This is a genomic window from Micromonospora sp. NPDC049060, assembly GCF_040649055.1.
In the GTDB taxonomy this organism is placed as follows: Bacteria; Actinomycetota; Actinomycetes; order Mycobacteriales; family Micromonosporaceae; genus Micromonospora; species Micromonospora reichwaldensis.
Map to the genome: position 1 here is coordinate 111,768 of NZ_JBEZEV010000005.1, position 54,952 is coordinate 166,719.

A 54,952-nucleotide genomic window follows, 5' to 3' on the forward strand; every position below is an offset into this window, starting at 1 on the left:
TCCGTTCATCGCCCGCCTGTGATCAGCCCCCGAGAGAAGGAGCACGTCATGTCCGTCATCACCCGACTGCACGTCGTCGTGTCGACACGCCTGGCCGAGCTGCGCGAGGACGGCGAGCGGGGCGACAGCCCCGTACCGACCGCAGTGATCATCTTCGGTCTGGTCGCCGTCGCGATGGCGGTCACCGCCGCCGCCCTCGGTGCCGCCAACGACTGGATGACCAACATCCCCACCCACCAGGCTCCGGACCCGAAGTAACGCCGGGCCGTGCGCCGGACAGACCCCACCCCGGTACGCCGGGCGGCCACCGTCGCCCGGCGTACCGCCCTGGCTGCCGCCCGGCGGCTCGTGGCCGGCGGGGTCGACCGGGGGGCAAACCCGGTCGAGTTGGCGGTGGTGATGCCGGTGGTCCTGCTGCTGCTCTTCGCCTCGATCCAGGCCGCGGCCTGGTTCGTCGCCCGCTCCACCGCGCTCAACGCCGCGCAGAGCGCGGTCAACGCGCAGCGGCTGCACCAGGCGCCGCCCGGGGCCGGTGAGGCGCGGGCCGTCCGGTTCCTGAAGGCCTCGGGCGGCTGGCTGGTCGGCTGGAAGGATCCCGCACCGAGCTGCGAGACCACCGCGACCGAGGTGACCTGCACGGTGCGCGGGCGGTCCCTGTCGGTCGTACCCGGGGTCACCTTCCCGGTGCACCAGACCGCGCACGGGACCGTGGAACGGTGGACCGCGCCGTGAGCCGTACCGCCGAGCGGGGCTCGGTCTCGATCGAGGTGGCGGTGCTCGCCCCGGCGTTCATCGCGCTGATGGTGCTGGCCGGCGTCGCCGGGCGTACCGCCGTGGCGGCCGAGGCGATCGACGCCGCCGCCCACGACGCCGCCCGCGCCGCCTCGATCTCCCGGGACGCCCGCACCGCCCGCGCCGAGGCCCGGGACGCGGCCCGCCAGCAGCTCGACTGGCGCGGCCTGAACTGCGCCGGCACTCCCGAGGTGACGTTCAGCGGCGCGGTACGCGGCGCCCCCACCAGCTTCGACGCGGCGTTCCGCAGCCCGGCCGGGCAGGACGCCTCGGTCACCGTCCGGGTCGCCTGCACGGTCTCCTACGGGGACCTGCACCTCTCCGTCCTGCCGGGGATGCCCGCCGGCAAGCGCGTGTCGGCGAACTTCACGTCGCCGCTGGACCGCTACCGGAGCCGGGGATGACCGCCGTGGCAGGCCGGCACGACGAGGGCCGGGTCAGCATCTTCCTCGCGGTGGCGATGGTCGGCGTCCTCTCCGTCATCGGCCTGGCCTTCGACGGCGCGGGTCAGCTGCGCACGTTGCAGCGGGCCGACAACCTCGCGGCCGAGGCCGCCCGCGCTGGCGGCCAGGCCATCGACCGGGCCAGCGCCATCGAGGGCGGGCCGACCCGGATCGACCGCCCCCAGGCCCGCCGGGCCGTCGCCGGTTACCTCGCCGCCGCCGGCGCCGCCGGCCACACCGTCAGCTTCCCGGTCGTCGACGGGGAGACCCGGGTCCGGGTACGCGTCACCGTCACGCACCACCGATCCATGCTCGGCCTGCTCGGCTTCGACGAGACCGTCACCGTCTCCGGTGAGGCGACCGCGCGGCCGCTCACCGGGGCACCGTAGGAAGGGAAGGCAGCCATGGCCGCATCGGGGCGTTCCGTCGTACGGCGGACCGGACGCATCCTGACCGGGTTCGGCGCGCTCGTCGTGCTCTGCGCGGTGCTGGTCGGCGCGCCGGTGGCGCTGCTCGCCCTCGCCGGCAACCCGCTGCCCGACCACCTGCCCAGCGTCGCGGAGATCGGTGCGACGCTGACCAGCCGGGACGACGGGCGGCTCTTCCTGCGGGTCCTGGCGCTGGCCGGCTGGTTCGGCTGGGCCACGTTCGCCTTCTCCGTCCTGGTCGAACTCTGCGCACAGGCGCTGCGCCGGCCGGCGCCCCGGCTGCCGGGGATGAGTCGCCAGCAACGGGCCGCCGCCGCGCTTGTCGGTTCGGTCGCGCTGATCCTCGCGGCCAGCCCGGCGGCGAGCGCGGCGACGGCGGTCACCGGCCCGTACGCCCTGCCGGCGGCACCGCCCGCGACCGCGCGGGCGGTGGCAGAGGCCGCCTGGCCGGGTCCGGCCGCGCACACCTGGTCCACGCCGGTCGCCTCGTCCGCTCCGGTGACCTCATCCGCCTCGGACGACGGTGTGGCGGTCTACCGGGTGGCCCGGGGCGACCACCTGGGCGCGGTCGCCCAGCGCTACCTGGACGAGTTCGCCGACTACCGGGAGTTGGCCGAGCTGAACCGGCTCGGCGACCCCGACCGGATCCACCCGGGTCAGCTGTTGAGGCTGCCCGGGGACGCCGAGGACCGGGGTGCCCGCCGGCACGCGACCGGCCGCCTCGTCGCCCGCCCGACCCCGCCCGCGCCCGCCCGGCCGGCCCCGCAGCCGGCGCCCGGGAAGGTCGCTCCCGAGCGCGCCACGCCGCCCCCGCCGGCTGCCGAGGCGCCGGTGCCGCCCCCGGCGGAGAGGGACGCCGGTCAGGCCCCGACGGTGACGGTGGGAGCCGCCCGGGCCGGCGAGCCCGATCGGGTGAACCGGCCCCTCGCGGTCTCCGCCGTCCTGGCGGTGGCGAGCATCGTCGGCGCGCAGATCGGCGCGGTCCTGGGCCTGCGCCGCCGCCCGGCCCGCGTACCGGCCGGCGCGGCCCGGAGCACGGCCGCCGCCCGCCGGGGCACCACCGCGCGCGGCACCACCACGGCCAGGCGCGGCACCGGTCACCGGGACATCCGCACCACCCCACGCGGCGGCGCGATCGGCGTCGACCGGGGCACGGAGGCCGGTACCCACGACAGCGTTTTGACCGGCCGGACCCGTGCGGGTTCGTCCCACGACGACACGGCGGTCGGCCGTCACCGCCGCCCCTGACTCCCGGGGGCCGGGAGGCCGCCGGGCGACGATCAGGGCAGGCGGGTCTCCAGGATGCCGTCGACGACGCGGGTCGGCAGGATCTGCTGGTCGTTGCCGGACGGACCGTGCACGACCTCGCCGCCGTTGAGGCGGAACGCGCTGCCGTGCCACGGGCAGACCACGCAGTCGTGCCCGTCGATCTCGCGCACCTCGCCCTCGCCCAGCGGGCCGCTCTGGTGCGGGCAGCGCTCCAGCATCACGGTGACCTCGTCGCCGTGCCGGTAGAGGATCACCGAGACGTCGTCGACCTCCCGGGTGATCAGCCTGCGCTCCGGCAGAGCAGCCATGTCCGCGATCGAGTGCCAGCCGTCGCTCATCCGGTGCAGCTCGGAGATGCTCTGGTTGACCTGCGCGCCCTGCTTGTACGCCAGGTGCCCGCCCAGGTACGCCCCCATGCTGGCGGCGCCGAGCCCGAGGAAGCCGAGCGTACGGCCGAGGTTGTGCCGGCCGGTCATCCGGGCGGCCACCGAGCCGGCGTAGAACGCCAGGCCGACGCTGTTGGACGCGGCGTGCACCAGGCCGATCCGGCGCTGGTCGCGAGCCAGTGCCGCCCAGTCGTTGAGGCCGGTGACCGCGGCCGGGAGGGCGCTGACGGTGCCCACCGCGCACAGCGTGGCGGCGGCCCGGCGCTGCCCCGGCATCAGGTCCAGCACCGCCGTGCTGATCCACGCGCCCACCGGCACCTGCACCATCGCCGGGTGCAGCGGATGGCCCAGCCAGACGCCGTGCAGCAGGTCGCGGACCCGCTGCGGTCGGAGGGTGGCCTGGACGGCGCGCTGCAACCGGTCGCCGACCCGGTCCAGGCCGGATGCCTGCTCGATCTTCGTCAAGAGTGCTCGCACCCGTACCGACTTCCCGGCAGGAGCCCCCGCAAACCGGTCGGCGGTGACAAGTCCGCAGGTGTACGTGAGGTGCGCCCCGTCGGCCCGTAACGGGACGCCCCGGGCGGGTCAGCGTGCCGCCCAGCGGTCGTGGTGGATCGCGTCGGCCAGGGGGCGCTTCCGCCGCCAGCCGTGCCGGGCCAGGTCGGGTACCGCCTCGAAGTGGGTGACCGGCCCGAGGCAGAGCCACGCCACCGGCCGGATCCCGTCGGGGATGCCGAGCAGCTCGGCGAGCCAGGGCTCGCGGTAGAACGACACCCAGCCCACCCCGAGCCCTTCGGCGGTGGCGGCGAGCCAGAGGTTCTGGATGGCGAGGCAGGTCGAGTAGAGCCCGGTGTCGGCGATGGCGTGCCGGCCGAGCACGGCGGGGCCGCCCCGGTCCTGGTCGTGGGTGACCACCACGGACAGCGTCGACTCCAGGACGCCGTCGATCTTGATGCGGGCGAACCGCTCGGCCGCCTCCCCGTCGAGCGTCGCGGCGAACGTGTTCCGCTCGGTGCGGACGTGCTCGTGGAACCGGCGGCGCAGCTCCGGGTCGCGCACCAGGACGAAGTCCCAGGGCTGCGAGTAGCCGACGCTCGGCGCGGCGTGCGCCGCCGCCAGCACCCGGTGCAGTGTCTCCTCGGGCACCGGCGCGCCGGTGAACTGGGCGCGTACGTCCCGGCGGCGGTGGATGACGTCGTACAGATCCAAGGCAGGCTCCCGCTGCGCTCGGCCCACGCCACGCCGGACGCGGGCACCGGACGCGAGGCCGGTCTTCGGACTCCCGGATCGACGCCTGGCCGTCCGCCTTCCCGGCCCGGACGGGCCAGTGGCTGCGCGTACGCGTGGACGGTGGCTCCCCGGTCACCGCGGCGGGCCCGTGCCGGATTCACACCGGCTTCCCGATTCTCCCCGCTCGCGCGGGGCACCTCACATGATCGTGCCGTCGGGGATGCTAGCGCCGTCCGGCCCGTGACGGGAGGCGACACGGGCGTGGAAATCCGGTCGCGGGCCGCACCGTCCACGGCCACTGTGGTCCGGGTGTACGCACTCTCCTCCCGCCCGATGCCGGCCGGCCGACCGGCGACCCGACTGAGCGTCGCGCTGGGCCAGCCCCGGGCCGTGCCGCCCCCGCTGCTGATGCTGCTGGGCATGCTCTCCACCCAGGTCGGGGCGGCCGTCGCCAAGCAGCTCTTCGGCAGCACCAGCGCCGGCGGCACCACCACGCTGCGGCTCGGCTTCGCCGCGCTCATCCTGCTGGTCCTGGTCCGGCCGGGGCTGCGCCTGGGCTGGCGTACCGCCGGTCTGGTCGGGGCGTTCGGGCTGGCCCTGGCGGTCATGAACCTCGCCTTCTACGCGGCCCTGCACCGGGTGCCGCTGGGCGTCGCGGTCACCATCGGCTTCGCCGGGCCGCTGCTGGTATCGCTCGCCGGCAGCCGCCGCCTCGCCGACGTGGCATGGGCGGCGCTGGCCGGCGGCGGCGTGCTGCTGATCAGCGGGCTCGGCGGGACGGGAATGGACCGGCTGGGGCTGCTGTGCTGCGTGGCCGTCGCGGTCGGCTGGGCCGGCTACGTGCTGCTCGGCAAGGCGGTCAGCGCCCGGGTGCCGGGCAGCCGGGGCCTCGCGCTGGGAATGGCCGTCGCCGCGCTGGCCGTGCTGCCGTTCGGGGTCGCCGGCAGCGGTACGGCGCTGCTCGACCCGTGGACCCTCGCGCTGGGCGCGGCGGTGGCGCTGCTGTCGTCGGTGTTGCCGTACTCGGCGGAGATGGCGGCGCTGCGCCGGATGCCGGCCCGGGTCTTCGCGGTCCTGCTCAGCCTGGAACCGGCGATCGGGGCGCTGGTCGGGCTGGTCCTGCTCGGCGAGCTGCTGGCCTGGCCGCAGGCGGCGGGGGTGGCCTGCGTGGTCGGCGCCGCGCTGGGCGCCACCCTGGTCCGCCCGGACCGGTCCGCCCCGCGCTGACGCCTGGCGCCGCCGGCACCGTCGGGGGCATGCTGTCGGCATGGGCGTACGCGTCGAACGCGCCGCGGCGGTGACCACGGTGATCCTGGACCGCCCGGCGGCCCGCAACGCGGTCGACGGGCCGATGGCACGGGCGCTGGCCGACGCGTTCCGCGCCTTCGAGGCCGACCCCGACGCGGCGGTGGCCGTGCTCTGGGGTGCCGGCGGCTCGTTCTGCGCCGGGGCCGACCTGAAGGCCATCGGCACACCGAGCGGCAACCGGGTCGAGGCGCAGGGGGACGGCCCGATGGGTCCGACCCGGATGACGCTCAGCAAGCCGGTGATCGCCGCGATCTCCGGTCACGCGGTGGCCGGCGGGCTGGAGCTGGCGCTCTGGTGCGACCTGCGGGTCGCAGAGTCCGACGCGGTGCTCGGGGTGTTCTGCCGCCGCTGGGGGGTGCCGCTGATCGACGGGGGAACGGTCCGGCTGCCCCGGCTGATCGGCGAGAGCCGGGCGATGGACCTGATCCTCACGGGGCGGCCGGTGCCGGCCGAGGAGGCGTACGCCATGGGGCTGGTGAACCGGCTGGTCGCGCCGGGTGAGTCCCGGGCGGCGGCCGAGCGGTTGGCCGCCGAGATCGCCCGGCACCCGCAGACCTGCCTGCGCAACGACCGGGCGGCGCTGCTCGCCGGCGTCGGCCGGCCCGAGCCGGAGGCCATGGCGGGCGAACTGGCGTACGGGATGGCCTCGCTGGCCGCCGGCGCGGCGGCCGGTGCGGCCCGGTTCGCCGCCGGCGCCGGTCGGCACGGCGCCCCGGCCGACTGACCGGGCGGGTCATCTCGACGGGCCGGGCGGTGCGGCCACTCGGGTGTCGAGTGGCCGCACCGCCGGTGGACCGGCCGCCGCCCGGGCGACCGGGCTGGGTCAGTTGCGGTTGATGGTGAACGTCGAGGTGGTGTTCTGGATGTCCACCGCGTTGTTGCTCAGCCGCAGGTTGTTGAAGGTGACCGACCCGACGGCCGGCCCCTGCCCCGTCTCCGGCATCGGGTTGGCCCAGATGCCGAAGCCGGACTTCGCGTCGTACGCGTCACCGCTCTTGCGGGCGCCGCTGATGGAGACGTTCGTGAAGACCGTGTCGGTGATCGGGAACTGCGGCTGCCCGCCGACGTAGTTGGTCTGGAACATGATGCCGCTGTAGGTCGGGTCGACGATGTCGACGTCGCTGACCCGGATGCCCTGGAACACCTTCGAGGCGGAGAAGACCCAGATCGCCGGGAAGGTCTGCGCGCCCCAGAAGTGCCCACCGGCCCGGACGATCGAGATGTTCTCGAACCGGGTGGGCGGGCTCGCGCCGAAGCCGTTCATCGGGTAGCCGAAGTCGAGCGAGCTGATGGTGATGCCGGAGTAGACGAGCGTGTCCGCGATGTAGATGTTGCGGAACGTGTTGCCGTAGCCGCCGTAGACGGCGACACCGGCGGCCCGCCAGGTCAGCGTCGAGGTCAGGTTCTCGTAGACGTTGTCCTTCATGTCGGCGCCGCCCGCGTCGATCGCCGAGAACAGCGCGAAGCTGTCGTCGCCGGTGGCCCGGGCGTCGTTGTTGCTGACCAGGTTGTTGGTGCTCCCGTTTGTCATGTTGATGCCGTCGGCGAACATGTTCCGGATCCGGGAGTTCTTGATCGTCATGTGGTCGGTGTTCGCGCCCCAGTAGAGGCACACCATGTGCTCGTTCCAGATGTTGTCGATCACGATGTTCGACACGTTGGAGAAGTCGAACACCTTGCCCGGCCCGTCGATGCGCGAGGTGTAGTTGCCGAAGTAGGCGAAGTTCGCGAAGGACGATCCGGCCGCCGAGTTCTCGGCCCGGAAGCCGATGTCGGTGTTGTCCTGGCCGGAGGGCGCGTTGAACCGGGTGTACCAGGGCCCGGCACCGGTCACCTTGACCGCCTTGCCGTACACCTGGAACTTCGACGCGGTGGAGTAGTTGCCCGCCGGCAGGTACACCCCGACGAGGTTGCCGGTGGTGTCCATCCGCACCCGGTCCAGGGCGTTCTGCACGTCGGAGTGCGTGAAGCCGGTCGGCGTGGCGTAGCGCGCCGGGTCCGGGTTCGCGATCGGCGCCACCTGCTCGGTGTTCATGAAGTCGATCGCGTACGTGGTGGTGTTGGCCGGGTCCTTCTGGAGGCGGATCCTGCTGCCCGCCGGCACCGTGGAGTTGAGCATGACGTTGGCCTCGTCGTAGATGTGCCGCGGTCCGCCCGCGCTCGGCGAGTTGCCCGGGCTGGCCTCGTTGCCGTAGAGCCAGGCGTACCGGGACGTCAGGTCGATGGCCTTGTGGAACGTGCCGTTGACGTAGACGTTCAGCGTCGAGTTGATCCCGCCGCCGCCCGGGGCGTCCGGGATGGAGAAGCGGGTGACCAGGGTGTTGGTGCTGGCCCGGGTGGTCCACTCGACGTAGCTGCCCGTCGAGTTGAGGGTCACCGCCCGCCGGCCGGACGCCTCACCGGCCAGGTCGCCGACGGTCCGGTTCGGCCCGACGACGCTGGCGCCGCCACCGACCACGCCGTCCTCGGCCTCGTACATGTCGTACGGCATGTTGGCGCCGCGCCCCACGAAGAGCGCCCGGTCGCTGGTGTCCCAGCAAGGTATCGATCCCGCGCTGAAAAGACGAGACTTTGGTACGACAGATTTTGACAGGATCTTGGAAGACAGCCGAGTTACGGCTTTGGCCCCGATTGGTTCCTGCCAGCGGGCAGGCAGAACGGAACGGCCGCCGACCGCGGGCAGCGGTCGACGGCCGTTCCGTCGTTCAGGTGGGCGGGGGGCGGGCCCGGGTCAGCGACCGGGGGCGGGCGCGGTGGAGCCGCGGACGACCAGCTCGGGCTCGAACAGCAGCTCGTCGTGCAGCACGCCGGCGCCCTCGATCTGGGTGACCAGCAGGTCCACGGCGGCCTGCCCCATGGTCTCGATCGGCTGCCGCACCGTGGTCAGCGGCGGGTCGGTGCAGGTCATGAACGCGGAGTCGTCGAAGCCCACCACCGACACGTCGGTCGGCACCACCCGACCCAGCCGCCGGGCGGCGCGGATGGCGCCCAGGGCCAGCACGTCACTGGCGCAGACGATGCCGGTCACGCCGCGCTCGACCAGCTTGGTCGCGGCGACCCGCGCCCCCTCCATGGAGAAGCTGGACCGCTCCACGTACGTCGTGTCGTCACCCCAGCCCGCCGCCTGGGCCATCGCGTCCAGCTTGCGCCGGGACGGCACGTGCCCCTCCGGGCCGAGCACCATCCCGATCCGGTCGTGCCCGAGCGAGCGCAGGTGCCCGTACGCCTGCTCCACCGCCACCGCGTCGTCCGTGGAGACCCGGGGGAAGCCCAACTCGTCCACCCCCGCGTTGACCAGCACCACCGGCAGGCCCCGGTCGGTCAGCCGGCGGTAGTGGTCGTGCCGGGCGTCGGCGAGCGCGTACGACCCACCGGCGAAGATCACGCCGGAGACCTGGTGGTCGAGGAGCATCTCCACGTAGTCCATCTCGGAGACGCCACCGATGGTGCGGGCGCAGAGCGCCGGGGTGAAGCCGCGCTGGGCGAGGGATCCGGTGACCACCTCGGCGAGCGCCGGGAAGATCGGGTTCTGCAACTCGGGCAGCACCAGCCCGACCAGCCGGGCGCGCTCGCCGCGCAGCTTGGTGGGCCGCTCGTAGCCGAGCACGTCCAGCGCGGTCAGCACCGCCGTCCGGGTCGCCTCGGAGACCCCGTCCCGGCCGTTGAGCACCCGGCTGACGGTGGCCTCGCTGACGCCCGCCTTCTTGGCAACTTCGGTCAACCGCTTCGTCACGGCCGCAATCGTACGTCATCCCGATGAAAGAAATGAGCAGCCGTCTGCCGGGCGATTGCCCTCCGCTGCCGCGCGCTGCCCACCATCCGGCATCCGGCATGCGGCCCGGTCGTCAGGACATGTTCCGCAACGCGTCCTCGACCGTCCGGTGGAAGGTCGGGTACGCGTAGATCATCTGCCGGAGCCCGGCGAGCGGCACTGCCGCGTGCACGGCGACCGCCAGACCGGAGAGCACCTCGCCACCGGCCGGCCCCACCGAGGTCGCGCCGATCAGCACGCCCTGGTCGGCGTCCGCGACCAACTTGATGAAGCCCTCGTTGCCGGCCTTGTGGATCCAGCCCCGGGCCGACGACGGCAACCGGGCGAGGCCGACCTGCACGTTGACGCCCCGCTCGCGGGCCTGCGACTCGGTGAGGCCGACCGCGCCGACCTCGGGGTAGGTGAAGGTCACCCGGGGCAGCGCCCGGTAGTCGGCGCGCGGCACCGCGCCGGCGGAGCCGCGCACGCCGGTGGTGCCCGACGCGCCACCCGCCGCGCTCGCGGTGCCGCTGGGGTCGGCCCCGTCGTCGGCGCGCCGGACGTGGTCGAGCACGTCGGCGACGACGATCCCCGCCTGGTACATCGCGACGTGCGTGAACGCCCCCTCGCCGGTGACGTCGCCGACCGCCCAGATCCCCTCCGTCACGTGCAGCCGGTCGTCCACGGACAGATAGCGCCGGCCGGCGTCCACCCCGACGGTGTCCAGGCCCAGCTCGTCCAGATGGGCCCGGCGACCGGTCACCACCAGCAGCCGCTCGGCGGTGAACTCCGCCCCGCCGGCCGCGTGCAGGGTGAAACGGTGCCCGTCGTGGCCGACCCGCTCCGCCCGTACCCCGGTGTGGATCTCCACCCCGTCGGCGCGCAGCGCGGCGGCGGCCACCTCGGACGCCTCGGGCTCCTCGACGGCGAGCACCCGGTCCAGGGCCTCGACCACGGTGACCCGGACCCCGAACCGGGCGAAGACCTGCGCCAGCTCCAGCCCGATCGCCCCGCCGCCCAGCACCAGCAGCGACTCCGGCAGCTCCTCGACCTCGATCGCCTGCCGGTTGGTCCAGTACGGCGTGTCGGCCAGCCCGTCGACCGGCGGCACGGACGGTCTGGTGCCGGTGCCGAGCACGATCCCGTGCCGGGCCTGGAAGACCCGTTCGCCGACCCGGACCCGGCCGGGGCCGTCGAGCCGGGCGGTGCCCCGGACGAACCGCCCGCCCTTGCCGGTGAACCGCTGTACCGCGACCGTGTCGTCCCAGGTGTCGGTGGCCTCCTCGCGGATCCGCTTCGCCACCGGCGCCCAGTCGGGCCGCACCTCGGCGGTGCCCGCGAGCCCGTCCACCCGGCGGGCCTCGGCGATCGCGCTGGCCGCCCGGATCATCATCTTGCTCGGCACGCACCCCCAGTACGGGCACTCCCCGCCGACCAGGTCACGCTCGACGCCGACGACGGTCAGCCCCGCCTCGGCGAGCCGCCCGGCCACCTCCTCGCCGCCGACCCCGAGCCCGACCACGACCACGTCCACCAGTTCCGGATCCGCCATCCCGCCAGCATCGCGCACCGCCCGGCGGCCGGCCAGCGGGTCACGGGGTCGGCACGGCCAGCGGGCCGGGCATCCGGGCGGGGCCGGGGATCACCACCGGTGTGCCGGCGGGGGTGAGCAGGGCGCGGGCGGCCACCGCCAGCCGGCGGCGCTGCGGCACCAGCGCCCGGTCGACGAAGACGTCGTAGTCCTGCGCGGCCACCTCGTCCAGGATCCCGCCGTAGAGCGCGTACGCGGTGCGCATGCAGGCCTGCGAGGCGGGTGCGAGCAGGGTGATCCCGGGAGCCGCGGCGACGTAGTGCGCCTGGGCGCGGGTCACCTCGTACGCGATCAGCTCCCGGATCCGGGACGTGGCGCGGCCCCGGGCGCGCGCCTCGGCCAGGTCCTCCCGGGTGACACCGAACAGGGCCAGGTCGTCGTCGGGCAGGTAGGTCCGCCCCCGGTCGAGGTCCTCGGCCACGTCCCGGATGAAGTTGGTGAGCTGGAAGGCGAAGCCGAGCTGGCGGGCCGGCTCCCGGGCCGCCGCCGGGTCGGAGCTGCCCAGGATCGGCAGCATCATGGTGCCGATCACCGCCGCCGAGCCCTCCATGTAGTCGAGCAGGTGGTCGTAGGTGCGGTACGAGGTGACCGTCAGGTCCATCGCCATGCTCTTGAGAAACGACGCGAAGTCGTCCCGGTCGAGATCGAAGACGGCGATCGTGTGCAGCACGGCGAGGAGCAGCGGGTCGTCCACCGGTTCGCCGTGCAGTCCGGCGACGAAGCGGCCGGCCCAGTCGTCGAGTCGGGCGGCGCGCTCGGCAGGGGGAAGTTCCTCGGCGCGGTCGACGATCTCGTCGGCGTAGCGCGTGAATCCGTACAAGGCGTGCACATGCCGCCGTTTCCAAGCGGGCAGCAGCCGGGTGGCGAGATAGTAGGTGCGGCCGTGCCGTTTGTGCAGCTCACGGCAGCGGTCATAGGCAGCGGTGAGATCGGTGTCCACCGGCCCTCCTCATTTATCGACGCACGAATCGACGCAACTCGTAAGCCTAGGGTACGCTCGGTCACATGGCCAACGACGCAGTTGCGGGTAACTCGCTCCGCGTGGCCCCCGCCGGCCCGACCGACGGGGACGACCCGGTCCGGGCGGTCCTGGCCGCGTACACGAAGGACCTGGTCACGGCGGTGCAGGACACCCTCGCCGCCTTCCTGGCGACCGAGGTCGACGCGTTGCGCGAGATCGACGCGGCGATGGGGGGATTCGCCGCGACGGCGCGCGACTGCGTGCTGGCCGGCGGCAAGCGCGTCCGCCCCACGTTCGCCTACTGGGGGTGGCGCGGCGCGCCCGGCGGCACGGGTCCGCTGCCGGCGGTGCTGCCCGCGTTCGCCGCCCTGGAGCTGCTGCACACCTTCGCCCTCGTCCAGGACGACGTGATGGACGCCTCCGCCACCCGCCGTGGCCGGCCCACCGCGCACGTGGCGCTGGCCGCCCGGCACGCCGCCGCCGGCCACCGGGGCGACCCGCATCGGTTCGGCGAGGCGGTCGCGGTGCTGATCGGCGACCTCTGCATGGTCTGGGCCGACCGGCTCCTCGCGCACGCGACGCTGCCGCCGGCCCGCCTGCTCGACGTCCGGCGCTGCTACGACCAGATGCGCGTGGAGACGATCGCCGGGCAGTACCTCGACGTGCTCGGCGAGAGCGACGCGGCGAACTGGTCGGTCGACCGGGCGCTGCGGGTCGCCCGCTACAAGACCGCGAGCTACACGGTGCAGCGGCCGCTGCTCTTCGGCGCCTGCCTGGCCGGCGTCGGCGGCGACGCCCCGCTGACCGCCGCGTACACCCGCTACGGGCTGGCCGTCGGCGAGGCGTTCCAGCTCTGCGACGACCTGCTCGGCGTCTACGGCGACCCGGCCACCACCGGCAAGCCGGCCGGCGACGACCTGCGCACCGGCAAGCCGACCGTGCTGCTCATGCTGGCCCGGCAGCTCGCCACGCCGACCCAGCGGCGCGCCCTGGACGGCCTCGGCGCCGACGTGGGGGACGCGGAGGTCGCCCGCCTCGCCGAACTGGTCGCCGACACCGGGGCGGTCGACCGGGTCGAACGCATGATCTCCGACCGGGTCGACGAGGCGCTGACCGCCCTCGGCACCGCGTCGATCGACGAGACCGCGCGCACCGCGCTGACCGGCCTCGCCACCGCCGCCACCAACCGGCGGGCATGATGGGCAACTTCGCACAAGGAGGTGGTCGCGTGCGCACCGTCGACGGGCGTACGGACCGGGTGGTCGTCGTCGGCGCCGGGCTGGGCGGGCTGGCCTGCGCGCTGCACCTGGCGGGCAGCGGTCGGCAGGTGACCGTGCTGGAGCGCGAGCCGGTGCCGGGCGGCCGGGCCGGCCGGCTCGGCGTGGACGGCTACGAGTTCGACACCGGACCCACCGTGCTCACCATGCCCGACCTGATCGCCGAGGCGCTCGGCGCGGTCGGCGAGGAGCTGGACGACTGGCTCGACCTCACCCCGCTCGACCCGGCCTACCGGGCGTACTACCCGGACGGGTCGACGCTGGACGTCATCACCGACACCACGCGGATGGCCGCCGAGATCGCCCGGGTCTGCGGCCCGCGCGAGGCCGACGGCTACCTGCGCTTCGTCGACTACGCACGCAGGCTCTGGCAGTGGGAACGCGCCGACTTCATCGAGCGCAACCTGGACGCGCCCACCGACCTGCTCACCGGCAACCTGGTCAAGCTGCTGGCGGGCGGCGCGTTCCGCCGACTCCAGACGAAGATCAACCAGTTCTTCCGGGACCCGCGTACCCAGCGGATCTTCTCCTTCCAGGCGATGTACGCCGGCCTCGCCCCACACGACGCGCTGGCCATCTACGCGGTCATCGCGTACCTCGACTCGGTGGCCGGCGTGTACTTCCCGCGCGGCGGCATCCACGCGGTCTCCCGGGGCATGGCCGGCGCCGCCGAGAAGCACGGCGTCGAGATCCGCTACGACACCACGGTGACCCGGGTGGAGACCGCGCACGGCCGGGCCACCGGCGTGGTGACCGCAGACGGCGAGCTGATCCCGGCCGACGTGGTCGTGCTCAATCCCGACCTGCCGGTCGCCTACCGCGACCTGCTGCCGCCGAGCCGTCCGCGCCGGCTCACCTACTCCCCTTCCTGCGTGGTCCTGCACGTCGGGTCGACCCAGGGGTATGGGAAGATCGCCCACCACAACATCCACTTCGGACGGTCGTGGAAGGGCACCTTCGATGAGGTCATCCGGCGGGGCGAGCTGATGAGCGACCCGTCCCTGCTGGTCACCAACCCGAGCCGGACCGACCCGTCGGTGGCGCCGGCCGGGCGGCACACCTACTACGTGCTCGCCCCGGTGCCCAACCTCGACCGGGCGCCCTTCGACTGGCGGGGCGATCTCACCCAGCGCTACGCCGACCAGCTCGTCGGGACCCTGGAGGAGCGCGGCTACGTCGGCTTCGGGGCCGGCGTCGAGGTGCTGCGGGCCGTGACCCCGGCCGAGTGGGCGGAGCAGGGCATGGCCGCCGGCACCCCGTTCGCCGCCGCCCACAGCCTCTTCCAGACCGGCCCGTTCCGCCCGTCGAACCTGCACCGGACGCTGCCGAACGTCGTCTTCGTCGGCTCGGGCACCCAGCCCGGCGTCGGCGTGCCCATGGTGCTCATCTCCGGCAAGCTGGCCGCCGGCCGCATCACCGGGGCAGCCTGATGGCCCTCCCCCTCGGACCCTGGAGACACCTGCCGTGACCACCCGCGAGAAGCATCTCGTCGAGCTCGTCGACGACGCCGGGCGGCCGCAGGGCGAGACCACCGTGGCCGCCGCCCACCAGCCCCCGGGCCAGCTCCACCGCGCCTTCTCGGTGCTGCTCGTCGACCCCGACGGCCGGGTGCTGCTGCAACGGCGGGCGCCGGTGAAGACCCGCTTCCCGCTGCGCTGGGCCAACTCGTGCTGCGGCCACCCGACGCCGGGCGAGTCCCTCGTCGAGGCCGCCAACCGCCGGCTGCGCGAGGAGCTCGGCGCCGGCCCGGTCGAGCTGACCGAGGTCGGGGTGTACGTCTACTACGCCGAGGACCCGGTCACCGGTCGGGTCGAGTTCGAGTACGACCACGTCCTGCGGGGCGAGTTCCGGCCGGGCGACCCGCTGCTGCCCGACCCCGACGAGGTGGCCGAGCTGCGCTGGGTGGACCCCCTCTCGCTGGCGGCCGACCTCGACGCCGACCCCCGCGCGTACGCACCGTGGCTGGGCGGGGTGGTGAACCGCCTGCTGGCCCCCTCGGGGACGGCCGTCGGCCCGCCCAGCCCGGACGCCGGTCCGCCCGGTCCGGCCGCCAGCCCGCCCGGCCAGCCGGCGAACGACGCCTCGGAGCGGTCGGGTGGCCGATGAGGCGCTGAGCGCGGGAGCCGTCGCCCGACGGCTGGGCGTCGCCGTGACCACCCTGCGCACCTGGCACCAGCGCTACGGCCTCGGGCCCAGCGAGCACGTACCCGGGCACCACCGGCGCTACACGCCGGCCGACCTCGCGCGCCTGGAGATCATGCGACGGCTCACCGCCCAGGGGGTCACCCCGGCGGAGGCTGCCCGCTGGGCCCGCCGGGCACCGGACGCCGTGCCCGCCGACGCCGCCGTACCCCCACGGGTGCGCGCCGTAGCCGGCCGGGACGGCGGCGGTACGACGATCCCGGTCGGCCGGGCCGGGCCGGCGGCCCGAGGGCTGGCCCGCGCCGCCATGCGGCTGGACGCGGTCGTGATCGGCGAGACGATCGCCCGGGCCGTCCAGGCGGACGGCGTGGTCGCCACCTGGGACGGCTTGCTGCGCCCCGTGCTCTTCGGCATCGGGGAGCGGCACGCCGCCACCGGTGGACTGGTCGAGGTCGAGCACCTGATGTCGCGCTGCGTCTCGGAGGCGTTCGCGGTGGCCGCCCGGGCCGGCGCGCCCACCGGACCACCGCGCATCGTGCTCACCTGCGCCGACGAGGAGCAGCACACCCTGCCGTTGGAGGCGCTCGCCGCCGCGCTCGCCGAGGCCGGGGTCGGCTACCGGATGCTCGGCGCCCGGATGCCGCTGGCCGCGCTGCTCGAGGCCGTCAACCGGACCGGTCCGGCCGCCGTGGTGATCTGGTCGCACACCCGGGCCACCGCCGACCCCACCCAGCTCAACGCCCTGCTCGCCGCGCCCCGCCGGCCACTGCTGGTGCTCGCCGCCGGGCCGGGCTGGCTGGCGGACTCGCTGCCCGCCGGGGTGGTGCGGCCGGTCGACCTCACCGAGGCGGTCTCGCTGGCGCTCGCCCTACGCGACTCCCTGGACCAGGCGACGGCGGACTGACGGGGGTGCCGAGGGCGGGACGCCGTCCACTAGCGTCGGGAGGTCCGCCGACCCCGACCCCCTCCGGGAGCGAACGATGCGCCTACGCGCCGTGCTGGCCACCGGTCTGGCCCTGATCCTCCTCGGCGGCTGCGGCGACGGCACCGCGACGGGCCGGCGGGCCGCCGGCCCCGACCCCGTCGCCTCGGCCCCGCTGCCGGCCGAGCCGGCTCCGTCGGCCGCCCCGCGACCGACCCGCGGCACCCCGCCCAGGCGCCTGGTCCGGCCGCTGCCGCCGAAGCTGCCGGCGGGGCTGCGTCGTACGACCGGCGCACGGACGGTGGCGCTGACCTTCGACGACGGGCCGGACCCGACCTGGACGCCGAAGGTCCTCGACCGCCTCCGGGCGGCCAAGGTCACCGCCACCTTCTGCGTGGTGGGCAAGCAGGCCCGGCGCCATCCCGACCTGGTGCGGCGGATCGTGCGGGAGGGCCACCAGCTCTGCAACCACAGCTGGAACCACGACCTGGATCTCGCCCGGCGTCCGGCCGCCGAGATCCGGCGGGACCTCCTGCGCACCAACGCGGCCATCCGGGCGGCGGTGCCGGGCGCCAAGGTGCCGTTCTACCGGCAGCCGGGCGGCCGGTGGACGGCCGAGGTGGTGACGGTCGCCAAGCAACTCGGCATGCGGTCGCTGCACTGGCACGTCGACCCGCAGGACTGGGGCAAGCCGACCGCCGCGACGATCGCCAAGCGGGTACGCGCCGCGGCCCGCCCCGGCTCGATCGTGCTGCTGCACGACGGCGGCGGCGATCGGGCCGCCACGCTGGCCGCCAGCCCACGCCTGATCGCCGACCTGAAGCGCCGCTACGGCGTCGCCCGGCTCCGTTAGAGCCACCTGACCTGCGGTTTTGCGGCGCGTTGTGGTCAGGGCCATACCGGTTTGGTCGACGGACCGATCATCACGTAAGCTATCCAAGCCTCCGGCGGGGCCGGATGGGAGCAAGTCCGCTTGAAGTTGCGAGTGTGCAATGATGGCGGGGCCGCCCTCATCGTCTAGCGGCCCAGGACGCCGCCCTTTCAAGGCGGTAGCACGGGTTCGAATCCCGTTGGGGGCACGGTCCGGCTTCGGCCGGAGGCAACAAAGCTAGGTCCTGTGGAGCAGTTGGAGTGCTCGCCGCCCTGTCAAGGCGGAGGTCGCGGGTTCAAGTCCCGTCAGGACCGCCAGCGGAGAACGCCGCGCCCTGCGCGGCGTTCTGCGTATCGGGGCATGTGACCCTTCCGGCGGAGAACCCGCCGTGCGGGTAGCATGAACCGAGCAACACGGCCAGGTAGCTCAGTTGGTACGAGCGTCCGACTGAAAATCGGAAGGTCGGCGGTTCGACCCCGCCCCTGGCCACATAGCCTTTCGCCGGGCTACTGAAGCGCCGACCAGCGGAAACGCCGGTCGGCGCTTCTGCGTACCGGGCTGCTCCGGCAGTCCTCGACGTGGCGGCGCCCCTGCTACGTCGCGCCCTTCCGGGGCGGCCAACGTCCCGGCGACCAGGACGAGGGCGAGCCCCGGGAAGGAGCGCGGTGCCCACCGTCGACATGCCCGCACTGCGCGAGCGGATCGTCGCGAGCATCTGCGCGACGATCGGCCCGATGCTCGAGGGACGCGAATCGGAGGAGCTGTACGCGGTGGCGCTCACCACGGACAGCGACGTCGTCACGGTGACCCTGTTGGCGCACACCGAAGAGGCCCTCCAGGTGCTCGTCGAGGCCGACGACGCGTACGCCGACGGCTACCGCTGGTGGCCCGACGAGTGGGCTGTCACGGACGACCACGAGGCTGCCGGGCCCGGCGTCGAGTCGTTGGTGCAGATCAGCCGGGACATGTTCGACACCCACGACTCTCTCGGCGACGACGACGAGGCTCACGGCGAATGGTGCCGCCGGGCCCGCGCGACGCTGGAGGACGCCCTGGGCGACCACCGCGTCCGGGCGAGCATCGCCGGCATCAACCCCGCATGGCGTCCCGTGCTGTTCGTCACGGACACGGACGGCAACGCGCATCTCACGGTACGCGGCATCGACCTGCTCAACGACGGCCACCCGAACCCCGGCCTCGTCGCTTCCGCCCGCGACTTCTTCGACGAGACGGACGGCGGCTGACGACCGTTGCCGTAACCCCTTGTTCGCGACGCCTACGCCGCTACACGGCCAGGGTGGGCCGCGTCCCGCTCGGCCTGGGCAGGATCAGCCGGCGACGCGGCACGGAGCGGTGCTCTAGCGCCGGAGCAGGGCGAACCATCCCGCCCCGGTCACGGCGAGGAGGAGTGCCACCACGAACAGGGTGCGCCCGGCCAGGAAGGGCATGGGAACGAGGAACGGCGCCTGCTGGACCAGCAGGCACGCGCCGAGCAGCGCCTGGCTGCCGCCGATCCGGGCGGGTTGGGACCGCTGGGTCGCCGTCAGGCGGGCGACCCGCACCCACGCCGAGGGAAACCGTCCCGACACGGCGACACGCACGCCGAGCGCGATCATGGCCAGGCTGAGGACCACGATCACGAGGCGTACGGCGATCCACACCGGGTCCGGATCACTCAGGCTCATGCGGCCCATCATGCAGGGAACGTCAAGGTCCCAGGCCGTACCGTCGGGGCCTGCCCCTTCGGCTCGGTCGGGACTGTCGGGGGCACGCAGTACGGTCCCGCCATGGCAGCCAGAATCAGCCTGACCCTCGACTGCGCGGACGCGAAACTCCTCGGCGAGTTCTGGAAGACGGCGCTGGGCTACGTGGACGAGCCGCCGCCCGCGCCCTTCCGGACCCGTGCGGAGTGGCACGCGAGTTTCGACCTGCCGGAGGACGACCCGGTGGACGACGCGGCGTGGCTGTGCGATCCCGACGGCGTCGGGCCCGCGCTCTCCATCCTCAGGGTCCCCGAGCCGAAGACGGCCAAGAACCGACTGCACATCGATGTCCGGGTGCCGGGCCACGGCAGCCCCGACGAGCGGTGGGCGCGGATCAGGGCCGAGTCCGAGCGGCTGGTGAAGGCGGGCGGGAGCGTCCTGGGGGAGTTCACCGGGCACCACATCGTCATGGCCGATCCGGAGGGCAACGAGTTCTGCGTCGCCGCGACCTCAGCCTGACGGCGCGTCGGCCGTCCGCCCGCCCCGGCTCCTGTCGACGGACGGATCCGGGACAGCGGTAGGCCGCCCGGCTCTGCCAGGCTGATCACCGACCCGCCCTGGTTCCGTCTGCGGCGGGCCGGCGCGACGGGGGGACGGAGCGTGGCCGAGCAGTCGACCGCACAGTCGGCACCGCTGGTGGTGAACTCAGGACGCCTGGCGGTGGGGCAGATGGTCGTGGTCGGCGTGGCGGCCGCCCTGTTCCTGCGCGGGACCGACGGTGGCCCGTGGCTGCTGTTCGCCTTCTTCGTGGGGTTGAACGCCGTGCTGCTCGCCGGCGTGGCGACGCTGCTGACGCTTACCTACCTGCTCGGCACGATCACCCGCCACGGATCGCTGCTGACCGAGAGCCCCGGCCGCCGGTGCGGCTGGACCCTGCTCGTCTGGGTCGGCGGTGCCGCACTCGTCGGCTACGGGCGTGCCGCCCTCGGCCACCTCGGCTTCGATCCCGACCGGCACCCCGAGGTCGGTCACTGGTTGCTGGGCCTGGGCGCGGCACTGGTGGTGGGCCTGTTCACCCGGTCGCGACAGGCACGGATCGCCTCCGCCGCCACCATCGCACTCTTCGTCGTGGTCACGGTCGCACTGCGAGTCCTCGACTGATCAACCCGGCCGCGCGGGGTAGGACACCTGGGGCCGGAGGGGGACGGCATCGACGAATCCGGTTGCGACGGGCACCCGCGCTGCGGTTGTGTGCGTTCATGCCTACGGAACGTGTCGACTCGTACTTCGTCTGCGGCACCCCGCGCACCGGCAGCTCGCTCCTGCTCGGGTTGCTGGAATCCACGGGTCTCGCCGGTCGCCCTCAGGCCTACTTCCGCTCCCCGGACGAGCCGCTGTGGGCCGACCGGTGGCAGCTTCCCCGCAGGGCGGACGGCGGCTTCGACTACGCGGACTTCGTACGGGCCGCGCTCGCCGCGGGCCGGACCGGCAACGGCGTGTTCGGCGCGAAACTCATGTGGGGAACGCTCGAGGAGGTGGTCGCGAAGCTCGCGGCGGTCCATCCCGACCTCGACGGCGACGACGTCGCGCTGCTGAACCGGGCGTTCGGCCGCACCGCCTTCGTCTACCTGCGACGCGACGACGTACTGGCACAGGCGGTGTCGCGGCTGCGCGCCGAGCAGACCGGCACGTGGTTCGTCGGCGGCAGTGGCGAGATCAGCGGCGACGTGGGCAACGGGCAGACGCCCCGCTTCGATGCGAACGGGATCAGGCACTACATCGAGGAGATCCGGGAGCACAACGCGGCCTGGGAGGCGTGGTTCGCCTCGTGGGGGATCCAACCGCACGTCGTGCGCTACGAGGACCTGGCCGAGGACATGGCCGCCACCACGCGTGCCGTCCTCGACTTCCTGGGGCTCGACGTGCCCGAGGACGGCTGTGCCGTCATCGCGCGTCACCAACGCCAGGCCGACGAACTCAACCGGCAGTGGATCGCCCGGTACCGGGCGGCGGTGACCGGCATCTGATCCGTCGGCCGGCGGGGCTCCCCGAACCACGGACGCGTCAGGGCGACCGGACCGCCGGACCGGGCCGCCGCCACACCGGCCCGCCGCCACACCGGGCCGCCGCCACACCGGCCCGCCGCCACACCGGGCCGCCGCCACACCGGCCCGGCCCTCGGCCTGTGGACGCCCACCACGGGGCCGCAGGCAGGCCCGCCCGCCGGGTCAGCGCCGCTGTTGGCGGTGCTGGGCGATCCCGCCCTGGATCGCCTCCCAGACGCTCCGGCCGGCCTGCCTCAGCGTCTCCCCCGCCTGCTCGGCGATCTGGGCGGCGCTCGGTGCGCCACCACCGCCACCGCCCGGGGTCTCGGGCTGCTGCCGGCCCTGCCCGGTCTCGGGCTGCTGCCGGCCCTGCCCGCCCTCGGACGGGCCGCCCGACGGCTCACGCTGCCCGGCCTCCGGCCCGCCACCGGACCCGCCGGCACCCCGGTCCCCGCCGCCCGCTCCGGCCGTACCGCCCCCGGGCCCGCCGACCCTCTCACCGCCCGGCTGCTGAGCGCCCTGTTCCGCGCGCCCCGGCCGCCGCCCGCCCTGCTCCCCGCCGCCCTGCTCCGCGCCGCCCTGTGGCGAACCGCCCGGCCGCTGCCCGCCGCCCTGCTCGCCACCCGGCCGCTGCCCGCCGCCCTGTTCGCCACCCGGCCGCTGCCCGCCGCCCTGTTCGCCCTGTTGCGAACCACCCGGCCGCTGCCCGCCCTGCTCCGGGGCACCCTGGCCCTGCTCCCGTTCCTGGGGTCCACCTGGCTCCCGACGGGCCGCCTCGTCGCCCTCCTGCTCGCGTGCGCGCTGCGCCTGGCCCTGCTCACCGCCGCCGCCCGACCCGCTGGCGAGGCCGCCACCCCGCTGGGCCTGCTCGGCGCCCGGCTCCCCGCCCTGCCCTCGGCCGCCCGGCTCCCCGCCCTGGCCGGCGCCGGGCTTGCCGCCCCGGCCCGGGCCGCCCGGCTCCCGCAGTGACTGGTCGGCGACCGCACCGATCGCGCCCACCTGCTGACCGAGATCGTCGGTCGCGCCGCCGACCCGCTCCAGCGGGCGCTGCTCCCCAAGGGCGGTGAGCGGCTCAGCCCCGCCGCCCCGCTCCCCCGGGCCGGTGAGCTGCCCACTCATGTTGGCCAACTGCTGGCTGGCCCGGTTCACGTCGTCCATCGAGGCCGCCGCCGTACCCGACAGCGTCTGGATGACCTGCGGGTTGCGGTCGATGGTGGTCAGCGCACGGTCGAGGATCTGCACCAGCTTCTCCAGCCGCACCTTGAGCAACGCCTCGGCGTGCACCCCGGTGATGTCCAGCTCGACGCCCTCCAGGTGCACCCGTACCCCGGCGTCGAGCTGGAGGAGGTTGGCCAGCCGGGCCCGCAGGGAGACGTCGGCGTCCAGCCCGTCCACGGCGAGCCGGATCGAGTCGACCGACACCTCCGGGATGTCCAGCAGGACGTCCGGCTCGTTCTCCCCACTCCGGCGGGCGGGTTCCGCTTCCCCGTCACGTCGCCCCGATCGGCCGCCGGTCCGGTCGTCGTCCCGCTGCTGCGCGTTCTCGCTCATGCTCCCCGCTCCGCATTCTCCGGCCGGGCCGGCCGGGACCGTTCGGCGCGGGTACCCGCTATCCGGCCGAACATCCCGCCGGCACCACGACACGGCCGGTCACGGTCGGGCGCGCGGGCGTCTTCCGGCGTACGGATGGGCGGCCCGAAGACGGCAATCACGAAGCTGCGCACCCGGGCATCAGCCGGTATGGTCCGGGCCTATGGGACAGGAGATGGCTGACCCGGCCGGCATCCGGCAGGAGTCCGAACGATTCGCGTTGCGCAGCGCCCTCCTGGTCCCCGCTCCCGCGCAGCGGGCGTTCGAGGTGTTCACCGGCGCCCTGGCGCAGTGGTGGGTGGTGGAATACACCTGGTCCGGGCCCGAGCAGCTCGCCGACCTGGGCATGGAGCCGCGCGGCGGCGGGATGCTCTACGAGATCGGTCCGCACGGCTTCCGCTGCGACTGGGGCCGGGTGCTGACCTGGGATCCGCCCGAGCGGCTGGTCTTCACCTGGCAGATCGGGGCGGACCGGGCACCGGTGCCGGACCCGGCGAAGGCGAGCGAGGTGGAGGTGCTCTTCCACGCGGACGGGCCGGAGCGGACGCGGGTGACGGTCGAGCACCGGCACTTCGACCGGCACGGCGAGGCCGCGGAGGGCTACCGGCAGGCGCTGACCGCCGGCTGGCACGAGTTGCTCACCCGCTACGCCGCCAGAGTGGCCGACCACAGCGCCGACTGACCGGCTTCCGGCCAGTCAGCGACCGAGGCCCGACCGCCCACGCCATGCCGCCACTCACCGCCCGCCCACGCGCCACCGAGGCCGACTGCTGTCACGTACCGCCAGGAACTGCGGCGGGTCAGCGGCCGAGGCCGGGACGCGCGCCCGGCGCGGTGGCGACGCCCCGGCCGCCGAGGTCGGCGCGGCGGCCCGCCTCGGCACCCGAGCCGAACCCGCCGCCGGCCAGTCGGCGCGGCGCGGCGGTACGCAGCCGTGGGTACACCTCGGCGACGCGGTGCTGGACCCGGTCCGACCGGTCGGCCAGGACCAGTGCCACCGAGGGCGCGCCCGCCTCGGCGACCGCCCCGGCCTCCGCGGCCCGGAGTCGCACGCCGATCACCTGGGCGAACCCGGCCAGCCACGAGCGCCGGAAGGCGGCGAGGTGCGCGCCGGCCGGCACCTCGGCGCCGGCCAGCCCGTGGGCGGCCTGCACCAGCAGCGACGTGAAGAGCAGCTCGACCCGTTCCAGGTCGCTGGCGAAGCCGAACAGGTGCATGGCGAAGCCGGCGCCCTCCCGGCGGCGGACGCAGCGGCAGCGCAGCGGATCGGCGACTGCGGCGAGCAGGCCGGCCTTGTCCCGGGCGTACGGGGCGACGATCTCGACCACCCGGTCGCCCACCGGGTCCGTGGCCGGGTCCCGGGCGGCCAGCAGCGCCCGGTCCACGCCGTAGCGGGCGATCAGCTCGGTCGCCTTGGCCGTGAACGCGGCCGACTCGGCGGGGGTGCAGGCCGGGTCCTCGGCCTGGGCCAGCAGCTTGCGCACCTTGCTGAGCATGGCGTCGGACATGCCCTCAGCCTGTCACGGCGGCCCGGCCGCGCCGCGCCACGTCCGGCCGGCAGCCGGCGAGCCAGCCGGCGGGCGGGGGCGGGCGGCGGGTAACGGTCCAGCCGGCGGGCGCCCAACCGTCCGGCCGCCGGCCGTCGTCCCGGTCCGTGCCGTCGGGCGGTACGAACGGTCAGGCGGTCCGGCTACGCAGCGTCGCCACGGTCGAGCCGGCGAGCGTGAGCAGGCACTCCGGCAGCAGCCCGTCGGCCGCCGCCGCACCGAACAGCGCCTCGCCGGTGTCGTCGTCGGCGTTGGCGTACGCGCTGACGAAGCGCGCCACCCAGCGGGTGTCGTAGCCCGCTTCCTCGATGCCGGGGAAGTCCAGCGCGCACGTGCCCGGCGGCACCGGATCGCCGACCATCGTGGCGGCAAGACACCAGGCCACCCCGTACGCGCCGGCCAGGCCGGACCGGTCGACGACCGCGTCGAACGCCCCCGCCACCGCGTCGCCGTCCCCGGCCAGCGCCGAGCGGAGCACGGCGGTCGCGTCGTCAAGCGTCTGCTGTGGTGAGTCCGTCACCCACAGCACGGTAGAGGGAAGGGTCAAGCCATCCACCGGCGGTCACTTTCCGTAGTCAAGGCGGGCGACCTGCGGATTGAGCCGCATCCGTGGTCCCGCCGCACGGCCCAGCACGCTAATGTGCGCAGCGGACCTTCGCCGGAGGAAGGACGACCATGTTCAAGTCACGCGCCTCGCGGGCGGCCACCCTGGCTGCCTGCGCGACGTTCCTGCTCGCCACGAGCGCCTGCGGGACCGAAGAGCCCGAGGAGGCGGCCACCCAACAGGTGCGCCTCTACGGCACCGACGGCAACATGCTGAACTCGTACCCTGCCGAGCTGAAGGACCGCGCCGGCCTGGTCGACGGCATGAAGGGCACCACGCCGCTCACGCCCCTGCCCGAGGACTTCAAAAACCGGCTCCGGTCGGTCGACCCGAAGCTGGGCGACTTCCTCTACTCCGCCGAGGCGTACGACGCGGTGGTGATCAGCGCGATCGCCGCCCAGCTCGCGGGCTCGACGGATCCCGCCGCCATCGCGAAGCAGATCGTCGGGGTCACCAACGACGGGCAGCGCTGCGAACGGGTGGCGGAGTGCCTGACCCTGGCCCGCGCGGGCCGGGACGTGGAGTACCGCAGCGTCTCGCTGACCCGGGCCGGCTTCACCGACGCCGGCGAGCCGTCCACCGCGAGCTACGGCACGCTGCACTTCGACGGCCAGCGCCTCAACGACGGCAAGACGGAGTTCGTCGGGGCCGGCGACGAGTCGGCGGCGAGCACCAAGGCCCCGCCGAAGGCGAAGAAGCAGCGTGGCGGCCGGACGGACCGCAGCGACGGCTCGCCGCTGATCCTGGGCGGCCTGCTGTCGCAGACCGGTGACCTGGCCCTCGCGTACCCGCCGATCTCCGCCGGCACCAAGCTGGCGATCAGGGAGATCAACGCGGCGGGCGGGGTGCTCGGCGAGCCGGTGGTCTGGATCGACGGCGACGACGGCACCAACCCGGCGGTCGCCAAGGCCACCGTGGCGCGGCACGTCGCGCAGAAGGTCCACGTCATCATCGGCGCCAGCGCCTCCGGCATCTCCCGCGCGGTGCTGCCCGACGTGGTGCAGGCCGGGAAGGTGCTGTTCTCCCCGTCGAACACCGACGCCAGCCTCACCGAGCTGGACGACAACGGCCTCTACTTCCGCACCGCCCCGCCGGACAGCCTCCAGGGCCGGGCGCTGGCCGACGTGATCCTCCGCGACGGCCCGCAGAAGATCGCCATCGTCGCCCGCAAGGACTCCTACGGCGAGGGCCTCCAGAGCACCGTCCGGGCCGAGCTGGAGCGGGCCGGCATCGGCGGCGACCGGCTCAAGCTGCTGACCTACGACCCGCCGGCGGACGCCAAGGCGAACCCGATCGACTTCGTCGCGGGCGCGAAGGAGATCAAGGACTTCGGCGCGGAGGCCGTGCTGGTCATCGGCTTCGCCGAGTCCGCAGAGGTGATCCGGGCCCTCGCGGACGCCGGGGTGCAGATCCGGCACTGAGTCACCACCCGTGGGACACGGACGGCCGCACCGGTGACCGGTGCGGCCGTCGTCTCGTCCGGGCTCAGCGGGGGCGTCGCCGCTCGAGGAACTCCGTCATCCGCCGGTGCTTCTCCTCGTCCTCGAAGAGCACCGCCTGGCTGACCAGGTCGAGGTGCGGGTGCGCGGCGGCCGGCGCGTCGACCGCCAGCTTGGTCAGCCGCAGCGCCAGCGCGGACCCCTTCGCCATCTCGTCGAGCAGCCCGTGCGCCGTGGGCAGCAGGTCGGCGGGCTCGGGCACCACCCGGTTGACCAGCCCGATCCGCAGCGCCTCCTCGGCGTCCACGCGGCGGCCGGTGAAGAGCAGTTCCTTGGCCCGGGCCTCCCCGACCAGCGCCGGCAGCCGGTGGGTCGCACCCGCGCCGGCCAGGATCCCCAACCGGACCTCCGGCTGGCCGAACACCGCACGCGCCGTGCAGACCCGCAGATCGCAGGCGTACGCCAGCTCGGCGCCCCCGCCCAGCGCGGGCCCGTCCACGGCCGCCACGGTCGGCATCGGCAGCGCCCGGATCCGGGCGAAGGCCGCCGAGTTGATCGCCGCGAGGGCGTCCAGCCGGCCCCGCTCGCGAAGCTGCCCGATGTCCGCCCCACCGGCGAAGATCCCCTCGCTGCCGCCGGTGAGCAGCAGCAGGCGAGGCCGCGCCTCCAGGTCCGCGCAGACCTGGTGCAGCTCGGCGATCAGGTCGGCGTCGATGGCGTTGCGCTTCTCCGGCCGGTCGAGCGTGACCACCAGCCGGTCCGGCTGCTCCTCGATCCGCAGCCCACTCACGAGCGGGTCCCCCTTCCGTTCGCGACTGCGGGGCTCGCAAGCTCACTCCTCGCGCTCACCCGTGCCGACCTTCCGTTCGCGACTGCGGGGCTCGCAAGCTCACTCCTCGCGCTCACCCGTGCCGACCTTCCGTTCGCGACTGCGGGGCTCGCAAGCTCACTCCTCGCGCTCACTGGCGAACGCCGCCTTCCCAGCGGTAGAAGCCCTGGCCGGACTTCTTGCCCAGGCGGCCGGCGGCCACCATCTCCTCGAGCAGCGGCGGCGGGGCGAACCGGTCCCCGTACGCGGCCTGGAGGGTGCGCGCGATGTCGAGCCGCACGTCCAGCCCGACGATGTCCGTCAGCTCCAGCGGGCCGACCGGGTGCCGGTAGCCGAGCACCATCGCCTTGTCGATGTCGGCGGGGCTGGCCACCCCGTCGGCGACCATCCGGATGGCCTCCAGCCCGAGGGTGACCCCGAGCCGGGAGGTGGCGAAGCCGGGCATGTCGCGTACGACGACGGGGTCCTTGCCCAGCCGGCCGGCGAGCGCGACCGCCGCGGCGGTGGTCTCCTCGGCGGTGGCCGGGCCGACCACGACCTCCAGCAGGGCCATCGCCCAGACCGGGTTGAAGAAGTGCAGCCCGAGGAAGCGCTCGGGCCGGGCCAGCCCCTCGGCCAGCGCGGCGATCGGGATGCTGGAGGTGTTGCTGCCCAGCAGCACCGGCCGCAGCGCCTCGGCCTCGCGCAGCACCGCCCGCTTCAGGTCCGGCCGCTCCGGTACGGCCTCCACCACGACGGCCGGCTCCTCGGCGACCTCGGCGAGCCCCGAGCGCAGCGTCACCCGCTGCCGGTTCGTCGCGGCCCGGTCGGCGTCCAGCTTGCCGCGCGCCACCGCCCTGTCCCACAGCTCCCCGAGCCGCTCGACGGCCGCCGCGCCCCGGGCCCGGTCCACTTCGACCAGCTCGACGGCGTGCCCGGCCCCGGCCGCCACGTACGCGATGCCGAGCCCCATCGTGCCGGCCCCGACGACGACAAAGCGGTCGCTCATGACGCCTCCCTGTCTCCGGTGGCGGGACGGGGTCTACCCGCGCCCCGCCGCCCGCTCCACTCGCTCATGGGCCCGACCCTATGCAGCGGCGATCTCTCCGGCATGCGTGGGGGCGCGCCGGATCGGGTACCACGGCACCCAACCGAGGGAAGGACGGCCCAGATGAGCCAGGCACCGGAGACCGTGCACGCCGCGGACGCGGCGGAGACCGTGGAGACCCGCGGGGACGAGCGGGTCGACCTGCTGCGCGCCGACACCAACAACGACGGCCGCACCGACGTCTGGGTGGCCGACACCGACGGGGACGGCAAGCCCGACCTGTTCCAGTTCGACACCGACGGGGACGGCAAGGTGGACATCACGATGGTCGACCTCGACGAGGACGGCACCCCGGACGAGGTGGTCGACGGCGACGGCGGCCTGCCGCCCGAGCAGCTCCCCCCGACCATCCAGGTCTGACACCCGCGCCGGGTTCCCGCGTCCGGCGGGAATCCGGCGTCGGCGTCGGGGGGCCCGCGGCCGGGGCCGGTCGTCAGCCGGCGAGGCGCAGGGTGGCCAGGTAGTACGGCGCGTCCCGATCGTCCACGTCGGTCAGTCGCCAGCCGCTGCCCCGGACCAGCTCGGCCAGCTCGTCCGGGGAGCAGACCAGGTAGTCGAACCACTCGGTGCCCAGTTCCCGGTAGCGCAGCCGGAGCCGGAGCTGCCCACCGAACCGGCCCCGACGCCGGTTGCGCTCGTGGTAGCCCGTGTGGACCGGGTCCCGGGTGCCGTACGGGTCGGTGCCGTGGGCGATGACCTGTGCTCCCGGCCGGGCCAGTGCCGCCAACGCGGCCAGCAGAGCCGGCCCGCGTTCCCGGCCCTCCAGCAGGCCCACGTTGTTGCCCAGCAGCAGGAACGTGTCGTAGCGGCGGCCGTCCGCCACGTGCGCGTCGACGGTGCCGTGCACCAGGTCGCGTACGCCCCGGCGGCGGCAGACGGCCAGCGCCCCGGCCGAGGTGTCCAGCCCGGTGACGGGCACGCCCCGTTCCTGGAGCAGCAGCGCGATCCGCCCCGCCCCGACGCCGACGTCCAGGGTCGCGCCCCGGACCCGGTCCACCGCCCGGTGGTCGTACGGCTGCCAGTCGGCCGGCCCGTCCAGGTAGTGCGCGGCAGGGGCGCCGTTGATGAGCCCGTCGTCCCGCTCGATGATCTCGATGACCGGTCGCGGCAGCCGCCCGCCGGCCAGCGGGCGGGGCCCGACCCCGGTGGCCACGGCGTACGCGTCGCGCAGCATCTCCCCGAACACGTCACCGATCCGTGGCTGTCCCGTCACGGGCTTCACGCTATCCGGCCGGTCAGTCAGCCGCACCGGCCGTATCCTGGCGGGGTGACCACCCTGGACCGCCTCGGCGCGGAGAAGTACATCCTGCTCACGACGTTCCGCAAGGACGGTCGGGCGGTGCCGACCCCGGTCTGGGCGGTGCGCGACGGCGACGCGCTCTGGGTGTGGTCGGCGGCGGACGCCGGCAAGGTGAAGCGGATCCGACGCAGCGGCGACGTCACGGTGGCCCCCTGCGACGTCCGGGGCCGCCCGCACGGCGAGGCGGTCGCCGCCCACGCGACCCTCTGCGACGCGGCCGGCACCCGGCGGGTGCGTGAGCTGATCAAGCAGAAGTACCGGATGATCGGCCGGCTCAGCCTGCTCGGCAGCCGCCTGCGGCGCGGCGGGAGCGGCACGGTCGGCATCCGGGTCGTCCTCGCGGACCGGCCGCCGGCCGGCGCCTGATCCCGCGCCCGCCGTCCGTACGCGGGCGGGGTCCGGACACGACGGAGGGCGGCGGACCATGTCCGCCGCCCTCCGTTCACACCCGTTTGTATCCCGGTCGGTCAGTCCCCCTGGCGCTGCTGGGGGATCTGTCCCTGCAACAGGGCCCTGACCTCCGACTCCCGGTACCGACGGTGTCCACCCAGCGTGCGGATGGCGCTGAGCTTGCCCGCCTTTGCCCACCGGGTCACCGTCTTCGGGTCGACACGGAACATCGACGCCACCTCGGCCGGTGTGAGTAGCGGCTCTGGTTCGTGCGTTCGCGATGCCATCGGTCACTCCTCCACATGTATAGACATCGGCCGGGGTCCCGCCGGTCGACGCGTCTCCCATGGTCCGGCTAGTCCCCGATGTCCGACATGGGCCGAACGGCCGAACGTCCCTAGACGGACGGATGAACCATGCCCGATTTATGCGACTTTTACACGGCAGAAAGTACCTTATTCGGACTCATGATCACGGTTCGTGATGCGTCGACTACGAACTCGCCTCGGCTTCGGAGCAGGTTATGGGCGTTTTCGCCTCAGTTGCACCGTTCCAGCAACTGGATCGCCCGCCAGCGCGCGACCAGCTTGTCGTACGCCGCCGAGGCCTCCTCCGCCTCGCCCCGGGACAGCCCGGCGAGGCCGCTCGCCACCAGCTGGGGCGAGTCGTCGGCGGCCAGCGTCTCGTCCGAGAGCAGCTCGACCAGGCCGCCGTAGTCCAGCTCCACCATCGAACGGGGGTGGAACTCCTCCAGCCAGCGGGCGGCCTCCTCGACCGCCTCCGTGATCGGCGCGTCGCCGATCGACTTGCGCAGCACCGACAGGGCCCGCGACGAACGCCGCCGCGCCTTGGAGATCTCCGTCCGGTAGTGCAGCGCCCGTCGCCCGGGGTGGGTCACGTGGTGCCGTTCCTCCGGGCCGAAGAGCACGAACCAGCGCAGCGGTACGCCCCACGTGGCGATCTGCTCGTGCACGCGCGGCACGCCGTGCTCCAGCACCCGCGCCCCGCTGCGCCAGTCCTCCACCACGGCCTTCGCCTGCCCGGCGAGCACCGGCGGCACGAACGCGTCGGCCAGCACCGGCGGCACCCCGTCGCGCGCGTTCAACGCCGCCTCGGCCACCCGGATGCGCAGGTTCCACGGGCAGACCAGCAGGGCCTCGTCGGTCTCCAGGACGTACGCCTCGTCCGGCAGGTCGGGCAGCCGGGTCCAGCCGGCGCCGAGCGCCTCCAGCACCGACGTCCGTTGCCGGCCCGGCCCCTCCACCGGTGCCACCGCCCGCCCCTGCTCGACGTAGCGCCGCCAGTACGCCTGGCGGTCCCGGTCGAAGGCGGTCAGCGGCTCGTACACGCGCAGGTATGAAGCGAAGAGCGACGGCACGGCGCGATCCTCCCACGAATTGGAACTCGGCCGTCGTCGGCAGCGCGATCACGCGTGCCGTGGGCGGCCGGACGGCGTCGGCCGATACTAGGCTCAGCGGCACCGGCAGCATCCCGCCGGCGGTCCACCGGTCCGCGTCCCACAAGGGCGCACCCCACACCAGGAGCGAGTCATGGGCGTATTCGCCACCACCGAAGACCCGGGGTCCAGCGGTCACGAACAGGTCGTGTTCTGCCAGGACAAGCAGACCGGCCTCAAGGCGATCATCGGCATCTACTCCACCGCGCTCGGCCCCGCGCTCGGTGGGACCCGGTTCTACCCGTACGCCAGCGAGTCCGACGCCCTCGCCGACGTGCTCGACCTCTCCCGGGGCATGGCCTACAAGAACGCCCTCGCCGGGCTGGACCTGGGCGGCGGCAAGGCGGTCATCTGGGGTGACCCCGAGCGGATCAAGAGCGAGGCGCTGCTGCGCGCGTACGGCCGCTTCGTGGAGTCCCTCGCCGGGCGCTACTACACCGCCTGCGACGTCGGCACCTACGTCGCCGACATGGACGTGATCGCCCGCGAGACCTCGTACGTCACGGGCCGCAGCGTCGAGCACGGCGGCGCCGGCGACTCCTCGATCCTCACCGCCTGGGGCGTGTTCCAGGGCATGCGGGCCGCGGCCGAGCACGTCTGGGGCGCACCGACCCTCGCCGGCCGGCGGGTCGGCGTGGCGGGCCTGGGCAAGGTCGGCAAGTACCTCGTCGGCCACCTGATCGACGACGGCGCCGAGGTGGTGGCGACCGACGTCAACCCGAAGGCCCTGGAGTGGGCGCGCGCCACCCACCCGCAGGTCGCGCTGGTCGACGACGCCGCCGCGCTGGTCGCCGCCGACATCGACGTGTACGCCCCGTGCGCCCTGGGCGGCGCGCTCAACGACGACACGGTGCCGGCGCTACGCGCCAAGGTGGTCGCCGGCGCGGCCAACAACCAGCTCGCCCACTCCGGCATCGAGAAGCTCCTCGCCGACCGCGGCATCCTCTACGCCCCGGACTACGTCGTGAACGCCGGCGGCGTGATCCAGGTGGCGGACGAGATCGAGGGCTTCAACTTCGACCGGGCCAAGCTGCGCGCGACCCGGATCTACGACACCACCCGGGAGATCCTGCGACTGGCCGATGCCGAGGGCGTGCCGCCGGCCGTGGCGGCGGACCGGCTGGCGGAGCGGCGGATGGCCGACGTCGGCCGGCTGCGCACGATCCACCTGCGCTGAGCGCCCTCGGGGGCGGAGCGGTCGTTCCGCCCCCGGCCCCGGCGGGTGGCCCGTCCCGTTAGGGTGGTTTCGCATGGCTCTGCCCGGTGTCATGGGCGCTCCCGACGCCGCTCCTTACCGGGTACAATCGGTGACGGCCGGATGACCGCGACGCGCGGTGTCGGTCGACGGTAACCCGAGGTGCCGAACGGTGGCATCCCCATGTACCGTAAGAGCCACGAGAGATGCCTGACGTCATCGGGGCCCGCCTTCGGGCTGCCCCGCATTCTGTGCGAGGGGGTCGAGCCATGGGGCGCGGCCGTGCTAAGGCCAAGCAGACGAAGGTGGCCCGGGAGTTGAAGTACCACTCCCCGAACACCGACCTCACCGCCTTGCAGCGCGAACTGGCGGGTGCTGGTAAGTCTGAGCACAACTTCGACGACGACTACAAAGAGTATGTCGACGACGATGATGAGGATCACGCGGACGAAGACCCGGATCCCTGGGTACGTCCGCCCCGCTGACCTCCGGTAGCAGCTGAGCACGCGGTGATCGCCCGCGTGCTCACGCATGTGCCCATCGAAGCGGCGCCAAGACCGACGATCAGGGACCTGCCCCGCCCGGAGAGCCTTCCGGACGATCGGCAGGTCCCTGATCACGGTCTGTCTCAGCGGGGACGGTTGTTCCAGTTGTAGAACGTCGGGATGTTCTCGAAGTGGTTCCAGGCGCACACGGCGCTCGCGCCGTCGCCGCCCGCCACCTCGGCCCGTAGTCGCCGCGCGGCCTCGGCCTCGTGGAGGAGTGCGGTGAGTCCCGGCGCGGCTTCCCGCACCCGGTCGGCGACCTCGTCCGGGGTGTCCGCCCTCCGGTCAGGATGCCGGTGACTGGTGGTCTCGGGCATGCTCCAACACTCCCTCCAGTAAGTGGATCTTGCTGTTGCGGCAGTGCGCGGTCTGCGTACCGTCGAAACGCCCCTGTTCGAAGTAGCGGTTGGCCGCGTGGCCGCCGCCGCAGAACCCGAAGTAGGGGCAGGACGCACGGCACGCCTCGACGCCGGCGAGGAACTCGCCGACCCAGGGCGTCCGGTCCGCGTGGGCGAGGATCTCGACCAGCGGGGTGGCCAGCACGTTTCCGCTGCTGAAGTCGCCGTACCGGACATCGGTGAAGCCGGCCAGCTCCGGCGAGAGCACGGTCACCGAGCCGTCGTGGCCGACGGTCGGGATCGGGTCCAACCGCCGGGGAAGCAGGTCGTCGGCGCTGCCGTCCAGCACCGCCGCGGCGTACCGCAGCGACCACTCGACCTCGCGCAGGTGGATCCGGGGCTCCCGGCGCCAGGCCGCCACCAGCTCCGCCCAGAAGGCGGTCACCAGCCGCGCGTCGTGGGAGTTGTCGCGGAGGTTGACCCCCTCGGTCTCCTCGATGTTGACGCCCAGCACGTCACAGCCCAGGTCGAGGAAGTAGTCGTACAGCTCGGTGGCCAGGCCCGGCCCGGGGCGACCCACCACCGCCAGCGCCGAGAACGGCAGGCCGTGCCGGCGCAGCGCCGCCACCCCGCGCAGGATCCGGTCGTACGCGGGACCGCCGCCCCGGGTGACCCGGTCGCCGTTGCGTTCCCGCGGGCCGTCCACGCTCACGCTCACCCGCACCCCGTGCTCGACGAAGAACGCGCACCAGGCGTCGTCGATCAGCGTGGCGTTGGTCTGCACGTGGTGCTCGACCCCGGGCCCGAAGGGCGCGATCAGCGCGGCCAGGTGCTCCCGGCCGGCGGCCAGCGGCTCACCGCCGTGCCACACCACCGAGAACCGGCCCGCCGCCGCCCACGGGTTGACCGACGCGGCCACCGCCTCGGCCACCGGCACCGGCATCCGCCGGTCGGCCGCGCGGAACGGCAGGTAGCAGTAGGCGCAGTCCAGGTTGCACAGGGTGGTGGGCTGCATGACCACGTACGAGGGGACGGCGGCCAGGCCGCGCATCCCGCTGAACGACAGTCCCCGAGCAGCCATTGCCCTCCTCCGCGCCTGAAGGGCTGTCGGGGAAACCGGGCGGGCGGCCCCGACAGCTCTGAGGGTGCCCTTCAGGCTAGGCGGCGACGGCCACTCGGGTGAAGCCCTGATCAGGTGCCCGTACGGTCACCGGGAGTCGATCAGCCCCGGGTGTGCTGGCCGACCATCTGCACGTTGCCGGAGCCCTCGATGATCTCGCCGGCCTGCCACGCGTCGACGCCCCGGCCCGTCAGGGTGGCCAGCGCGCGGTCCGCGTCCTCGGCGGAGACGATCGCGAACATGCCGACGCCCATGTTGAAGGTCGCCTCCATCTCCGGGTCCTCGATCCGTCCCTTGGACTGGATCAGGTCGAAGATCGGCTGCGGCTTCCAGGTGGACCGGTTGACGACCGCGTCGACGTGCTCGGGGAGCACCCGGACCAGGTTGCCGGGGATGCCGCCGCCGGTGACGTGGGCGATGGAGCGCACCTCGGCCTCGGCGATGAGCTTGAGGCAGTCCTGCGCGTAGATCTTCGTCGGGGTGAGCAGCTCCTCGCCGAGGGTGCGCTGCCGGCCGAAGTCGTCGATCACCACGTCGAGCCGCATCCGGCCGGCGCCCAGCAGCACGTGGCGCACCAGGGAGTAGCCGTTGGAGTGCAGGCCGGAGGAGCGCATCGCGATGACGACGTCGCCCACCTCGACCCGGTCCGGGCTGAGGATGTCGCTCTCCTCGACCACACCGACGCCGGTGGCCGAGATGTCGTACTCGTCCGGGCGGAGCACGCCCGGGTGCTCGGCGGTCTCGCCGCCCAGCAGGGCGCAGCCGGCGTAGCGGCAGCCGTCGGCGATGCCGGCGCCGATCTCGGCGACCTTGTCCGGCACGACCTCGCCGGTGGCGATGTAGTCGAGCAGGAAGAGCGGCTCGGCGCCGCAGGCCACCAGGTCGTCGACGACCATCGCGACCAGGTCGATGCCGACCGTGTCGTGGATGTCCATCTGCTGCGCGATCACCAGCTTGGTGCCCACGCCGTCCGTGGACGAGGCCAGGATCGGGTTCTTGTACTTCTTCGTGTCCAGCCGGAACAGGCCGGCGAAGCCGCCCAGGTCGCCCATCACCTCGGGGCGTCGGGTCTGCTTCACCTTCGACTTGAGCAGCTCGACCGCGCGGTCGCCCGCCTCGATCGAGACCCCGGCGTCCGCGTACGAGACCGAGCGTTTGCGCGCCTGGCGGCCGGTGCCGGCCGTCCAGGGCTGGCGGTCGCCGCCGGCGCCGGACGGGCTGCTTCCTGCGCCGCTGCGCTCGGACACGTGCGTCACGGTTCTCCCCCTTGGTTCTGGCGCCGCGCCGGCGGTGGCCGGGCCGCGCCGGGTGGTGCTACGGGCGGTGTGTGGTCACGCCGCCCGGAGTGGCGACGAGCGGGGCGGTGTGCTCCGGGGTGTCGGCCGCCTGCGCGGCGACCCGCCGGCCCACCCCTTCGAGCACGTGCTTGCCGATCAGGTTGCCGGCGGGCAGCTCGATCGGGTATTCCCCGTCGAAGCACGCACGGCACAGCCGGGTCTTCGGCTGCTCGGTGGCGGCGATCAGGCCCGGGAGCGACACGTAGCCGAGCGTGTCCGCCCCGATGGAGCGCCGGATGCCGTCGTTGTCCAGCCCGTTGGCCAGCAGCTCGGCGCGGGTGGCGAAGTCGATGCCGTAGAAGCACGGCCAGTTGACCGGCGGCGAGGAGATGCGCACGTGCACCTCCAGCGCGCCGGCCTCGCGCAGCATCCGCACGATCGCCCGCTGGGTGTTGCCGCGCACGATCGAGTCGTCGACCACGACCAGCCGCTTGCCCCGGACGTTCTCCCGCAGCGGGTTGAGCTTGAGCCGGATGCCGAGCTGGCGCAGGGTCTGCGACGGTTGGATGAAGGTGCGCCCGACGTACGGGTTCTTCATCAGGCCGGCGCCGTAGGTGATGCCCGACTCCTCGGCGTAGCCGATCGCGGCCGGGGTGCCGGACTCCGGCACCGGGATGACCAGGTCGGCCTCGACCGGGTGCTCCTTGGCCAGCTGGCGGCCGATCTGCACCCGGGCGGAGTGCACGTTGCGGCCGGCGATGGTGGCGTCCGGGCGGGCGATGTAGACGTATTCGAAGAGGCAGCCCTTGGGCTCCGGGGCGGCGAACCGGCTGGAGCGCAGGCCGTCCTCGTCGATCGCGATCAGCTCGCCGGGCTCGACCTCGCGGACCACGCTCGCGCCGACGATGTCCAGCGCGGCGGTCTCGCTGGCCACCACCCAGCCGCGCTCCAGGCGGCCCAGCACCAGCGGGCGTACGCCGTGCGGGTCGCGGGCCGCGTAGAGGGTCGACTCGTCCATGAACACGAAGCTGAACGCGCCCCGCAGCCGCGGCAGCACCTCCAGCGCCGCCGCCTCGACCGACAGGTCCGGGCGGCTGGCCAGCAGCATCGTCACCAGGGAGGTGTCGTTTGTCGAGCCGTCGGCGACCAGGCCCCGCTCGGCGACCTCGCGCTGGAGCTCCGCGGTGTTGACCAGGTTGCCGTTGTGGGCCAGCGCGATGGTGGTGCCGGAGGTGGTGGACCGGATGGTCGGCTGGGCGTTCTCCCACGTCGAGCCGCCGGTGGTCGAGTAGCGGGCGTGCCCGATCGCCACGTGCCCGCGCAGGCTGGCCAGGGTCGGCTCGTCGAAGACCTGGGCGACCAGGCCGAGGTCCTTGTAGACCACGACGCCCGAGCCGTCGCTGACCGCGATGCCCGCGGCCTCCTGGCCACGGTGCTGGAGGGCGTAGAGCCCGAAGTAGGTCAGGTTGGCGACCTCCTCCCCGGGCGCCCAGACGCCGAAGACGCCGCACGCGTCCTGGGGGCCTGGTCGTTGGGGATCAAGGTCGTGGCTCAGCCGGCCGTCGCCTCGGGGCACCTGCGCTCCCTCATGCTGATCTGGACCGGCCTTGCGGAATCACGCGGGGGGCGGATCCGCACTCCTCGGCCGGGACCACTGTCGTCGCCTGACAGTGTACGCGAATCCGTGTCGATACAGAAAGTCACGATCCGGCTCCGAGGTGTGACCGGTCGATGCGTATCGCCCCAGCTAGAGCGGCAGGTGCGCGGAGAGATCCGCCCGGATTCCGCTCACCCGTACGCGACCCTGGGTGATCGCGTCGGCCCAGTCGAGCCGTCCGGTGGCCACCGCCAGCCAGGTCTCGGGCTCCATCTCGACGACGTTGGCAGGGGTGCCACGGGTGTGTCGGGGACCGGGAACGCACTGAACTGCGCCGTAAGGTGGGACACGCACCTCCACCGATCGGCCGGGGGCGCGCTCCGCGAGGACGGTCAACAGGGCACGGACCGCCTCCCGGAGGACCGGTCGTTCGGGCGTACGCCCCTCGTCGAGCGCCGACAACGCCGCCGCGACCGCGGCGGACTTAGTGTGCGGAGAGGACACGACGGGACGATACGGCTTCAGCGCGCCGCGCCTGACGCTGGCCCTGGGTCGCGCCGATCCGGTCAGACAAGGCATAGTTGCCGACGGCGTATTCGTACCGTGATGATCCCCGGCCCGGCGCCCCGCCGCCGAGGGAAGTCAGTCCGGAAGGGCGGTGGACGTGTCAACACACCGACGTGCCTGGAAGCAGCGGGCCGGTGTGGTCGTGGCGCTGGTTGTCGGCGCTCTGCTCGCCGCCCCCGCCACACCAGCCCTGGCCGCGGACGTCACCGTGTCGCCCGGCTCGGTCACCGTCAACGCCGGCAGCGACACCGCCGTCACCGTGCAGGTGACCCCCCGCGAAGGCGACGAGAAGATCCAGCTCAGCCTCGCCGGCCTGCCGGGCGGCGTGAGCTGCGCGGGCGGCTGCGGAGAGATCAACGTCAACAACGACCGGCCGAGGTCCCAGCTGCTGCGGATCAGGGCCAGCGACAACGCCGGCGACGCCAACGTCACCGTGACGGTGGCGGCCGAGGGCGACAAGTCCGGCGCCGGCACCGCCACCTTCCAGCTCGGCGTCAAGGGCCGGGCCCAGCCGTCCCAGCCGCCCCAGACGCAGACCGTCAAGTCGGTCTCCGGCAAGGTGGTCGTGCAGGCGAACGGCAAGGCCGTGCCGAACGCCGTGGTCATGCTCCAGGACGGCGCCGGCAAGAAGATCGACACGATCAGCGACGACGACGGCAACTTCCGCTTCTCCGGCAGCAGCGAGAAGCCGATCGCGCCCGGCCGGCTCGCCATCGGTGCCAGCGTCGGTGAGGTCTACGCCACCAAGAGCTTCGACGCGTCCGCCGGGCAGAGCGTCACCGGCCAGCGCATCGCGCTGGCGATCAAGGTCGAGACGACCCCGAGCCCCACCCCGTCGGCCAGCGAGGAGCCGCTCCCCTCCGACGAGCCCGTCGAGGAGACGCCCGAGGAGAGCACCGAGGCGACCCCGGGCGCGGCGGCCAACGCCAGCAACGAGGACTCCGGCGGCATGGGCTCCTGGCTGATCATCCTGCTCGGCGGCCTGCTCGTCGCCGCCGGTGTCGGCACCATCGTGCTGCTCCTGATGCGGCGCAAGGACAACGGCGACGAGGCCGACGACGACGCCCCGGCGGGCGCCGCGGCCGGTGCGGTCCCGGCGGCCCGCGGGGCGTTCCGGGGCGCGGACGACCAGACCCGGGTGGTCAACCGGGTCGGCACCACGCCGGATCCGACGATGGTGGGCGGCACCGCGCTCAGCGACGCCCCCACGATGATGCACCGCCCCGTGGTCGACGACGTGCCGCCGGACCCGTACGGCGCTCCCCCGCAGCCCTACGGCGCGGCGGGCAACCAGCAGGGCTGGGGCGGCAGCGGCTACGGCGACGAGCCGGCCGGCGCGGGTGGCTACGGCGGTGCCGGCTACGGCAACGCGCCCGCCTCCGGCGGCGGCTACGGCAGCGGCGGCTACGGCAACGCGCCCTCGTCCGGGAGCGGCTACGGCAACGCGCCCGCCTCCGGCGGCGGCTACGGCAGCAACGACTACGGCGCTCCGGCAGGCGCGGCCGGCACGGCGGGTGCCGCGGGCTACCCGCCGGCGGGCGGTGGCCGGGGCCACGGCGAGCGGTACGACGAGCCGACCGGCCGCTACACCGGCGACGCCACCCAGTACCCGGCCCCGGCCGACCCGTACGCCACCGGCGTCTACCAGCCGGAGCAGGGTCAGGGCTACGGCCAGTCCGACCCGGGCGCGTACGGCCGGGGCGGCGAGCAGACCGGCGGTTACAACCAGCCGGGCGGCGGCTACGAGCGGGGCGGCTACGGCCAGTCCGGCGGCTACGGCGGCCAGGAGCCCACGGCGCCACGCGGCGGCTACGGCCAGCCGGGCGGCTACGACCAGCCCACCTCGTACGACAACCAGGGCGGCTACGGCCAGGGCGGCTACGGTCAGGAGCCCCCGCAGCAGCGCGGCGGCTACGAGGACCGCGACGGCTACGGCCAGGGTGGCTACGGCCAGCCGGGCGGCTACGACGACCCGCAGACCGGTCGCGGTCGCCCGGACGGCCCACCGCAGCAGGACCGGGGTGGCCGCCGGCTGGACTGGCTGGACGACTGACCCGTTCGGGGTTGGCCCCGAACGACACAGCACCACGGCGAGGGCCGTCCGGATCTCCGGGCGGCCCTCGCCGCCGTTCCGGCCCGCCCCGACCGGGTCGGGCGTACGGTCGCGGGGAGGTCAGGCGGCGGAGAAGACGCCCTGCCGCAGCAGCGGGACCACGTCCGAGACGCCGACCCGGACGGCGACCTCCACGTCCCCAGCGAAGCCGCCCTCGATGAGCTCGCGGCCCGACACGCTGCCGCAGACCGCGGCGGGCACGTCGGGGGTGCTGGCGAGCGCGGCGAGGGCCATGGCCGCCTCCACGGAGAGGCCGCCGGGCACACCCGACAGGGCGTCCAGCACGCATGCCGCCCCGAGCTGGTCCTCCACGCAGGGGCGCAGGGAGCCGTCCGGCCAGCGCTCGCCCGAAGCGATCACGCCGATCGGCGCGTCCGTCGAACCGTACCCCTGCTGGTCGAGCCAACGGCCGACGGCTTGCGCGTTACGCAGGCAGGCCGCGACCACCGGCAGTCCGGTGGCGCTGGCCGCCGCGCTGATCGCCGAGCCGTTCGGCGACGGCAGCACGAGGTCGGCGACGACCGGTGCGGTGGTCAGCGCCGCCGACGAGAGCGACCACGGGTGTTCCGGGGTCGTCTGCCGGCGGCCCACCGCCGCGACCGCGCCGACGCGCCGCGCGTAGTCGGCGGCCTGCTCGCCCCACGGGAACGGGTGCACCCGCATGCCGCGCCCGACCGCGACGTCCACGGCGGTGGTGAACGACAGCACGTCCACCACCACCAGCACCGCGCACACCCGGCCCAGCTCGGCCGCCCCCGTCAACCCCCAGTCGAAGCGGGCGCCTGACCCGGGTTGGACGTGGACGGCCGCGGCCACCGCCTCAGCGCTGACCGGGCTCGGTGTCGCCGGGCTCGGGAGCCGACGCCCCGCCGGCCTCGGCCGGCCGGTCGGCGGCCTCGGCCGCCGGCTGCTCCGGGCCGGGCGTGACGGCCTCCGCCGGGGCTGCCGCCTCGGCCGGGGCCACCGGCTGGACGGCACCGGTCGACGGAACCGGCCCGGCCGACGCGATCGGCTCGCTCGCGACGGCCGACGGGTCCACGGGCTCCACGCCGGCCGATTCGGCGACGGGCAGCGGCACGGCCTCGACGGCACCCGCCACACCGGTGGCCGGCGCGGGCACCTCGACGACCCCCGCGCCCCCGAAGAGGCGCGGCAGCGTCTCGCTGTGCGCGGCCCGCAGCTCGTCCAGGCCGATGCGGAACTGGCCGTGCACCTCCAGCGCACCGCCGGTCGGGTCGGTGACGCCGATCAGCTCGAACGGCACGCCGCGCTCGGCGCAGAGGGCGGTGAACGCCTTCTCGTGGCCGCGCGGCACCGACACCAGGGCCCGGCCGGCGGACTCGCTGAACAGGTAGACGAACGGCATCGAGCCGCCGTCGAACCGCTCCGGCACCGCGATCCGGGCGCCGACGCCGCGCCGCAGGCAGGACTCCACCAGGCTCTGCGCGAGGCCGCCGTCGGAGAGGTCGTGCGCGGCGCTCAGGTGCCCGACCCGCGCGGCCTCCGCCAGCAGCTCGGCCAGGAGCCGCTCGCGGGCCAGGTCGACCTGCGGGGGTACGCCGCCGAGGTGCTCGTGGGTGACCCAGGCCCACTCCGAGCCGGAGAGCTCCACGTGCGTCTCGCCGAGCAGGAAGATCTGGTCGTGGTCGCCGCTCGGCCGGGGCACGAAGCCCATCGGCACCCGGTCGGCCACGTCGTCGAGCACGCCGAGTACACCGACCACCGGGGTCGGGTGGATCGGCGCCGCGCCGGTCTGGTTGTAGAAGCTGACGTTGCCGCCGGTGACCGGGATGCCCAGCTCCGCGCAACCGTCCGCCAGGCCGCGGACGGCCTCGGCGAACTGCCACATCACGCCCGGGTCCTCCGGCGAGCCGAAGTTGAGGCAGTTGGTGACGGCGATCGGCTTCGCGCCGGTGACGGCCACGTTCCGGTACGCCTCCGCCAGCGCGAGCTTCGTGCCGTGGTACGGGTCGAGCCGCGCGTACCGGCCGTTGCCGTCCACCGACAGCGCCACGCCCAGCCCGGTCCGCTCGTCGATCCGGATCACGCCGGAGTCCTCCGGCTGGGCGAGCACGGTGTTGCCCAGCACGTAGCGGTCGTACTGCTCGGTGACCCAGGTCTTGTCGGCCAGGTTGGGCGACGCGATCATGCGCAGCACGGTCTCGCGCAGCGCGTCCGGGTCGGCCGGCCGGGGCAGCGTCTCCGCGCGGTCGGCCTGGAGCAGGATCAGGTCGGCCGGCTCGCGCATCGGGCGGGCGTAGACCGGGCCGTCGTCGACCAGCGAGCCCGGCGGCACGTCCACCACGAGCTGGTCGTGCCAGGTGATCAGCAGCCGGCCCGGCTGGCCGTCCGGGGCCGGCGGGGTGACCTCGCCGATGGCGGTGGCCCAGACGCCCCACTTCTCGGCGGTCTTGAGCACCGCTTCGAGCTTCTCCGGCTCGACGACCAGCAGCATCCGCTCCTGGGACTCGCTGGCCAGGATCTCGTGCGGCTCCATCGAGGCCTCGCGCAGCGGCACGCGCTCCAGCCAGACCCGCATGCCGGTGCCGGCCGCCGCGGCGGTCTCGGTCAGCGCGCAGGTCAGGCCGGCGCCGCCGAGGTCCTGGATGCCGACGACCAGCCGGGCGTCGTAGAGCTCCAGGCACGCCTCGATGAGCAGCTTCTCCATGAACGGGTCGCCGACCTGCACCGACGGGCGGCGCTTCTCGCTGCCCTCGTCGAAGGTGGCGCTGGCCAGCACCGACACGCCGCCGATGCCGTCCCGGCCGGTCCTGGCGCCCATCAGCACGACGACGTTGCCCGGGCCGGCGGCGGCCTTGTTCTGGAGCCGGTCGACCGGCAGCACCCCGAGGCAGAGCGCGTTGACCAGCGGGTTGCCCTGGTAGCAGGGGTCGAAGACGACCTCGCCGCCGATGTTCGGCAGGCCCAGGCAGTTGCCGTAGCCGCCCACGCCGGCGACCACGCCGGGCAGCACCCGGGCGGTGTCGGGGTGGTCGGCGGCGCCGAAGCGCAGCGGGTCCATCACCGCGACCGGGCGGGCGCCCATGGCGAGGATGTCCCGCACGATGCCGCCGACGCCGGTGGCCGCGCCCTGGTAGGGCTCGACGAAGCTCGGGTGGTTGTGCGACTCGACCTTGAAGGTCACCGCCAGCTCGTCGGAGACCTGCACGACGCCGGCGTTCTCGCCGATGCCGGCGAGCAGCCGGTCGCTCGGCGGGGCCTTCTCGCCGAACTGCCGCAGGTGCACCTTGCTCGACTTGTAGGAGCAGTGCTCGCTCCACATGATCGAGTACATCGCCAGCTCGGCCTGGGTGGGCCGCCGGTCGAGGATGTGCCGGATCCGCTCGTACTCGTCGTCGCGGAGGCCCAGCTCGGCGTACGGCTGGAGCTCACCGGGGGTGTCCCCGGCGCGCGGCACGGTGTCCAGTCCGTCGGCCCAGTCGGCGGTCGCCGGTCCGGGACGCCCGGCCGGCGGCACGACGCCGGCCGGACGCGGCTCCACCGGCTGCGCCGGGGCGGCCGGGAAGGCCTCCGGGTTATCCCGTACCTCGTCCGGATGGGTGGTCATGACCTCTCCTCGCTGCGCTCGCGTCCGCCCGACGGGCGGGTGAGCCGACCGATGATGCCGCGCACGGTCACGCCGGCGTCCCCACCAGGTGCTTGAGCACCGAGGTGAAGAAGCCGAGACCGTCCAGGGAGGGGCCCGTGAGCGCCTCCACCGCGTGCTCGGGATGCGGCATGATGCCGACCACGTTGCCGGCGGGGTTCGTGATCGCGGCGATGTCGCGCTGCGACCCGTTGGGGTTGCCGCCGACGTAGCGGGCGACCACCCGGCCCTCGGCTTCGAGCTGGTCCAGCGTCGCGGTGTCGGCGACGTAGCAGCCCTCGCCGTTCTTGACCGGGATCAGCACCTCCTGGCCGGGCTGGAACGCGTTGGTCCACGCGGTGCCGGCCGACTCGACGCGCAGGACCTGGTCGCGGTTGCGGAAGTGCAGGTGCTGGTTGCGGGTGAGCGCGCCGGGCAGCAGGTGGGCCTCGCAGAGGATCTGGAAACCGTTGCAGATGCCGAGCACGGGCAGGCCGCCCCGGGCCGCGTCCACGATCGTCCCCATCACCGGGGCGAACCGGGCGATGGCGCCGCAGCGCAGGTAGTCGCCGTAGGAGAAGCCACCGGGCAGGACGACGGCGTCCACCCCGTGCAGCTGCGGGTCACCGTGCCAGAGGCGGACCGGTTCGGCGCCCGCGATCCGGACGGCCCGGGCCGCGTCCCCGTCGTCGAGCGAGCCGGGGAAGGTGACCACACCCACCCGGGCGGTCACGAGCGTGCGTCCACGGTCTCGTCGGCCTCGGCCACGCGGACCGTGAAGTCCTCGATGACCGGGTTGGCGAGCAGCTTGTCGGCGATCTCCCGGGCCCGGTCCAGGTCCGGTTCACCGGTGAATTCGATCTCGATCCGCCTGCCGATCCGAACCGAGGCGACGTCGCTGACGCCGAGCCGGGGCAGCGCGTTTGCGACGGCCTGGCCCTGGGGATCGAGGATCTCGGGCTTGAGCATGACGTCGACGACGACGCGAGGCACTGGGCACTCCTGACTGTGTACGCAGTTGGGTGCCTACCCACAACGGGCGAGCGCAGCCAGCCTACCTGGCAGATACCGCCCCGGATGCACCGGCCGGACGCAGTTCAGGCAGTGATCGACATTCCCGGCGCGGGGCCCCGGGACCGATGCGGGTTCGTTGCGATCCCGATGCCCATCCGTTGCCGACCGACCCGTTTCGCCCCGCAACGCCGGATCGTCAGGAGGCCGCCCGCCGCCCCGCCCACCATACCGTCTCATCCATCATTTCCGATGGATCTCTTGTGAACGACATCTCAGGGGCCCTACCGTACATCGTCGTACGTCGATCGGACGTCGGGCCACCCCGCCCGCCGGCCGACAGCTCGACCCGGTGAACCCGGGCCCCACCCCGAAGGAGCCCCCATGCGCATCCGATCCATGGTCGCGGTGCTGGCCACCGCAGCGGCCGGCCTGCTCGGCGCCAGCTCCGGCGCCCTCGCCGCCCCGGCCGGCCCGCAGCCGATCATCGGCGGCAGCACCGTCTCGTCGGCCCCGTGGGCCGCCGCCGTGCTCAGCAACGGCTCGTTCACCTGCTCCGGCACCATCATCGCGCCGCAGTGGGTGCTCACCGCGCGACACTGCGTCAGCGGCACGATGTCCGTCCGGGTCGGCAGCGTCTACCGCTCCTCCGGCGGCCAGACCCGCACCGTCAGCGCCAGCTACAGCCGGTACGACCTGGCCCTGCTGCGCCTGTCCAGCTCGGTGAGCACCTCGTACGTCACGCTCGCCAACAGCAACCCGCCGCTCAACTCGACCAACTCGATCTACGGCTGGGGCATGACCTGCTACAGCGGCTGCTCCGCCTCGACCCAGCTGAAGACCGCGTCGGTCCGGGTGACCAGCAACAGCGCCACCGACGCGTACGGCGGGCAGGCGATCCGGAGCACCCGGATCAACGGCAACGCCTGGCGGGGCGACTCGGGCGGCCCGCAGTTCTACAACGGCGCGCAGGTCGGCGTCGCCTCCACCGCCGACGGCCAGAGCATCCAGAACTACGGCAGCGTCGCGTACAACCGGGCCTGGATCACCCAGACTGCCGGTGTCTGACGGTTAGCGCCGCGCCAGGCGCGGATGGTCGGCAGCGCGCCGGCCGTCCGCGCCGCGCCGTTTTGCAGCATCCGATCAGGTGAACACGGCTCACGATCGGGTGCGCGCAACCCTGAGACCATCGGAAACGTGCTGGTCGTGACGACGGAGCAACTACCCGGGTACGAGATCCGCCAGATCCTCGGCGAAGTGGTGTCATCGATGGCCAGGACGCGGAACCCGTACCGCGAGGGGGTCAAGAACCTGCGCGGTGGCGCGTACGACCCGATGGCCCCGGACAACCTCACCCGGTGGCGTACGGACTCGGTGGCCCGGCTCGGCGAGGAGGCCCGCCGCATCGGCGCGAACGCCGTGGTGGGGATGCGCTTCGACAGCCGCGACTGCGGCGAGATGTGGATGGAGATCTGCGCGTACGGCACGGCCGTGGTCGTGGCGCCCAAGATGCCCGACGTCATGCCGCCCGACCAGCCGCTGGTCGCCGCGGAGACCGCGCACGACCCCGCCTTCGCCGAGTCCCCGGGTGGCATCGCCGAACCGGCGAGCGCCCCCAACCTCCGCTCCGCAGCGGAAACCCCCACCCGAGACTCCTAACCCCCCTGGCCCCCACCCCCCGGCCCCACCCGCCGGCCCGCCCCCGGTGATCATGAGGTTAGCGGCGAAGTTGATCTCAAAACCCGCCGCCAACCTCATGATCACCGGGACTTGAACAGGGGGCCGGAGGGTTTGAGGGGGTTTGGGGGTTAGAGGATGGGGGGTGGGGTGTAGGTGGCTGCCTGGGGGTGGGCGTCCACTACCGTGGCGATGCGGCGGGCGACCGCCTCGACCTGGGCCGGGGCGGCGCCGACGAAGGCGGTACGGTCGGCGACGAGGGTGTCGATCTCGGCGCGGGTCAGGCCCAGGCGGCCGTCCTGCGCCAGGCGGTCGAAGAGGTCGTTCTCGGCGGCGCCCTTCTCGCGCATGGCCAGGGCCACCGCGACCGCGTGCTCCTTGATCGCCTCGTGCGCGACCTCGCGGCCGACGCCGCGCCGGACCGCCGCCACCAGGATCTTCGTGGTGGCCAGGAACGGCAGGAAGCGCTCCAGCTCCCGGTTGACGACCGCCGGGTACGCGCCGAACTCGTCCAGCACGGTGAGGAAGGTCTGGAACAGCCCGTCGGCGGCGAAGAACGCGTCCGGCAGGGCGACCCGGCGGACCACCGAGCAGGAGACGTCCCCCTCGTTCCACTGGTCGCCGGCCAGCTCGCCGACCATCGACAGGTAACCCCGGATGATCACGGCGAACCCGTTGACCCGCTCGCTGGAGCGGGTGTTCATCTTGTGCGGCATCGCGCTGGAGCCCACCTGGCCCGGCTTGAAGCCCTCGGTGGCCAGCTCCTGGCCGACCATCAGCCGGATGGTGGTCGCCAGCGACGACGGGGCGGCGGCGATCTGGGCGAGCGCGGAGAGCACCGCCAGGTCGATCGAGCGCGGGTAGACCTGGCCGACGCTGTCGAGCACGCGGCTGAAGCCGAGGTGCCCGGCGACCCGGCGCTCCAGCTCGGCCACCTTGTCGGCGTCGCCGTCGAAGAGGTCGAGCTGGTCGGCGGCGGTGCCGACGGGGCCCTTGACGCCGCGAAGCGGGTACCAGTTGATCAGGTCGTCCAGCCGCTCGTACGCGATGAGCAGCTCCTCCGCGGCCGACGCGAAGCGCTTGCCCAGCGTGGTGGCCTGCGCCGCGACGTTGTGTGAGCGGCCGGTCATGACCAGGTCGGAGTGCTCGACGGCGAGCCGGGACAGCCGGGCCAGGGTGGCGACCACCCGGTCCCGGATCAGCTCCAGTGAGCGGCGCACCTGGAGCTGCTCGACGTTCTCCGTGAGGTCACGGGAGGTCATCCCCTTGTGCACGTGCTCGTGCCCGGCGAGCGCGCTGAACTCCTCGATCCGGGCCTTCACGTCGTGCCGGGTGACCCGCTCCCGCTCGGCGATCGAGGCCAGGTCGACCTGGTCGAGCACCCCCTCGTACGCCTCGACCACGCCGTCGGGCACTCCGATGCCGAGGTCCCGCTGGGCCCGGAGCACGGCGAGCCAGAGCCGCCGCTCCATCCGGATCTTCTCCTCCGGCGACCAGAGGGCGACCAGTTCGGGCGAGGCGTACCGGTTGGCGAGCACGTTCGGGATCGTCGTCACGGCGCTCATTCTCCCGGACCCGCCCGCACCGCATCGGCAGGGTTGCCGGCTGGCTATGGTGATCACCCTGCTGAGCCGACTGACGGGAATGAGGAAGAGTGCCCAGACTTACCGGCAGGGTCGCCCTGGTCACCGGCGGTAGCCGCGGTATCGGCGCCGCCGTCGCACGGCGGCTGGCCGAGGACGGAGCCCACGTCGCGTTCACCTACCGCAGCGCGGAGGAGAGCGCGAAGGCCGTCGTCGCCGACATCACGTCGTTCGGCCGCACCGGCCTGGCGATCCGCGCCGACAGCACCGACGGTACGGCGATCGTCGACGCGGTCGAGCGGACCGTCGCCGAGCTGGGGCGGCTGGACATCCTGGTCAACAACGCCGGGGTGTTCTCGTCCGGGCCGATCGGACAGGTCGGCCTCGACGATCTCGACCGGGCCATCGCCGTCAACGTGCGCGGGGTGTACCTCGCCACCCAGGCGGCGGTACGCCACCTGCGTGACGGCGGGCGGATCGTCAACATCGGCAGCAGCTTCGCCAGCCGCGTACCGGCTCCCGGGGTGAGCGTCTATGCCATGACCAAGACCGCCGTCAACGGCCTGACCAGGGCGCTCGCCCGCGAACTCGGCCCGCGCGGGATCACCGTCAACCTGGTCCTGCCCGGTTCCACCGACACCGACATGAACCGCGCGGACAGCGCCGGCGCGGACGCCCAGCGGTCACACATCGCCCTCGGCCGCTACGGCACGCCGGAGGACGTGGCGGCGACGGTCAGCCACCTGGTGGGCGAGGGTGGCCGGCACATCACCGGCGCGTCGATCGCCATCGACGGCGGCGCCACCGCCTGACCCGGCGGGCGGATGCGAGGCCCGGGCGAACGGCGTGGACTGCCCCATCTGCCGGTCCGGCCGGATCGAGGCCGCGGCGCGAGCCTCGACCCGCGCCGGACCAGCCCGGCGCTGGATATACTCGGCAAGCGGACGGTATATAGGGGGCGCGCAATGACCAAGATCCTGGTCGACGTCGATGACGAGGCGCTCGCCGACGCGGCTGCGGCTTTCGGCACCAAGACCAAGAAGGACACGGTGAACGTCGCGCTGCGGGAAGGGGCTGCCCGCCTCCGGCGCGCCCGCGCCCTCGCGGAACTCAGCGGGCGGGCCCAGGCCGGGGACTTCGACGAACTGCTCGACAAGAGCACGTACCGGTCGTGAGACTCGCCGACTACCTGGTCGACACCAGTGCGCTGGTCCGGCTGCTGCGCGACCCCGACACCCAGGCCCGATGGGAGCAGCCGCTCACGGCCGGCCTGCTCGCGGTCTGCCCGCTGGTCGAGCTGGAGTTCCTGTATTCGGCCCGCTCGCCGGCCGACCGCACATGGCTGGGGGACCGGCTTCGAACGGTGTTCAACTGGGTGAGCATGCCGGACCGGATCTACGAGCGGGCGGCCGAGATCCAGGAGCAGCTCACCGCTCGTGGTACCCACCGGTCTGCCGGCGCGGTCGACCTGCTGATCGCGGCGACGGCCGAGTGCCAGAGCCTCTCCCTGCTGCACTACGACCGCGACTTCGACCAGATCTCCGAGGTCACCGGTCAGCCCGTGCGGTGGCTCGCCCCGGCAGGCACGATCAAGTAGGTCCCGGGGCCGACTCATGCCCCGGGACGCAGAAACCGTCGGAAAGATTGCCCGCCTGGAGGGTCGCGACCGGCTGCCCGGCAACGCCGCCCGTCCTCGGCGGGTCCGGGTCACCAGGTGGGGCGGGCGGCCGGATCGAGGGCGAGATCCCGGAGCTGCTGCGGGGTGAGCACGAACCGCCCGTCACGGCTGTGGAGCCCGACCACGATCCAGGTGCCGTCGGGGTACAGGACGTCGACCCGCCGGCGTTGGATTACGCCCCCACCCCGCCCTTCGTGCGAGACGACTGCGGTCTCCCGGACGCGCGCGCCGTCCGGCCCCGCGGAGAGACCGCACGAATCGACCCTCTGCTTCCCGCAGTCCATGACGTCGCGGTTCAGGCCCGGCTGCGGCTCGGCCAGGGCCCGGACGGACAACTCGTTGCCGAACGCGCCGGCGGGGTCCACCGGATAGGCGCCCACCGAGAAACCGACGTTGCGGAAGTCCTCGGACGCGATTCCGACCGGTGCGTCGCCGGCCGGTCCCGTGGGGAAGACGCCGCCGCGGACCACGGTCGGTTCCACCCACCGGACTCCGGACGCCCGCGCGACGAGGGCCGCCGCCACCGCGTCCCGGTAGCGCTCGGCCGCCTCCGTGGGCAGCCTCTGGTTGCTCTTGCGGTACGGGGGGCGCGAGGCGGATGCCGTGGCTGCCGGCTGCATGTCCGGACGGTCGACCACCAGGCCCGCGCCGAGCACCAGCGCCAGCACCCCGCCGGCCGCCGAGGCGTACGCCCCGAGCCGGCGGGTGCGGACCAGCCGACGCTGCCGCAGGATCACCCCGTCCAGGTCGATCGAGGAGGGCGGCGCGTCGCCGATCGCCGCGTCGAAGATCTCCCGGTACGTCACGCGAACCTCCCCGTGCTCAGGGCCGACTGGTCAGCGGCCAGCAGGCGTAGCGATTCCAGTGCTCTGGCGGCCTGGCTCTTCACCGTGCCGGTGGTGATGCCGAGGATCTGCGCGGTCTCCTCCACGGAGAGGTCGCAGTAGTAGCGCAGCACCACCACGGCGCGCCGCCGCTCGGGCAGCTTCCCGAGCAGGCCGAGGAGCAGCTCCCGGTCGGCCAGGTCGGGCTCGGTGTCCGGCGCGGCGTCGTCGGGGACCTCGTCGGTGCTGCGTTCGCGCCGCCACGGCCGCCGTCGCTCGTCCAGCCAGGCGCGCGTGAGCACCTGCCGGACGTACGCGTCGACGTTCTCCGCCGCGCGGACCCGGGTCCAGGCCCGGTAGAGCTTGCCCAGGGTGATGGAGACGAGGTCGTCGGCGGTGTGCCAGTCCCGGCAGAGCAGGTACGCCGTGCGGCGCAGATGCTCCAGCCGGGCCTCGACGAACTGCCGGTACTCGTCCTCGTCGGCCGACTTCACGCGTTCCGCCTTCGTCGCCTCATGCCCAGGGGACGGAGCGCGGGGCCGGGCGGGTTGCCCGGCCCCGCGTCTGCGGATCAGGTGCCCGGCTCAGCGCTCCAGGATCGCGGTCACGCCCTGGCCGCCGGCGGCGCAGATGGAGATCAGGCCCCGGCCGCTGCCCTTGTCGGCGAGCAGCTTCGCCAGGGTCGCCACGATCCGCCCGCCGGTGGCCGCGAACGGGTGCCCGGCCGCAAGCGACGAGCCGTTGACGTTCAGCTTCTCCCGGTCGATGGCGCCGAGCGGGGCGTCCAGTCCCAGCCGGTCCTTGCAGAACTCCGGGGACTCCCAGGCGGCGAGGGTCGCCAGCACCTGCGAGGCGAACGCCTCGTGGATCTCGTAGAAGTCGAAGTCCTGGAGCGTCAGCCCGGCCCGGGCCAGCATCCGGGGCACCGCGTACGCGGGGGCCATCAGCAGCCCCTCGTCGCCGTGCACGAAGTCGACGGCGGCGGTCTCCGACCAGGAGAACCACGCCAGCACGGGCAGGCTGTGCGCGCGGGCCCACTCCTCGCTGGCCAGCAGCACCGTCGAGGCGCCGTCGGTCAGCGGCGACGAGTTGCCGGCCGTCATGGTCGCCGCCTCGGCGTCGGGCCCCTTCGCACCGAAGACGGGCTTCAGCGAGCCGAGCTTCTCCAGGCTGGTGTCGGGGCGCAGGTTCGCGTCGCGGGTCAACCCGAGGTAGGGGGTCAGCAGGTCGTCGAAGAACCCCCGGTCGTACGCGGCGGCGAGCCGCTGGTGCGAGCGCAGCGCCAGCTCGTCCTGCGCCTGCCGGTCGATCTGCCAGCGCAGCGCCGTGCGGGCGGCGTGCTCCCCCATCGACAGCCCGGTACGCGGCTCCGCGTTGCGCGGGATCTCCGGCTTGAACGGCTGGGTGGGGCGCAGCTTCGCGGCGATCTTCAGCCGCTCGCCGAGGGTGCGGGCGCTGTTGAGCCGGAGCAGCGTGCGGCGCATCTCCTCGTTGACGGCGAGCGGCGCGTCGGAGGTGGTGTCCACGCCGCCGGCGATGCCGACGTCGATCTGACCGAGGGCGATCTTGTTGGCGACCAGGATGGCCGCCTCCAGCCCGGTGCCGCAGGCCTGCTGGATGTCGTACGCGGGGGTGTGCGGGTCGAGCTTCGAGCCGAGCACCACCTCGCGGGTCAGGTTGAAGTCCTTCGCGTGCTTGAGCACCGCGCCGGCCACCACCTCGCCGACGCGCTGGCCGGCCAGGCCGAACCGGGCGACGAGCCCGTCCAGCGCGGCGCCCAGCATGTCGGCGTTCGACGCGCTGGCGTACCGCGAGTTGGACCGCGCGAAGGGGATGCGGTTGCCGCCGATGACCGCCACCCGCCGGATGCTCTGCACGATCCCGCCTCCTCGAAAGACTTGCCCTCAACCTACTCGCCAGTAGGCTACGCCTATGACCGACAGGTACGCGAGCTTCGTCCGATCGGGGGCCGGCCGCACGCTGGTCAAGCGCCTCGGGCTGCCCGACCCGCCGCGACTGCGCCGGCACACCCCCGGCGATCCCATCGCGCCCGGCCCCGTCCTGCTGGGCGCCGCGACCGGCGGCCGGCTCGCCGAGCGGGCCGGCAAGGTCCTGACCGCCGCCGGGGTCGAGCTGCGCGATCCCGCCGCCGTGGAGTCCACCGAGCGCTTCGCCGCCCTGGTGTACGACGCCACCGGCATCACCGACTCCACCGAGCTGCGCCAGCTGTACGACTTCTTCCACCCGCGCGCCCGGTCGGTGCTGCCCAGCGGCCGGGTCGTCGTGCTCGGCACCCCGCCCGACGAGTGCGGCTCCCCCCGGGAGGCGACCGCCCAGCGGGCCCTGGAGGGGCTGACCCGCAGCATCGGCAAGGAGTTCGGCCGGGGCGTCACCGCCCAGCTCGTCCACGTCACGAAGGACCCGGACGCCGGCACCTGGACGAGCGTGGAGGCGACCCTGCGGTTCCTGCTCTCCGGCCGGTCCGCGTACGTCTCCGGGCAGGTGGTCCGGGTCGGCGCCGGCACGGCCGGGGCGCCGGCCGACTGGGACCGCCCGCTGGACGGGCAGGTCGTGCTGGTCACCGGGGCGGCCCGGGGCATCGGCGCGGCGCTGGCCCGGGTGCTGGCCCGCGACGGGGCCCGGGTCGTCGCGCTGGACATCCCGGCGGCCGGGGACGAGCTGGCGGCGGTCGCCAACGAGATCGGCGGCACCGCCGTCCAGCTCGACCTGACCGCCCCCGACGCCCCGCAGCGGCTCGCCGAGCACCTGGCCGAGCGGCACGGGCGGGTCGACGTGGTCGTGCACAACGCCGGGATCACCCGCGACAAGACCCTCGGCCGGATGGACGCCGACCGGTGGGACTCGGTGCTCGACGTCAACCTCTCCAGCCAGGAGCGGATCAACGACGTACTGCTGGAACGGGAGCTGATTCCGGCCGGCGGCCGGATCGTCTCGGTCTCCTCGATCGCCGGCATCGCCGGCAACCGGGGCCAGACCAACTACGCCACCAGCAAGGCGGGCGTGATCGGGCTGGTCGGGTCGCTCGCCCCGGCGCTGCGCGAACGGCAGATCAGCGTCAACGCGGTCGCCCCCGGTTTCATCGAGACCCGGCTGACCGCGCGCATCCCGCTGGTGATCCGCGAGGCGGGCCGGCGGATGAACAGCATGTCCCAGGGCGGGCTGCCGGTGGACGTCGCCGAGACCATCGGCTGGCTGGCGTGGCCGGCCTCCGGCGCGGTCAGCGGCAACGTCGTCCGGGTCTGCGGCCAGAGCCTGCTGGGGGCGTGATGGCGAGGAGAGGACAACCGGCACCGGACCCGGACGACCTGTCGGTGCACGAGCTGATCGACGGCCCGACCGAGATCCTGTCGCAGGACACCCTGGACGCGATCCGCGGGCCGGCGGCGTCCGGCCACGACCTGAGCCTCGAAGAGACGCACGACCTCGCCGCCTCCGCGGCCGAGGCGACGCGGGACCTCTCGGGCGGGGGCCCGGCCGGAACGGGTGCCCGGGAGCGCGTCGAGCTGCCCCGGATGCCGGCCGCCGGGGCGCTCTACCGGCGGGCGCTGCTCGGCGCGCTGCCCGGCCTCGGCGGCGGGCGGCGGTCGGCGGGCGTCCCGGCGGTCGAGCTGGCCGTCGGCGGGATCGCCGTCGACCGGACGCACCTCGCCGACTACGACCGGGTCTGCGGTTTCCGGCTCACCGACCGGCTGCCCGCGACGTTCCCGCACGTCATGGGCTTCCCGCTGGCGCTGCGGCTGATGACCACGCCGGCGTTCCCCATCCCGCTGACCGGCGTGGTGCACGTCGGCAACCGGATCACCGTGCACCGCCCGGTCACCACCGACGAGACCCTCGACTTCCGCGCGTACGCCGAGAACCTGCGCCCGCACGACCGGGGGCGGCAGGTCGACGTGGTGCTGGTCGGCTCGGTCGACGGGGCGGAGGTCTGGCGCGGCGTCTCGACGTACCTCGGCAGGGAGGGCAAGCGGGGCGGCGGCGGGCGGCGCGAGCAGGCCGGGCGGCCCGCGACGCCGGCCGACTCTGCCCGCTGGCGGGTCGATCCCCGCGTCGGTACGGACTACGCGCGGGTCTCCGGCGACCACAACCCGATCCACACCTCCCGCCTCGGCGCGCGGCTGTTCGGCTTCCCCCGGCCGATCGCGCACGGGATGTGGAGCAAGGCCCGCTGCCTGGCGGCGCTGGAGAACCGGCTGCCGGACGCCTACACGGTCGAGGTGGCCTTCAAGCTGCCCGTGCCGCTGCCGAGCACGGTGAGCTTCGGCCTGCTGCCGGACGGCGGGTTCGCCCTGCACGACTCGCGCGGCCGACCGCACCTGGCGGGCCTCGTGCGCTGAGGCGCCCCTGCCGAAGCTGGGTACGCCCCTGCCGGATCCCGTCCCGGACTTGGCAGGGGCGTTCTCGTGCGCTAAGTTCTTCTCAGATCGAGATGTTCTCAGAATGAGAGAGACATGGTTGA

At 73.8% G+C, this 54,952-nt stretch carries 59 protein-coding genes, 3 tRNA genes, 1 pseudogene and 1 riboswitch (2 of these 64 only partly in view); of the genes and pseudogenes, 35 read left to right on the forward strand and 28 right to left on the reverse strand.

All coding sequences use genetic code 11. From position 1 onward, the window contains the following. From AB0B83_RS04230 to AB0B83_RS04255, 6 genes are all read left to right on the forward strand, one after another. A protein-coding gene (locus AB0B83_RS04230; RefSeq protein ID WP_357576916.1) for a type II secretion system F family protein crosses the window boundary here: on the forward strand, window positions 1-22 show its 3' portion. Its footprint begins 857 nt before the window's first position; the window shows 22 of its 879 coding nt (coding positions 858-879); its start codon lies off the left edge, out of view; the stop codon is at window positions 20-22. Window positions 23-48: 26 nt separating this feature from the next. Further along, window positions 49-258, forward strand: coding sequence for a hypothetical protein (locus tag AB0B83_RS04235; protein ID WP_151456965.1), 210 nt, complete (start codon window positions 49-51; stop codon window positions 256-258). Between the two features lie 69 nt (window positions 259-327). Beyond that, window positions 328-732, forward strand: coding sequence for a TadE/TadG family type IV pilus assembly protein (locus AB0B83_RS04240; RefSeq protein WP_357576968.1), 405 nt, complete (start codon window positions 328-330; stop codon window positions 730-732). Next, window positions 717-1,196, forward strand: a complete 480-nt coding sequence (locus AB0B83_RS04245; RefSeq protein WP_357576917.1) for a TadE/TadG family type IV pilus assembly protein — start codon at window positions 717-719, stop codon at window positions 1,194-1,196. The genes AB0B83_RS04240 and AB0B83_RS04245 overlap by 16 nt, the downstream gene beginning before the upstream one ends. After that, window positions 1,193-1,624, forward strand: a complete 432-nt coding sequence (locus AB0B83_RS04250) for a pilus assembly protein TadG-related protein (RefSeq protein WP_132232360.1) — start codon at window positions 1,193-1,195, stop codon at window positions 1,622-1,624. The genes AB0B83_RS04245 and AB0B83_RS04250 overlap by 4 nt, the downstream gene beginning before the upstream one ends. Before the next feature lie 15 nt (window positions 1,625-1,639). Continuing rightward, the gene (locus AB0B83_RS04255; protein ID WP_357576918.1) at window positions 1,640-2,911 is read left to right on the forward strand and encodes a LysM peptidoglycan-binding domain-containing protein; all 1,272 of its coding nucleotides are present in this window, start codon (window positions 1,640-1,642) and stop codon (window positions 2,909-2,911) included. Window positions 2,912-2,943: 32 nt separating this feature from the next. On the opposite strand, the gene AB0B83_RS04260 is transcribed toward AB0B83_RS04255, so the two are convergent. Both AB0B83_RS04260 and bluB read right to left on the reverse strand, forming a co-directional pair. Continuing rightward, window positions 2,944-3,795, reverse strand: coding sequence for a Rieske 2Fe-2S domain-containing protein (locus AB0B83_RS04260; protein WP_357576919.1), 852 nt, complete (start codon window positions 3,793-3,795; stop codon window positions 2,944-2,946). Between the two features lie 108 nt (window positions 3,796-3,903). Then, window positions 3,904-4,527 (reverse strand): 5,6-dimethylbenzimidazole synthase, encoded by a 624-nt coding sequence (gene bluB / locus AB0B83_RS04265; protein WP_357576920.1) that lies wholly within the window; start codon window positions 4,525-4,527, stop codon window positions 3,904-3,906. Window positions 4,528-4,565: 38 nt separating this feature from the next. Beyond that, window positions 4,566-4,764, reverse strand: a riboswitch (cobalamin riboswitch). Between the two features lie 93 nt (window positions 4,765-4,857). Here bluB and AB0B83_RS04270 point away from each other — a divergent pair. Continuing rightward, complete coding sequence (locus AB0B83_RS04270; RefSeq protein WP_357576921.1) at window positions 4,858-5,775, forward strand: EamA family transporter; 918 nt, start codon at window positions 4,858-4,860, stop codon at window positions 5,773-5,775. A 40-nt stretch (window positions 5,776-5,815) separates the two neighbouring features. Next, window positions 5,816-6,580, forward strand: a complete 765-nt coding sequence (locus tag AB0B83_RS04275) for a crotonase/enoyl-CoA hydratase family protein (RefSeq protein WP_357576922.1) — start codon at window positions 5,816-5,818, stop codon at window positions 6,578-6,580. 99 nt (window positions 6,581-6,679) lie between these two features. Here the strand turns inward: AB0B83_RS04275 and AB0B83_RS04280 are convergent. The 4 genes and pseudogenes from AB0B83_RS04280 to AB0B83_RS04295 all read right to left on the reverse strand — a co-directional run. After that, window positions 6,680-8,389, reverse strand: a pseudogene (locus AB0B83_RS04280) (glycosyl hydrolase); the annotation flags it as partial. Between the two features lie 198 nt (window positions 8,390-8,587). Next, window positions 8,588-9,589, reverse strand: coding sequence for a LacI family DNA-binding transcriptional regulator (locus AB0B83_RS04285; protein WP_357576923.1), 1,002 nt, complete (start codon window positions 9,587-9,589; stop codon window positions 8,588-8,590). 112 nt (window positions 9,590-9,701) lie between these two features. Then, complete coding sequence (locus AB0B83_RS04290) at window positions 9,702-11,159, reverse strand: NAD(P)/FAD-dependent oxidoreductase (protein WP_357576924.1); 1,458 nt, start codon at window positions 11,157-11,159, stop codon at window positions 9,702-9,704. A 40-nt stretch (window positions 11,160-11,199) separates the two neighbouring features. After that, window positions 11,200-12,138, reverse strand: a complete 939-nt coding sequence (locus tag AB0B83_RS04295) for a phytoene/squalene synthase family protein (protein ID WP_357576925.1) — start codon at window positions 12,136-12,138, stop codon at window positions 11,200-11,202. Between the two features lie 65 nt (window positions 12,139-12,203). Between AB0B83_RS04295 and AB0B83_RS04300 the strand changes: the two genes are divergently transcribed. The 9 genes from AB0B83_RS04300 to AB0B83_RS04340 all read left to right on the forward strand — a co-directional run bounded on the left by AB0B83_RS04300 (window position 12,204) and on the right by AB0B83_RS04340 (window position 18,615). Beyond that, window positions 12,204-13,358, forward strand: coding sequence for a polyprenyl synthetase family protein (locus AB0B83_RS04300; protein WP_357576926.1), 1,155 nt, complete (start codon window positions 12,204-12,206; stop codon window positions 13,356-13,358). Next, window positions 13,358-14,866: a phytoene desaturase family protein gene (crtI, locus tag AB0B83_RS04305; RefSeq protein ID WP_357576969.1), complete on the forward strand. Its 1,509-nt coding sequence runs from the start codon at window positions 13,358-13,360 to the stop codon at window positions 14,864-14,866. Before AB0B83_RS04300 ends, crtI begins: the two co-directional genes overlap by 1 nt. A 34-nt stretch (window positions 14,867-14,900) precedes the next feature. Further along, entirely contained in the window at window positions 14,901-15,542 is a 642-nt protein-coding gene (gene idi, locus AB0B83_RS04310; protein WP_357576927.1) for an isopentenyl-diphosphate Delta-isomerase, read from the forward strand. Next, entirely contained in the window at window positions 15,532-16,482 is a 951-nt protein-coding gene (locus AB0B83_RS04315) for a MerR family transcriptional regulator (protein ID WP_357576928.1), read from the forward strand. The genes idi and AB0B83_RS04315 overlap by 11 nt, the downstream gene beginning before the upstream one ends. A gap of 76 nt (window positions 16,483-16,558) precedes the next feature. Next, a complete protein-coding gene (locus AB0B83_RS04320; RefSeq protein WP_357576929.1) occupies window positions 16,559-17,353 on the forward strand; it encodes a polysaccharide deacetylase family protein in 795 nt (264 codons plus the stop codon). A 153-nt stretch (window positions 17,354-17,506) separates the two neighbouring features. Further along, window positions 17,507-17,579: transfer RNA gene (locus tag AB0B83_RS04325), tRNA-Glu, on the forward strand. A gap of 32 nt (window positions 17,580-17,611) precedes the next feature. Next, a tRNA-Asp gene (locus tag AB0B83_RS04330) sits at window positions 17,612-17,688 on the forward strand. Between the two features lie 98 nt (window positions 17,689-17,786). Then, window positions 17,787-17,860 (forward strand) — tRNA-Phe (locus tag AB0B83_RS04335). Window positions 17,861-18,036: 176 nt separating this feature from the next. Beyond that, window positions 18,037-18,615 carry a DUF4303 domain-containing protein gene (locus AB0B83_RS04340; RefSeq protein WP_357576930.1) on the forward strand — a complete coding sequence of 193 codons (579 nt, stop codon included), beginning with the start codon at window positions 18,037-18,039 and terminating at the stop codon, window positions 18,613-18,615. Window positions 18,616-18,729: 114 nt separating this feature from the next. Here the strand turns inward: AB0B83_RS04340 and AB0B83_RS04345 are convergent, their stop codons facing one another. Continuing rightward, on the reverse strand, window positions 18,730-19,056 hold the full coding sequence (locus AB0B83_RS04345) for a hypothetical protein (protein ID WP_357576931.1): 327 nt from the start codon (window positions 19,054-19,056) through the stop codon (window positions 18,730-18,732). A gap of 102 nt (window positions 19,057-19,158) precedes the next feature. Here AB0B83_RS04345 and AB0B83_RS04350 point away from each other — a divergent pair, with 102 nt between their 5' ends. The 3 genes from AB0B83_RS04350 (at window position 19,159) to AB0B83_RS04360 (ending at window position 21,101) form a co-directional block, all read left to right on the forward strand. After that, a complete protein-coding gene (locus AB0B83_RS04350; RefSeq protein ID WP_357576932.1) occupies window positions 19,159-19,593 on the forward strand; it encodes a VOC family protein in 435 nt (144 codons plus the stop codon). A gap of 141 nt (window positions 19,594-19,734) precedes the next feature. Continuing rightward, a complete protein-coding gene (locus AB0B83_RS04355) occupies window positions 19,735-20,235 on the forward strand; it encodes a hypothetical protein (RefSeq protein WP_357576933.1) in 501 nt (166 codons plus the stop codon). 98 nt (window positions 20,236-20,333) lie between these two features. After that, on the forward strand, window positions 20,334-21,101 hold the full coding sequence (locus AB0B83_RS04360; RefSeq protein ID WP_357576934.1) for a Stf0 family sulfotransferase: 768 nt from the start codon (window positions 20,334-20,336) through the stop codon (window positions 21,099-21,101). A 201-nt stretch (window positions 21,102-21,302) separates the two neighbouring features. Here AB0B83_RS04360 and AB0B83_RS04365 read toward each other — a convergent pair whose 3' ends face one another. Further along, window positions 21,303-22,670, reverse strand: coding sequence for a hypothetical protein (locus AB0B83_RS04365; RefSeq protein WP_357576935.1), 1,368 nt, complete (start codon window positions 22,668-22,670; stop codon window positions 21,303-21,305). A 202-nt stretch (window positions 22,671-22,872) separates the two neighbouring features. Between AB0B83_RS04365 and AB0B83_RS04370 the strand changes: the two genes are divergently transcribed. Continuing rightward, window positions 22,873-23,391 carry an SRPBCC family protein gene (locus AB0B83_RS04370; protein ID WP_357576936.1) on the forward strand — a complete coding sequence of 173 codons (519 nt, stop codon included), beginning with the start codon at window positions 22,873-22,875 and terminating at the stop codon, window positions 23,389-23,391. Between the two features lie 118 nt (window positions 23,392-23,509). Here the strand turns inward: AB0B83_RS04370 and AB0B83_RS04375 are convergent, their stop codons facing one another. Next, entirely contained in the window at window positions 23,510-24,217 is a 708-nt protein-coding gene (locus AB0B83_RS04375) for a DUF2786 domain-containing protein (protein WP_357576937.1), read from the reverse strand. Window positions 24,218-24,386: 169 nt separating this feature from the next. Next, window positions 24,387-24,776, reverse strand: a complete 390-nt coding sequence (locus tag AB0B83_RS04380) for a hypothetical protein (RefSeq protein ID WP_311412127.1) — start codon at window positions 24,774-24,776, stop codon at window positions 24,387-24,389. A 155-nt stretch (window positions 24,777-24,931) separates the two neighbouring features. Between AB0B83_RS04380 and AB0B83_RS04385 the strand changes: the two genes are divergently transcribed. Next, window positions 24,932-26,281 carry an ABC transporter substrate-binding protein gene (locus AB0B83_RS04385; protein ID WP_357576938.1) on the forward strand — a complete coding sequence of 450 codons (1,350 nt, stop codon included), beginning with the start codon at window positions 24,932-24,934 and terminating at the stop codon, window positions 26,279-26,281. Between the two features lie 64 nt (window positions 26,282-26,345). Here the strand turns inward: AB0B83_RS04385 and AB0B83_RS04390 are convergent, their stop codons facing one another. Further along, entirely contained in the window at window positions 26,346-27,089 is a 744-nt protein-coding gene (locus AB0B83_RS04390; RefSeq protein WP_357576939.1) for an enoyl-CoA hydratase/isomerase family protein, read from the reverse strand. 169 nt (window positions 27,090-27,258) lie between these two features. Then, window positions 27,259-28,116 carry a 3-hydroxyacyl-CoA dehydrogenase family protein gene (locus AB0B83_RS04395; protein ID WP_357576940.1) on the reverse strand — a complete coding sequence of 286 codons (858 nt, stop codon included), beginning with the start codon at window positions 28,114-28,116 and terminating at the stop codon, window positions 27,259-27,261. Between the two features lie 162 nt (window positions 28,117-28,278). Between AB0B83_RS04395 and AB0B83_RS04400 the strand changes: the two genes are divergently transcribed. Then, entirely contained in the window at window positions 28,279-28,575 is a 297-nt protein-coding gene (locus tag AB0B83_RS04400; RefSeq protein ID WP_357576941.1) for a hypothetical protein, read from the forward strand. Window positions 28,576-28,648: 73 nt separating this feature from the next. On the opposite strand, the gene AB0B83_RS04405 is transcribed toward AB0B83_RS04400, so the two are convergent. Next, the gene (locus tag AB0B83_RS04405; RefSeq protein WP_357576942.1) at window positions 28,649-29,428 is read right to left on the reverse strand and encodes a class I SAM-dependent methyltransferase; all 780 of its coding nucleotides are present in this window, start codon (window positions 29,426-29,428) and stop codon (window positions 28,649-28,651) included. 54 nt (window positions 29,429-29,482) lie between these two features. Here AB0B83_RS04405 and AB0B83_RS04410 point away from each other — a divergent pair, with 54 nt between their 5' ends. Next, complete coding sequence (locus tag AB0B83_RS04410; RefSeq protein ID WP_357576943.1) at window positions 29,483-29,881, forward strand: PPOX class F420-dependent oxidoreductase; 399 nt, start codon at window positions 29,483-29,485, stop codon at window positions 29,879-29,881. A gap of 101 nt (window positions 29,882-29,982) precedes the next feature. Here the strand turns inward: AB0B83_RS04410 and AB0B83_RS04415 are convergent, their stop codons facing one another. Next, window positions 29,983-30,192, reverse strand: a complete 210-nt coding sequence (locus AB0B83_RS04415) for a BldC family transcriptional regulator (protein ID WP_007073996.1) — start codon at window positions 30,190-30,192, stop codon at window positions 29,983-29,985. Window positions 30,193-30,443: 251 nt separating this feature from the next. Beyond that, complete coding sequence (locus tag AB0B83_RS04420; protein WP_327030157.1) at window positions 30,444-31,283, reverse strand: hypothetical protein; 840 nt, start codon at window positions 31,281-31,283, stop codon at window positions 30,444-30,446. 172 nt (window positions 31,284-31,455) lie between these two features. On the opposite strand from AB0B83_RS04420, the gene AB0B83_RS04425 reads away from it, so the two are divergent. Next, complete coding sequence (locus AB0B83_RS04425) at window positions 31,456-32,538, forward strand: Glu/Leu/Phe/Val dehydrogenase dimerization domain-containing protein (protein WP_357576944.1); 1,083 nt, start codon at window positions 31,456-31,458, stop codon at window positions 32,536-32,538. A gap of 287 nt (window positions 32,539-32,825) precedes the next feature. Then, window positions 32,826-33,041 carry a DUF3073 domain-containing protein gene (locus AB0B83_RS04430; protein WP_089002617.1) on the forward strand — a complete coding sequence of 72 codons (216 nt, stop codon included), beginning with the start codon at window positions 32,826-32,828 and terminating at the stop codon, window positions 33,039-33,041. Window positions 33,042-33,184: 143 nt separating this feature from the next. Here AB0B83_RS04430 and amcA read toward each other — a convergent pair whose 3' ends face one another. The 5 genes from amcA to AB0B83_RS04455 form a co-directional block, all read right to left on the reverse strand. After that, window positions 33,185-33,418, reverse strand: a complete 234-nt coding sequence (gene amcA, locus AB0B83_RS04435) for a multiple cyclophane-containing RiPP AmcA (protein WP_357576945.1) — start codon at window positions 33,416-33,418, stop codon at window positions 33,185-33,187. Next, window positions 33,387-34,490: a cyclophane-forming radical SAM peptide maturase AmcB gene (gene amcB, locus AB0B83_RS04440; RefSeq protein WP_357576970.1), complete on the reverse strand. Its 1,104-nt coding sequence runs from the start codon at window positions 34,488-34,490 to the stop codon at window positions 33,387-33,389. Before amcB ends, amcA begins: the two co-directional genes overlap by 32 nt. 170 nt (window positions 34,491-34,660) lie before the next feature. Continuing rightward, a complete protein-coding gene (gene purM, locus AB0B83_RS04445) occupies window positions 34,661-35,815 on the reverse strand; it encodes a phosphoribosylformylglycinamidine cyclo-ligase (RefSeq protein WP_132235146.1) in 1,155 nt (384 codons plus the stop codon). A gap of 58 nt (window positions 35,816-35,873) precedes the next feature. Beyond that, complete coding sequence (purF, locus tag AB0B83_RS04450; RefSeq protein ID WP_132235148.1) at window positions 35,874-37,412, reverse strand: amidophosphoribosyltransferase; 1,539 nt, start codon at window positions 37,410-37,412, stop codon at window positions 35,874-35,876. Between the two features lie 171 nt (window positions 37,413-37,583). Continuing rightward, window positions 37,584-37,937: a sterol carrier family protein gene (locus AB0B83_RS04455; protein WP_225852315.1), complete on the reverse strand. Its 354-nt coding sequence runs from the start codon at window positions 37,935-37,937 to the stop codon at window positions 37,584-37,586. Between the two features lie 160 nt (window positions 37,938-38,097). Here AB0B83_RS04455 and AB0B83_RS04460 point away from each other — a divergent pair, with 160 nt between their 5' ends. Then, on the forward strand, window positions 38,098-40,053 hold the full coding sequence (locus AB0B83_RS04460; protein WP_357576946.1) for a hypothetical protein: 1,956 nt from the start codon (window positions 38,098-38,100) through the stop codon (window positions 40,051-40,053). Window positions 40,054-40,173: 120 nt separating this feature from the next. Here the strand turns inward: AB0B83_RS04460 and AB0B83_RS04465 are convergent, their stop codons facing one another. The 4 genes from AB0B83_RS04465 to purS all read right to left on the reverse strand — a co-directional run bounded on the left by AB0B83_RS04465 (window position 40,174) and on the right by purS (window position 44,692). Continuing rightward, on the reverse strand, window positions 40,174-40,929 hold the full coding sequence (locus AB0B83_RS04465; RefSeq protein ID WP_311412118.1) for a 2-phosphosulfolactate phosphatase: 756 nt from the start codon (window positions 40,927-40,929) through the stop codon (window positions 40,174-40,176). 4 nt (window positions 40,930-40,933) lie between these two features. Further along, on the reverse strand, window positions 40,934-43,681 hold the full coding sequence (purL, locus tag AB0B83_RS04470) for a phosphoribosylformylglycinamidine synthase subunit PurL (protein ID WP_357576947.1): 2,748 nt from the start codon (window positions 43,679-43,681) through the stop codon (window positions 40,934-40,936). A 67-nt stretch (window positions 43,682-43,748) separates the two neighbouring features. Then, window positions 43,749-44,432, reverse strand: a complete 684-nt coding sequence (gene purQ, locus AB0B83_RS04475) for a phosphoribosylformylglycinamidine synthase subunit PurQ (protein WP_132235152.1) — start codon at window positions 44,430-44,432, stop codon at window positions 43,749-43,751. Then, window positions 44,429-44,692, reverse strand: a complete 264-nt coding sequence (gene purS, locus AB0B83_RS04480; RefSeq protein ID WP_121397234.1) for a phosphoribosylformylglycinamidine synthase subunit PurS — start codon at window positions 44,690-44,692, stop codon at window positions 44,429-44,431. The genes purQ and purS overlap by 4 nt, the downstream gene beginning before the upstream one ends. 402 nt (window positions 44,693-45,094) lie before the next feature. Between purS and AB0B83_RS04485 the strand changes: the two genes are divergently transcribed. Both AB0B83_RS04485 and AB0B83_RS04490 read left to right on the forward strand, forming a co-directional pair. Continuing rightward, window positions 45,095-45,778 carry a trypsin-like serine protease gene (locus AB0B83_RS04485; RefSeq protein WP_357576948.1) on the forward strand — a complete coding sequence of 228 codons (684 nt, stop codon included), beginning with the start codon at window positions 45,095-45,097 and terminating at the stop codon, window positions 45,776-45,778. 24 nt (window positions 45,779-45,802) lie between these two features. Then, window positions 45,803-46,369 carry a YbjQ family protein gene (locus AB0B83_RS04490; RefSeq protein WP_357576949.1) on the forward strand — a complete coding sequence of 189 codons (567 nt, stop codon included), beginning with the start codon at window positions 45,803-45,805 and terminating at the stop codon, window positions 46,367-46,369. Window positions 46,370-46,518: 149 nt separating this feature from the next. On the opposite strand, the gene purB is transcribed toward AB0B83_RS04490, so the two are convergent. Continuing rightward, window positions 46,519-47,943, reverse strand: coding sequence for an adenylosuccinate lyase (gene purB / locus AB0B83_RS04495; RefSeq protein WP_357576950.1), 1,425 nt, complete (start codon window positions 47,941-47,943; stop codon window positions 46,519-46,521). A 98-nt stretch (window positions 47,944-48,041) separates the two neighbouring features. Here purB and AB0B83_RS04500 point away from each other — a divergent pair, with 98 nt between their 5' ends. The 3 genes from AB0B83_RS04500 (at window position 48,042) to AB0B83_RS04510 (ending at window position 49,567) form a co-directional block, all read left to right on the forward strand. Continuing rightward, complete coding sequence (locus tag AB0B83_RS04500; RefSeq protein ID WP_357576951.1) at window positions 48,042-48,782, forward strand: 3-oxoacyl-ACP reductase family protein; 741 nt, start codon at window positions 48,042-48,044, stop codon at window positions 48,780-48,782. 153 nt (window positions 48,783-48,935) lie between these two features. Next, window positions 48,936-49,145, forward strand: coding sequence for a type II toxin-antitoxin system VapB family antitoxin (locus AB0B83_RS04505; protein ID WP_327030153.1), 210 nt, complete (start codon window positions 48,936-48,938; stop codon window positions 49,143-49,145). Then, the gene (locus AB0B83_RS04510) at window positions 49,142-49,567 is read left to right on the forward strand and encodes a PIN domain nuclease (RefSeq protein ID WP_357576952.1); all 426 of its coding nucleotides are present in this window, start codon (window positions 49,142-49,144) and stop codon (window positions 49,565-49,567) included. The genes AB0B83_RS04505 and AB0B83_RS04510 overlap by 4 nt, the downstream gene beginning before the upstream one ends. A 110-nt stretch (window positions 49,568-49,677) precedes the next feature. On the opposite strand, the gene AB0B83_RS04515 is transcribed toward AB0B83_RS04510, so the two are convergent. From AB0B83_RS04515 to AB0B83_RS04525, 3 genes are all read right to left on the reverse strand, one after another. Then, window positions 49,678-50,454, reverse strand: a complete 777-nt coding sequence (locus tag AB0B83_RS04515) for a hypothetical protein (protein WP_357576953.1) — start codon at window positions 50,452-50,454, stop codon at window positions 49,678-49,680. Continuing rightward, window positions 50,451-50,966, reverse strand: coding sequence for a SigE family RNA polymerase sigma factor (locus AB0B83_RS04520; protein ID WP_357576954.1), 516 nt, complete (start codon window positions 50,964-50,966; stop codon window positions 50,451-50,453). Before AB0B83_RS04520 ends, AB0B83_RS04515 begins: the two co-directional genes overlap by 4 nt. A 90-nt stretch (window positions 50,967-51,056) precedes the next feature. Continuing rightward, a complete protein-coding gene (locus AB0B83_RS04525; RefSeq protein ID WP_357576955.1) occupies window positions 51,057-52,349 on the reverse strand; it encodes an acetyl-CoA C-acetyltransferase in 1,293 nt (430 codons plus the stop codon). 55 nt (window positions 52,350-52,404) lie between these two features. Here AB0B83_RS04525 and AB0B83_RS04530 point away from each other — a divergent pair, with 55 nt between their 5' ends. From AB0B83_RS04530 to AB0B83_RS04540, 3 genes are all read left to right on the forward strand, one after another. Then, window positions 52,405-53,760 (forward strand): 3-oxoacyl-ACP reductase, encoded by a 1,356-nt coding sequence (locus AB0B83_RS04530; protein ID WP_357576956.1) that lies wholly within the window; start codon window positions 52,405-52,407, stop codon window positions 53,758-53,760. A gap of 245 nt (window positions 53,761-54,005) precedes the next feature. Then, the gene (locus tag AB0B83_RS04535; protein ID WP_357576971.1) at window positions 54,006-54,830 is read left to right on the forward strand and encodes a MaoC/PaaZ C-terminal domain-containing protein; all 825 of its coding nucleotides are present in this window, start codon (window positions 54,006-54,008) and stop codon (window positions 54,828-54,830) included. A 114-nt stretch (window positions 54,831-54,944) separates the two neighbouring features. Further along, a protein-coding gene (locus AB0B83_RS04540) for an NUDIX domain-containing protein (RefSeq protein ID WP_311412109.1) crosses the window boundary here: on the forward strand, window positions 54,945-54,952 show its 5' portion. It continues 748 nt past the right edge of the window; the window shows 8 of its 756 coding nt (coding positions 1-8); its start codon is at window positions 54,945-54,947; the stop codon falls past the right edge of the window.

Excerpts from the sequence above, each read along its gene's own strand:
- AB0B83_RS04360 (WP_357576934.1), top strand. The coding sequence starts at position 20,334 with ATGCCTACGGAACGTGTCGACTCGTACTTCGTCTGCGGCACCCCGCGC.
- AB0B83_RS04320 (WP_357576929.1), top strand. The coding sequence starts at position 16,559 with ATGCGCCTACGCGCCGTGCTGGCCACCGGTCTGGCCCTGATCCTCCTC.
- amcA (WP_357576945.1), bottom strand. The coding sequence starts at position 33,418 with ATGCCCGAGACCACCAGTCACCGGCATCCTGACCGGAGGGCGGACACC.
- AB0B83_RS04255 (WP_357576918.1), top strand. The coding sequence starts at position 1,640 with ATGGCCGCATCGGGGCGTTCCGTCGTACGGCGGACCGGACGCATCCTG.
- amcB (WP_357576970.1), bottom strand. The coding sequence starts at position 34,490 with ATGCGCGGCCTGGCCGCCGTCCCCTCGTACGTGGTCATGCAGCCCACC.
- AB0B83_RS04385 (WP_357576938.1), top strand. The coding sequence starts at position 24,932 with ATGTTCAAGTCACGCGCCTCGCGGGCGGCCACCCTGGCTGCCTGCGCG.
- AB0B83_RS04535 (WP_357576971.1), top strand. The coding sequence starts at position 54,006 with ATGCCGGCCGCCGGGGCGCTCTACCGGCGGGCGCTGCTCGGCGCGCTG.
- AB0B83_RS04395 (WP_357576940.1), bottom strand. The coding sequence starts at position 28,116 with ATGAGCGACCGCTTTGTCGTCGTCGGGGCCGGCACGATGGGGCTCGGC.
- AB0B83_RS04530 (WP_357576956.1), top strand. The coding sequence starts at position 52,405 with ATGACCGACAGGTACGCGAGCTTCGTCCGATCGGGGGCCGGCCGCACG.
- AB0B83_RS04490 (WP_357576949.1), top strand. The coding sequence starts at position 45,803 with ATGGTCGGCAGCGCGCCGGCCGTCCGCGCCGCGCCGTTTTGCAGCATC.
- AB0B83_RS04300 (WP_357576926.1), top strand. The coding sequence starts at position 12,204 with ATGGCCAACGACGCAGTTGCGGGTAACTCGCTCCGCGTGGCCCCCGCC.
- AB0B83_RS04400 (WP_357576941.1), top strand. The coding sequence starts at position 28,279 with ATGAGCCAGGCACCGGAGACCGTGCACGCCGCGGACGCGGCGGAGACC.
- AB0B83_RS04275 (WP_357576922.1), top strand. The coding sequence starts at position 5,816 with ATGGGCGTACGCGTCGAACGCGCCGCGGCGGTGACCACGGTGATCCTG.
- AB0B83_RS04375 (WP_357576937.1), bottom strand. The coding sequence starts at position 24,217 with ATGTCCGACGCCATGCTCAGCAAGGTGCGCAAGCTGCTGGCCCAGGCC.
- AB0B83_RS04290 (WP_357576924.1), bottom strand. The coding sequence starts at position 11,159 with ATGGCGGATCCGGAACTGGTGGACGTGGTCGTGGTCGGGCTCGGGGTC.
- purL (WP_357576947.1), bottom strand. The coding sequence starts at position 43,681 with ATGACCACCCATCCGGACGAGGTACGGGATAACCCGGAGGCCTTCCCG.
- AB0B83_RS04345 (WP_357576931.1), bottom strand. The coding sequence starts at position 19,056 with ATGAGCCTGAGTGATCCGGACCCGGTGTGGATCGCCGTACGCCTCGTG.
- AB0B83_RS04430 (WP_089002617.1), top strand. The coding sequence starts at position 32,826 with ATGGGGCGCGGCCGTGCTAAGGCCAAGCAGACGAAGGTGGCCCGGGAG.
- AB0B83_RS04415 (WP_007073996.1), bottom strand. The coding sequence starts at position 30,192 with ATGGCATCGCGAACGCACGAACCAGAGCCGCTACTCACACCGGCCGAG.
- AB0B83_RS04425 (WP_357576944.1), top strand. The coding sequence starts at position 31,456 with ATGGGCGTATTCGCCACCACCGAAGACCCGGGGTCCAGCGGTCACGAA.
- AB0B83_RS04370 (WP_357576936.1), top strand. The coding sequence starts at position 22,873 with ATGGGACAGGAGATGGCTGACCCGGCCGGCATCCGGCAGGAGTCCGAA.
- AB0B83_RS04235 (WP_151456965.1), top strand. The coding sequence starts at position 49 with ATGTCCGTCATCACCCGACTGCACGTCGTCGTGTCGACACGCCTGGCC.
- AB0B83_RS04250 (WP_132232360.1), top strand. The coding sequence starts at position 1,193 with ATGACCGCCGTGGCAGGCCGGCACGACGAGGGCCGGGTCAGCATCTTC.
- AB0B83_RS04365 (WP_357576935.1), bottom strand. The coding sequence starts at position 22,670 with ATGAGCGAGAACGCGCAGCAGCGGGACGACGACCGGACCGGCGGCCGA.
- AB0B83_RS04505 (WP_327030153.1), top strand. The coding sequence starts at position 48,936 with ATGACCAAGATCCTGGTCGACGTCGATGACGAGGCGCTCGCCGACGCG.
- AB0B83_RS04485 (WP_357576948.1), top strand. The coding sequence starts at position 45,095 with ATGCGCATCCGATCCATGGTCGCGGTGCTGGCCACCGCAGCGGCCGGC.
- AB0B83_RS04350 (WP_357576932.1), top strand. The coding sequence starts at position 19,159 with ATGGCAGCCAGAATCAGCCTGACCCTCGACTGCGCGGACGCGAAACTC.
- crtI (WP_357576969.1), top strand. The coding sequence starts at position 13,358 with ATGGGCAACTTCGCACAAGGAGGTGGTCGCGTGCGCACCGTCGACGGG.